Here is a 57,671-nt window from a genome sequence, read left to right on the forward strand (position 1 = left end):
GATGATCATGTATTCCGCCAGACCACCAGGCAATGGCGAGCCAAAGCAGTAGTTAGGCTCATCTGGCCCAGGCATGCCGTCCAACCAACGTGAGTAGAGGTGTGAGTTGACCCGATCTCCGATAGCGAAGCGGCTGACACCATCACCAACTGCCACAACAGTACCCGCCGCATCGCTGACGGGGATCAGTGGCTTGGGCACCATGTGAGGTTCATAGATGCCATCAACGATGGCCTTGTCCCGGAAATTTAGTGATACAGCGCCTACTTTAACCAGCAGTTCACCAGCTTGGGGCACGGGGGTTTCCGTTTCGCCCTGTACCAGATTATCCAAGCCGAAATCCTTCAGAAGCCACGCTTTCATTTTCTGTCTCCAACAATTTTGAATGTGCAGGTGAGGAAAGCTCCTCCCTTAAGCTGAGGACATTGTTGAGGTTTCCCGGCCACAGATAAATGTGCAGAAACGAACAGGATTGTTATCCTGATCAGCAACAATCATCCAGTTAACAGCTTTCCGAGAAGAGACTTATGGAGCTCCTACAGTCGATGCAAGTATTCGCCAAGCTAGCGGAGTTGGGGAGCTTCACCAAAGTCGCTGAGGCAATACAGGCCGGACGCCCGCACGTCACACGCACCATTCAGGATTTGGAAGCCTCGCTGGGTGTCCGTCTGTTCCAGCGCACTACCCGTAAAGTAAAGCTGACGGCTGAGGGCGAGCGGTTTTACGAACGCGTCAAAGAGATTTTAGCAACCATCGCAGAAACCACTTCCATGTTCGACCGTAGTGGATCGACGCTGCGAGGTCGGCTTCGAATAGACATCCCCACTGCATTTTCCCAGCGCAGCTTCATGGAAAGCCTTAGGAGATTTACAGAGGCATTTCCCGAAATCGAGCTTGCGCTAGGCGTGACCGACCGTACGGTAGATCTCGTCGCCGAGGGCATCGACTGTGTAGTGCGAATTGGTGACCTCCCGGATTCAAGCATGGTGGCCAGAGAAATTGGCACCGCCACCATGGTGACCTGTGCGTCTCCAAGTTATCTACAAGCCTGCGAGGCACCCATAACCCTACAAGATCTAGCAGACCACCAATGTGTAAGCTTCCTTTCCGGTCAAAATAACAGACCGCTGCCTTGGCACTTCTCGGTAGACGGCGAAGATCGTCCACACACGCCTCATGGTGGAATCACTGTGAATGAGTCGAATGCCTACGTTCAATGCGGTGTTGCAGGTTTCGGCATTGTTCAAGCTCCTGGAATTGCCGTTGAGACATTCCTCGCAAGCGGAGAATTGGTTGAAGTGCTCAGGGCATTTCGTCCAAAGCCTCGCCTGGTATCCGTGCTTTATCCAAGCAGAACGCATCTTGCGCCTCAGGTCGACGCGTTTGTGGATTGGCTGAAGGAACATTTTCCTGTGCTACACCCCAGCTGGTTCACAGCGCACTAACCTTCGCTCATATGCTGACCCCGCACCAAAACGGGCTGGTGCAAGATGTGTTCGGCAGACGCTTACCGTTGAGCAACCCAACACAGGCGCCCACGGGGGGGGTCTTACTCTAGAGCTCCTTCACGGGCGCAGGCGAGATAGCTCAAGGAGCAGCCATGATCCAACCGCTCGTTCAGTGGCAAGCTAGGTAACCTACGTCCTTGTAATCCCATTTTCACTTGGAAAATATCTTCTGTGGAGTCTTGATAGTGGATCAAGACTCCACAAGCACCCTTAGGGCCGCTCGGTCAAAAACTGAAGGTGAACCTATTGAGACCGTTCACTTAGGACATGACGATAACGATGGCGGATCTCTAGCCAGACATGGAGCTTAGTACCCTTAATCTGGCCCTTTCAATTTTCCATGCCCCTGCACCTTCCATATCTACTTCCACCAGTATTCGATCTGGACACCGACGTTCGAGCCGTGCAAATCACTGCCGAAGGCCCCCGTGTTAGACAGAGCTGATCCTGGCGATGTCAGGTCTGCAGCATTTTGGGCTGCTTTGTTCCAGGTCGCGTAGGTGTAGTACAGACGAATTTCCGGACGATCCCAAAAGCCCGCCCCTTTTGGCGACCAGGTGGGAGCAACCGTGTACTTGGTGAGTTTCCGCGTCCCGCCTGGAGCTTCCACCTGATCGCGACCGATCTCGGTGACAAACTTGAACTGGTCGGTAAAAGCATAAATTGGGCGCACACCCACAGATAGCCAATTTTGATCCTGACCATCTGGTCGGGTGTCCTTCTGGTAGACCACCTGGAACTGGCCGCTGAAGGCACGGGTAACCTGCCAATCGAAGAACTCAACCAGACGCCAGCTCTGGTTGCTGTTGTCCAGGGTCGAGTCACCGGTGTAACCCAGTGCAGTACCAGGGCCCTTGCCGTACTGCACGGCAAACTTGTTCACCCCACCCAGGAAAGCTTCTTGCCGGTGCTGCACCACCGCAGACCAGCCCGCATGAGCTCCGTCGCGGCTCGGCTTATCCAGATAGCTCAAACCGAACTGTACTTCGCCGCCAGGGTTGGTGTTGATCCCACCCACGGTGAAGTCATGGCGGGTGACCATGTCCTGCTGAAAGACATTGTCCTTGCGAGAAAAGACGTAGCTGTACTTGAGCCCATTCCACTCGACCTGATCGAAGCCAAAGCCCGTGGCACTCTGGTTCCAGTAGTAGTAGTCGCTGATATGGATATCGTTACGGTTGTAGTAGCGACGCCCGGCCCAGAACGAGCCCCCGTTGAGCGCCGGCATCTTGCTCCACTCTGCATACAGCTGCGACATCCGGGTGAAACCGTAGTCCCCGTCAAATTTCAGTTCGTGTCCGTACTCGTTGTAGAACTGCGCCATCCCCTCGACGCTCACAACAGACCCATCATCGAGCTTTAGCAGATCTTGGCGAAGATCAAGCTCCAGGTACTGCTCACATTCGTTTCCGAGACGGTATTTCGAGCCCGCCCCTGGAAGTTGGAAGCATGACTGCTTGCCACCTTGGGAGGAGTTTCCTACCCCCGTCCTGAAATAGCCACTAAAGTTTGTCGCATAGGCTTCCACCGGCAGCAAACCAGCAGCAGTAAACGCACCCAGAACAACGCCGAGAATTTTGAACTTCATGCAGGACACCTTAAGTCTTGTTTTATTTATTGGAAAAGGCAGAGTTTTATGAAGAAGGTTAAGAGCTGCAGGCAAGTAGCATTCCTAAAGCGGTAGAAATAAATCAGGGTTTTAGAGTGGCAAAAAAGGCACCGCACTACTCAAGCCAAAAGCGTGTGAAAGACTTAAGCAATGACGGTGCAAATGACCACCTTTAGCCGGTGACTGATCAAGCGGAGAACCCCAAAGTCAATCAATCACCTGCGCTCATGCCTTGCGATGTTGTTTGATGCCGTATCCAGCTACGACCAAGAAACACGCTAGGGGAATAAGAAATGCAGTAGCAGTGCCGTAAGCATCAGCAATAGTGCCCATGCAGTACGGTGCGATAGCGCCGCCCACGAGCGTCATCACCAAGTAGGAGCCGGCCTTTTTGGTGTGCGCCCCCAGGTTCTTCACGCCCATCGCGAAAATGCTGGGGTACAGGATGGACATGAAAAAGAACACCGCGATCAGGGCGTAGACCGAAAGCTCTTCGATACCCGCGACAGCCACCGCACAAAGACCGGCGTTGATGAGCGCATATGCCACGAGCATGACCGTGGCAGGAACCAAGCTCATCAACAGCGTGCTGATGAATCGACCCACCATGAAACTCAGCATGGCAACCGACAACAAGTAGGAAGCCTTTTGAGTGGTCAGGCCACTCCAGTGCTCGATGGCGTAGTTAATGAAGAAAGCACCTACACCCACTTGGGCAGCCATGTAGAAGAACTGGGCTACCAGCGCCCCAGTGAAATTCGAGTGAGACCACAGGGAGCGCGCAACACTCGAGCGGGAATTCGACGTACCGACCGTCTGAATCTCCGGCAGAGGAACCGCCGCGAACACGGCCATCATGACAATCACAACCAGCCCCAGCGTGGCGTAGGTCAGCATCACCGGGTCAAGGGTCAGGCCGATCAGCGCTACAGGTGGCGCAAAGAAGAGCGAGCCACCGATCAATGGGCCGATAAACACACCGAGTCCATTGAACGATTGCGCAAAGTTGAGGCGCCGCTCAGCGGTTTCTGGCTTGCCGAGTACGGAAGCATAGAGGTTGGCGGCGGTCTCCAGGCAACCCAGCCCGCATGCCAGGATGAAGAGTGCTCCCAAGAAGGCCACAAAGGTGCCGGCGCTAGTGGCTGGAATGAAGAGCAGCGCCCCCAACGCGAAGAGCGCGAGACCTACCAAGATTCCGGCTTTGTAGCCACAGCGATCCATAAAGGCACCAATAGGCAGAGCAACGACGAAGTACGCCCCGAAATATGCTGCCTGCAGAAAGCCCGACTGCGCCTTGCTTACATTCAAAGTGTCTTGGAAGTGCTTATTCAGCACATCTAGTAATCCATGAGAAAAACCCCACATGAAAAACAGGCTGGTTACCAAGATGAAAGCTAATTTCGCCGCAGACGTAGCAGTCGCCCGCACGGGCATGTCGAGTTGAACGTTCATATACGCCTCGTTTTTATTAGAACTATCAAAGGTCAAATACTTATTTCGGATCCACGCGTCTCAGACGCAAAGAATGTCGCCACGAATGAGATCCCCGCCAAAAGAACAACGTAAGCCGCAACTGGCCAATAATGATTCCCTGACCAACTCAGTAGTGCTGCAGCAATAAATGGGGCGATACCGCCAGACACGAGCGCTGCAAATTCTTTGCTCACCGCGATCCCGGTGTACCGATAGCGGGCATCAAACAGTTCAGGGAAGTAGGCAGCCTGCACCGAGTACATGCCAAAAGCGCCCAGGCTGATAGCCACAACCATGCCCAGCACGATCAAGGTTGAGTCCATGGTGTTGAAAAGCCAGAAGGCAGGGAATGCCCAGAGAGCTGCGATCAGCGACGTCACCCGATACATGACGCGGCGACCCAGTCGGTCGGACAGGTAGCCTATGAGTGGGATGGTAAAAACCGAGATACCTGCAGCCACGATCAGGCCCAACGTGCCGATCGACTTGTCGACCAAAAGCACCTTGGCCAAGTAGCTCAAGGCAAAAACCTGATAGAGGTACGAGGTTCCGTTTTCGCCAATTCGCAGGCAGCAGGCCACCACCAAGTTTTTGCGTGAGTAGCGCAGGAGATCCTTCACCGGCTGCTTGCTGGCGAGTTTCTTCCGTTTCATTTCTTCGAAGACCGGGCTTTCCTTCACCCGCAGCCGAATGATGATGCCGACTGCAATCACCACGATGCTGAAGAGGAACGGAATGCGCCAGCCCCAGGCCATGAAGTCGTCATGAGGCATTTGCTGCACGAGCGAGAACATGCCCGCAGCCAGCAGGATGCCAATGATGATGCCGGCAAAAGGCAAGGACGCGTAGAAGCCGCGGGTCTCTTTCGGCGCGAACTCGGCCACGATCAGAGAGGCGCCAGCTTGCTCAGCCCCTGAGCCAAAACCTTGCATTAAACGCAATACCACCAATAAGCCTGTTGCCCACGCACCGATCTGCCCATAGGTAGGCAGGAGCCCGATCAGCAGCGTCGAAACCCCCATCAGCAATACGGTAGAAACCAGTACGAACTTGCGGCCTTTACGGTCACCCACGCGACCGAAGAACAGACCGCCGAATGGCCTCGCAACAAACCCCACCGCATAGGTGGCGAAGATAGCCAGCAGCGCCGTGACCTTGTCCAGTCCGGGGAAAAACAGCTCTGAAAAAATCAGCGCCGAAGCGGTGCCGTAAATCGAGAAGTCGTACCACTCCATGGCGCTCCCGGCGATGCTCGCGACAATCACCCGGTGCAGATCCTTCTTATCCACTGCTTGGGAAGCATTTTCAGACACAGTTTCAGTGGCAGTATTCATGGGGTATCCCTTCTTGTTCTTCACGCAGAACAGGGTTCGCGTTCACGAACCCTGTACCGTTGCGCAGCAGCGATTAGCCGGTGATGCCGCCGTATACCGAAGCGAGACCTTTCATACGCTCTACCGCCAACTCAGGCTGAATCAACACGCCGGCTTGGTCGGCCAGACGGAAGACTTCGCTGTAGTGGGAAAGCGAACGAGCCGACTGCATCCCGCCAAGCATGGTGAAGTGATCTTGGTGGCCGTTCAGCCACGCCAACAGCACAACGCCTGCTTTGTAGTAGCGAGTCGGAGCCTTGAAGATTTCACGAGACAGCGCCACGGTGGGATTCATCAGCGCGTGATAGCGCGCCAGATCACCATCGGTCAGTGCAGCCAGTGCATGAGCTGCAACCGGTGCGATTGGATCGAAGATCCCCAGGAGGGCGTGCGAGTGGTGAGTGGCATCACCTGCGATCAGTTCACCGAAGTTAAAATCATCACCGGTGTAGAGCTTGACGCCCTCCGGCAGACGACGGCGAAGCTCGATTTCCCACTCAGCTTCCAGCAGCGAGATCTTGATACCGTCGACCTTGTCCACGTTCGACTCGATGATCGAAAGCACGGTGTTCATCGCGGTCGGCACATCAGTGCTGCCCCAGTACCCGTGCAGGTTGGAGTCGAAAGCTTCGCCCAGCCAGTGCAGAACGACTTTCTGACGTGCCTCGCCGAGCAGAGTCGAGTAGACCTTCTCGTAGTCCTCGCCGCCCTTGGCCACAGCGCACAGGGCACGGCTAGCCATCAGGATCGCGCTGCCGCCAACGCTGTCGACCACTTCGAACTGCTCGCGGTACGCGGCCAGTACGTCGTCCAGGGTGGTAGACGGGGTAACGACCAATTGGTCAGTCCCCACGCCACAGCTCAGGTCTGCACCTTCGATCTGGCGAGCATGAGTAACGCTTCGACGGATCAGTTCTGCGGACTCTTTCCAACCCAGGCCCATACCACGCTGGGCAGTGTCCATGGCTTCAGCGATTTTGAAGCCCAGGCTCCACAGATACTCACGGAAGCCCAAGGTCTTGTCCCAGTCGATGGCAACGGTCTCGTCCCATGGATTGGCAGGACGAGCAGGATCGATCACGACGTGAGCGGCAGCGTAAGCGATGCGGCTCAGGGGACGCTTTTCGAACTTGGCGAACGGCGCGTCTGCATTTTGAAGGTCGTAGCGCTCAATGCGGCCATCAAGCGTGGGCAACAGAATATTCACGGGACTTCTCCTCAGTCTGGGGGGCTTTGCCAAGAATGAGATCAGCCGCTTTCTCGGCGATCATGATGGTCGGCGCATTGGTGTTGCTGCTGTTCACTCGTGGCATGATCGAGGCATCCACGACACGCAGTCCCTCAAGTCCGTGGACTTTCAGGTCGGTGGATACCACGGCATCGTCACCCTGACCCATACGGCAGGTGCCCGCTGGGTGATGGTCGGTCTTCGCGTTAGCGCAGGCGTATTCGAAGAGCTCCTCGTCGGAGATCTTTTCAGGGCCAGGCAGCTTCTCGGAGAGCACATACCGCTGCAGTGCTGGCTGCGCCAGGATCTGACGTGCCAAACGCAGGCCACGCAGGGACATCTCCCGGTCATACGGATCTGCGAAGTAGTTCGGGTCGATGAGCGGAGCATCAGCCGGGTTCGCACTGGCCAAGCGCACGGTTCCTCGGGAGCGAGGCCGTAGGAACGCCGAGTTCAAGGTCACCCCTGGGTTGGTCATGTGCGCCACACCCGCCTCGATGCCCGAACCCAGACCCAGGTGGAACTGGATATCCGGGGAGCGTGCGGAAGGATCGGCGTACCAGAACCCACCGGTTTCAAACAGGCTGGAGGCCACTGGGCCCTTCTTCAGCAGCAGGTATTGCAGCCCCGCCCAGGCGGCCATGTGCAATTTGCCGTATGGGTCGTAGGTGTGGTTCCCGGTGCATTCGGCGATGGCGAACAGATCCAGGTGATCCTGCAGGTTGCTACCAACGCCTTCCAGCGTATGCTCGATCTTCACACCAACTTCACGAAGGTGATCTTCCGGGCCGATACCAGACTGCATCAGTACCTTGGGCGAGCCGATAGCGCCGCTGCTCAGAATGACCTCGCGGGTAGCCTCGTACAGCGCTGGATCATCGGAGCCTTGCTGTACAACCTCAACGCCAACTGCACGCTTTCCGTTGAGCACGATACGGCGAGTGAACGCTCCCAGCATGACCGTAAGGTTCGAGCGATTCATCGCAGGGCGCAGATACGCCACGGAAGTTGACGAGCGCTTGGCGTTCAGTTGGGTCAGTTGGTAATACCCCAAACCATCTTGTTCAGCCCCGTTGAAATCAGGGTTGAACGGGATGCCCATCTCTTGTCCTGCCTGGAAGAACGCTTCGCAGATTGGCAGCGGGCTGATCGGATTCGAAACGCCAAGCGGGCCTTGGTAGCCGTGGTATTGGTTGGCAAACCGTTGGTTGTTCTCAGCCTTCTTGAAGTAAGGGAGAACGTCCTCGTATGCCCAGCCCTCAGCACCGCACTCATTGGCCCACTCGTCATAGTCCGCAGCAGCACCACGGGTGTAGATCTGAGCGTTGACGGAGGAGCCTCCGCCAATGACCTTGGCCTGGGTGAAGTTCAGCACGCGGTTTTTCAGATGCTTCTGGGGAACGGTCGACCAGCCCCACGAACCACGGCCTTTCGTCATCTTGGCAAAGCCGGCTGGCATGGCGAAGAACGGGTGGCTGTCTGCGCCGCCCGCCTCCAACAAAAGAACCTTGTTGCCCGGGTTTTCACTGAGCCGGTTAGCCAACACGCATCCTGCGGAGCCGCCACCGACAATGATGTAGTCGAATTTCATGACCGTGCTCACAGACGAGGGATGGCGAGACCGCCATCCGCGTGAATGACAGAACCCGTGGCGAACCCAAACTGCCCCGATGCCAGGGAACTGACGATGGAGGCGATGTCATTGGTTTCACCCCAGCGGCCCATCGGTACCAGACCATCCTTGAAGCGTTGCTCGTACTTCTGTGCGACACCTGCAGTCATGTCAGTACGAATCACGCCCGGGCGCACTTCGAACACGCCGATGCTTTCGCTTGCCAGACGCAGAGCGAAAAGCTTGGTGGACATGCCCAGTGCCGCTTTCGACATGCAGTATTCACCGCGCTCAGGGGATGCCAGCTCCACGCTTATGCTCGAAACATTCACGATGCTGCGAGGATGGGGAGATGAGTTGTCGATCATCTGCTTGGCGACCGCCTGGGTGAGGAAGAAAGTCCCACGCAGGTTGGTCTCGAGCACCAGGTCGAAAGCCTCCGGCTTCATGACCAGCAGATCGCCGCGGGACGGCGAGCCGATACCCGCGTTGTTGACCAGGCAGTCGATGCTGCCGCCCCATTCCTGGATCTGCTCCAGAAGATCGGTGTGCGCTTCGAGGCTCTGCAATTCGCTTGCTACTGCCAAGCCACGTCCACCGAGCGCTTCAACTTCAGCGCACAGCTCACGGGCCACTTCGTCTTCGTTACGGCAGGTGAACGCTACATCAAACCCGTCTTGAGCCAGGCGTAGGACAATCGCGGCACCAATGCCGCGACGTCCTCCAGTTACCAGCGCAATGGGCCGTTCTTTGCTTTTGTAGTTATTCGTCATGGCTGCATTACCCAGCTATTGGAACGTTCCAATTTTTAATCAAATGCTGCTAGCCGTTACTTCGGCAGCCACCAGTTTTGACGCTCACCGATATGAAGCTGGATGGTCTTCTGCTCGGTGTAATCTTCGACTGCGTGCAGGCCGAGCTCACGACCCAGGCCGGAATCACGGAAGCCACCGAACGGCAGTTCTGGGAAACCATCCAGGAAGGTGTTCACCCAGACGGTGCCGGCGTCGATACGACGAGCAGCCTTCAGGCAAGTGTCGATGTCCTTGCTCCACACAGCAGCCGACAGGCCGTAGCAGGTGTCGTTGGCCAGATCGATGGCTTCATCAACGGTCTCGAAGGTCAGCACTGCCAGCACTGGGCCGAAGACTTCATCGCGAGCGATGGCCATCTCTGGAGTAACGTCGGTGACGATGGTCGGCTGCAGATACAGGCCACGGTCGGTCTCATGACGACCGCCGCCCAGTGCGATGGTCGCCCCAGCATTGAAGGCGCTGTCGATTGCTGCCTGGATATCGCCCAGCTGGGTCTCGCTGATGATCGAGCCAACTTTGACTTCCGGGTGGAGAGGATCACCCACCGGTACCTGACGTGCGCGCTCGATAACTGCTTCGGTGAAGCGAGCAGCGATGTCCTTGTGAACCAGGATACGGCTGCCGCTGTTGCAGCATTCGCCGGCGTTGAAGTACACGCCGAAGACAACGGCATCGACCGCAGCTTCCCAATCGCAGTCAGGGAAGATGATCTGCGGGTTTTTGCCGCCCAGTTCCAGAGAGACTTTCTTCAGTGCTGCGCCCGCTTCGGAAGCGATCATGCGACCAACTTTGGTGGAGCCAGTGAAGGACACCATGTCGACTTTCGGGTGGGCGACCAGCGGACGGCCAACAACAGAACCTGGGCCGGTCACGATGTTGACGACGCCTTTTGGCAGACCTGCATCAACCAGGATCTCACCGAGAATTACGGTGGTACCGGTGGTCAGCTCGCTTGGCTTGATGACCGCGGTGCAGCCGGCAGCCAGAGCGAACGGAAGCTTCTGGCTCAGGATCCAGATCGGGAAGTTCCATGGGGTGATCATGGATACGACACCTACAGGCTGACGCAGAACCACGCCCAGGTGAGCATCGCCCAGGGTGTTGTAGCTTTCACCATGCAGGGTGCGAGCGAGCGAAGCAGCGTAGCGCCACAGGTCGATACAGCCGCTCACTTCACCACGTGCTTGAGTCAGTGGTTTACCGGTTTCCAGGCACTCGATCAGCGACATCTCTTCAACGCGGGCAGCAATACCATCTGCGACTTTCAGCAGGAAGTCAGCACGCTCACGGCCAGACAGATTCGACCAGGTGCCGGCGTCGAAAGCAGCGCGAGCGGCTTCTACTGCGCGCTCTGCATCACCTTGTGCAGCTTCTGGATAAACACCGACCAGAACATCGTGAGCCGGGCTGCGGCGCTCACGTTTGGTACCACTCGCTGCTTCGCACAGAACACCGTCAATGAGCATCTTGCCGTGGTACGGCTTACCGATGATTTCTGCTGCGTTGTCTACGGTCAAAAACTTCATATCAGACTCCGTTGTAATTCGCTGGACGACGCTCAGAGAAGCTTGCCAAGCCTTCTTTGGCATCGAGAGTGGTGGCGGCCAGAGCACCGGCCATGCCTTCGAGTACGGCGGCTACATTGATACCGGTGCCGGCGTCGATGAGTTGTTTCGTGAGCTGCACCGAGATCGGCGCCTGCTTACTGATCTGCTTTGCGATGTCCAAGGCATGCGCCAGTGCACCGCCTACCTCGCTGATGTCCTGAACCAGGCCTACACGTTGCGCCTCGAGTGCGTCGATCCGGCGACCAGTCAGAGCCATGAGCTTGACCTGGCTTGGGCCGATCAACTTGACCAGACGCTGAGTACCCGACCAGCCTGGGCAGGTGGCGATGCCGGCCTCTGGAAGAGCGAAAGTAGCTGCCGGCTCCGAGACACGAATGTCCGCTGCTGCCAGGAGCTCAAGGCCACCACCAAAGGCATGGCCATTGATCGCAGCGATCACGGGAAGGCGGAGATTGGCCCATGCGTCGAACACGCGGTGCCCGTCACGCACCCACTGACGCCACATGTCGAGAGGCTGCAGTCCCGACCAAACCCGTATGTCGGCGCCGACACAGAACGCCCGGTCACCGCTGGCAGTCAGAACGACTGCACGCAGGTCGGTACGCTTATCCAGATCGCTGACAACGTTGCCCAGCTCAGTGATCATTTCAGGAGTCAGTGCATTCAGCTTGGCTGGACGCTCAAGCGTGACGATGGCTACGTGATCCTGGATCTCAAGGGAGACGATGCCTTCAGCACTCATGCTTGGCGCTCCTTCAGTTGCAGACCCATCAGGGCGTCTGTGAACAGGGCTGGGTTCATGACGCCGACGTGGTCGGCGACCAGCAGCGGGAACTCGGCTTGTGCGAGTACATCTTTTTCCAGGTCGATGCCCGGAGCGACCTCAGTAACCATCAGGCCCTGAGCGGTCAGCTTCATCACGCAGCGTTCAGTCACGTAGGTCACGTCCTGCCCACGTTCGAAGGCCATACGACCACTGAAGGTGACGTGATCCACCGCCTCGACCAGCTTGCGCGATTTGCCTGGCTGAACAATTTGCAGTTCGCCATTGCCCACTTCGAGCTTGGCGCCCGCAGTGAAGAAGCCGGAGAACACGATCCGTTTAGCGTGTGTGGTGATGTCGACGAAGCCACCGCAACCTGCGGTGAGGTACGGTTTGCCTGGCAGCTTCGAGACGTTCACGTTGCCGTGACGGTCGATCTGCAGGAACGACAGCAGCGTCATGTCGAAGCCGCCGCCCTGGAAGTAGGTGAACTGAGCCGAGGACGGCATGATGGCGTCTGCGTTGGCAGCGCAACCGAAAGCGAAGCCCAACAGAGGCATCCCGCCAACAGCGCCCTGCTCGATGACCCAGGTAGCAGCACCGTTGTGGCCTTCTTCCAGCAGAATCCGCGGTACGTTCGCGGAGATGCCAAAGCCGAGGTTCACGGCCATGCCCTTCTCCACCTGCATGGCTGCACGGCGAGCGATCACTTTTTCGGCGCCCCAGGCAGCGAAGTCGAACGAGGAGTCCGGCTGCTGGATCTCACCGCTGATTGCCGGGTCGTAAATGACCTGCGTGGTCTGCATCTGATCCGGCGCCACAACGATGTGGTCGACCAGGTTGCAAGGAACGTGTACGTCGTGAGGCTTCAACGAGCCAGCGCGGACAACTCGCTTAACTTGGGCGATCACGATACCGCCGTTGTTTCGTACGGCCAGTGCCTGATCCAGAGCACCCAGAAGGCCTCCTTCATGCTCGTAGGAGAGGTTGCCTCGCTCATCCGCAGTGGTTGCGCGAATGATGGCGACCTTCGGAACGATGGTTGGGAAGAACAGCCACTCTTCGCCAGCGAAGTTCACCTTCTGGACGATGGGGTTCTCAGCTCCCAGGGCGTTCATCGCGCAGCCTTCACGAGCTGGGTCGGCGAAGGTATCCAGGCCTACCTTGGTCAGCACGCCAGGACGCTTGGCAGCGGCATCTTTGTGAAGGTCGAACAGGATGCCACTCGGCACGTTGTAAGCGGCGATCTCGTTGTCGGTGATCATCCGCCAGATCTCTGGCATTGGCAGCGACGACGGCCCACTCGGGTAGGAGCCAGCCATCACTTTGCTGATCAGCCCGGGCTGTGCCAGGTGCTCGATACCCTTAATGCCGTACATGTCACCCGCGGCGATGGGGTGAATCATCGTCAGGCCTGCAGGATGAGCATTGTCACGATAACGCTGCCCCAGAGCTGCCAGTACGGAATCTGGGCAACCGAGGCCGCTGGAAGAACTGACGGTAACGGTATCGCCGTCGTTGATCAGGGTTGCGGCTTGATCCGCAGTGATGAGCTTTTTCATAAATCCTTACGCCGTGTTGGGTTCGAATTGCAGCTCCCGAGACTGTGATTCAGTAGCGGGGGCTGACGCTTGCGGGATTAGCCAGGAATGCCAAGCCCAAGGCGCCCGCGAAGGGGTCGGCCAACTCGAGACTCTGGGCGGCGAGATCAGGCTGAGAAGATCCCTCAGGGATCGAGGATGGGAACGCGACGGTCGCGTCGAAACGCGAACGGAGCATGGCAAGCAGGGAGTGGAAAAACTTCATGACACGCACCAGTTTTTTGTTATTGGATCGTTCCATTTCGTTTTTGGAACGTTCCAAAAATGTAAAACGTGTGATTTCTCGTGTCAACACACTTCGTCGACAGCGCTCAGATCAAGTGGGAATCACTGGCGTGCGCATCCAAACGGATCTGCAGAGTGAATAGGGTCAGACCTTCAGCGCTTCCGACTGGCGGAACGGTCAGAAAACTTGGTACTTTTGGAACGTTCCTAGCCAATTACCGGGATTTCACGTTGAGCAGCTCATCCAGCGACGACAAGGTCACCATCACCGATATCGCCAAAGCCAGTGGAGTATCGAAATCCACGGTTTCGCTGGTACTGAACAACAGCCCCCTGGTACGCCCCGCCACCGCCGAGAAGGTGCGAGCGACGGCTCAACAGCTTGGTTACGTCTACAACCGCAGTGCCGCAAACCTCAGGCAAGGCGTGACCAACGTCATCGGGATGGTGGTCAATGACCTGAGCAACTCCTTCTTCGTGGAGCTTCTCGTAGGCGCCGAGCGCAAGATGCTTGAGTCGAACTACATCACCCTCCTCGCCCACACTGCCGAAGACCAGGAGGTTCAGCGCCAGGTACTCGCCTCGATGCGGGAGCAGAAAGCCGCAGGCATCATCATCTGCCCCACCTTCGGCACCTCTCCCGAGCTGGTCGCTTCGCTGCGCCAGTGGGGCCTTCCGTTCGTAACAGTCATGCGTGCGTTCGAAGGCCAAGAGACCGACTTCGTCGGGGCAGACAACTACGTCGGTATCCAACTCGCCACCCAACACCTGATCGACCTTGGGCACCGGGACATCGCCTTCATCGGACGCAACAGCACCTACGCGGTGAGCATGGAGCGCTTGCGCGGCTACATCGAATGCCTAGAGAAAAACGGGATCACGCCAAATTCCGACTGGATGATCGAAACGGCCATCAGCCTGGCAGGTGGCAAGGACGGCATGAGCAGGCTGCTCGACATGGAGCGCCGCCCGACCGGGGTCGTCTGCTACAACGACCTGATCGCCACTGGCGCACTCAGTGAGCTAGGGAACCGCGGACTCAAGGCCGGTGAGGACATCGCCTTGATCGGCAGCGATGGGGTGGCCAGCTCAGCGTACTGCAACCCTCCACTCACCACTGTGGCACTCGAGCCCGAACGGCTTGGGGAGGTCGCAAGCGAAATGCTCATGAAGCGCCTAAAGAATCCTGACGCTCCGGCGATGAAGTATTTGCTCAGGCCAAGATTGATCGTGCGGGACAGCTGCGGGGCCCGCAGAAATAATATCTAATTAATATCGCGCAGGGGCAGAGCGCGCCCGGTTGGCAGAGCCACCTGCAGAGTAACCTCGCTACGTCGTCATAAAAATCATCATTGACGCAGTGCCGTTGTGGCCGGGGCTATATGGATATCGAAGCGAGAGTACACCGTGGATTATATTAAGGCTGCATGGGCATGGGTGGTGAATGCTGTTGTTCCTTTCACCCCGAAGGATGAAGCTACATGGGGACAACTTGGCGACTGGATTGGCGGCGTGGGTGGGACAATTATCACGTTTGCGTCGCTGATCGCTTTGATATTTACATTGAGGGTTAGCAGGGCCGCGATGACTCGGCAGAGCGTGTATGCACTGTTCGCCGCGATGTCTAAAACTCATGACGATCTTATAGCATCCTTCCAGCTAAACAACTCCAAGGGATCAGATGTTTTCAGAATCTTGCTTAGCGATTTTATCGTCTGCCTAAAATTTACCTCGAAGCACTATCCTGAGCTCACTATACACCAAACAATCGATGTGGCTTACACAATATTTTTCTTCGGCTCTACCATTACAGGAAGAGAACTCCTCAAGGACAAATACGACAGCAACAAAATTGACACCATCTTAGATGACATAAGTAATATTCGGAATCGCTTGATTCAACGGTATCCTGAGGCCAAAGGGCGCAGACTCAGCGGCAACCAGTCTCGCCTTTCAAATTACTACAGAAACCTCTATGCAATTTACACATTCATTGATGAAAGCAATCTCCCGACTCAGGAGAAGCGAAGCATATTAAAAACGATACGCACCAAGATGAACAATCATGAACAGACCCTCTTGGCGCTAAACATCTGCTCCCGGCTAGGCTCAAAGTGGGAGGATGAGAAACTTCTGACAAGGTATGAGCCAATCAGAAATATTCCGAAAGGGTTTTTAACCTTGCCCAATGGCGAGGCGATTGAAGATCTATTCCCGGAGGTAAAATTCGAATTCGAAGAACGCCAGGAGAAAAGAACAGTCCTGATGAACTTCGAATATCACGGCTTTTGCGCATCAGTGAAAATCAAACGAATTAATGCAACCGGGAATCTAAAGCTAGGCCTTCAAACCATCGGTGGCTCTACGAATAAACGACTGACAGCAACCGAATAGCGTAAACCTTAATTAAATGAGCCGTACATCCGCACGGCTCGTTGTTTGCTATGTCGCAGTCACCTGTACCGAATTGCGCTTCCGCCACGCCAAGCAGGCCAAAGGCAACTGAGCCAGCAGCGCCGCTGCCACACCAGCCCATGGCGTGAGCCCCATCTCCCCATGGGCGACAAGCGCACTTCCCGAAACCTCACCCAGTGAAATCCCAAGGTTGAAAGCCGAAATGTTCAGCGCTGAGGCGAAGTCGACGGCCTTCGGGGTGTATCGCTCTGCAGTTTCCAGCATTCCGCTTTGCACAGCCGGCGAGATGCCAAATGCCAGTCCGCCCCAGACGAACAACACCAGGATGGTCGGAATCTGGAGGTGCATTACCAGGCCCAGAATCCCAAGCACCACCGCCAATGAGACCAAAAGCCATCGCAAAGCCTTCCTCCATCCGAACCTAGAGGCGATTCGCCCGCCCAGGAGATTACCAAACAGGGTAGCGCCACCGAACACGATCAGTAACAAACTCGCGGTTGGCCCTGAGAACCCAGTGATATCGGTAAGTATCGGCGTGATGAAGGTGAATGCGGCAAACGAAGCACCAAAGCCCAGGACGGTGACCAGCATCATGGTGATGATCGCTGGGTGGACTGCCGCAGAGAGCTGCGTCATCGGCTTCACAGGTTCAGGCGCCGACATGCTAGGCAGCCAGATTGTGGCCGCGATCAAACCTAGCAACGCCAGGCCAACGACAGCGAAGAAAGGCAGGCGCCAGCCAAAGCCATTCCCGAGGAAACTCCCCAACGGCACACCGACGACCATGGCCAGGGTTAGGCCGGCGAACATCGCTGCAATCGCGTTACTGGCCTGTCCATTGGGGGCAAGCCGCGCTGCAACGGTCGCCCCAATGGCGAAGAAGCTACCGTGCGCCACTGCGGTGATGACCCTACCCAACAGCAGAGAGGAGTAATCCGCGGAAACCGCAGACAGCACGTTGCCGGCGAGGAAGACACCGATCAAGCCGAGCAGAACGGGCTTGCGAGGAAATCTCGCAAGCGCCAGAACCAACAACGGTGTACCCACAGCCAAAGCCAATGCATAGAGCCCGACCAGGCTACCAGCCCGCGCCAACGGTACTCCGAGTTCATTGGAGATCGATGGCAATACGCCTACGACAATAAATTCCGCCACACCAATGGCAAAAGCCGTCACCGCCAGCGCCCAGACGCCAGGATGAAGCCGCTGCTTAACATCACTCATAGGGCAGCAGCTCCCGAAGCGATCACCTGATCACCTTCTACGGTTGCGCCGGAAACGCCAACGGCGCCGATCACCTTGCCTGCCGAGTTCCGAATCACTACGCCACCGCCAAAGCTGATCAGGCCACCATTGGTTGCCTCAAGGGAGTAGATCGCCCCCCCTGGCTGAGCGCCGGCCCCGATGACTTCGCTGTTGGTGCGGAACAGCGCAGCAGTGCGCGCCTTCTTGATAGCCACGTCGATAGAGCCAGGAATGGCGTCGTCCATGCGGTAGAAGCCCGCCTGTAGGCCAGAGGCGTCGACGACGCTGATGCACACGGAGAAGCCATGCTCTTTCGCCAGGATGCGAGCACGAGAGATCACTTGATCGATGATGCTTTCCTGCATTTGGAGCTCCACAAACAGTGTTGAAGGAGCCCCGATAATCAGTAGTCTCCGCCACGAATGACAGAGAGCAACCGACTCAACTCTTAAAGTTTGATAATGTCGTACAAGTCTCGCATCATCCCGCTCGCAATGGACTCCAGCTGATTGACAGTGAGCCGAGCAGAAGGTGCGGCAACCGATATCGCAGCAACCATTCGCCCTTTCTTCCGCAAGGGCAACGCCATGCAATTCAACCCCACTTCGGCCTGCTGCAGATCCAACGCGAACCCACGCTCGATGATCGCTTTGATCTCCTCCTCAAGCTGAGCATTCACTAGGCCGGCCTTGCGCAGACTTCTGGTGAGCTCGCCGTCCAACGCCAGGAACACCTTCCCCATTGCTGAAGTGGTGAGTGACTCTCTCCTCCCTCTGGGCACTCTCGATGTACCTGGCACCACCTCGATCATGTCTAGGTAGATGTAATGGCGTGTCCCACAAGGTACTGCCAAGTAGCAATTTTCCCCCGTCAGCTTCGCCATCGCCTCGAGAACGGGCGAGAACTCCTCCCTGAGCATCAAATCACTATCGCTCAGCGGTTGCGCGACCTCCCTCAACCGCAAACCAAGCGCGTAAAGCGTGCCGCGGCGTGAGATGTACCCCAACGCGCATAGAGTGTTCAGTAAGCCATGCAAGGTGCTTTTGTGAAGGCCAAGCGAGTCAACCAGATCAGTCAGCCTGGCCTCACCTCCGGAAGCCGCAATGACTTCCAAAATAGACATCGCCCGCTCGACCGACTGAATTCCTCTAGACTCGTTAACCATCTGCGCTACCTGACTGACACCTGAGAAAAGACACGACGAGGCAGATCTGCTGGAGATCGACTCGAAGAACAGGAAGTGGGGCGCTGCGAAATTGCGTCCCTTAGATCACTTGAAATGGTGGCCGTGCAGCTTGCGAAACTCTGTAGGGGTCATCCCTTTCAATGCCTTGAACTGTCGATTGAAGAAGGCCACTGAGGTGTAGCCTACCTCTTCGGAAATCAGGGAGATAACCGACCCACCCTCCATCAGCAGAGCACAAGCCCGCCCCACTCTAAGCTTGGCGATGTAGTCGAGCGCGCTACTGCGCGTATGCCGTCTGAACATCCGGTGGAACGCCGAAACGCTTACACAGGCCATGTCGGCAAGATCGGGGATCGAGAGCTGCTGAGCAAAATTCGCATGAATGTAATCCAGCACCCTGTGGATCCTAGAATCATCCGCGGTAGGTGCGGCAATCGAATCCTCATTAGCAACAATCCGCTGGGCATCATCATCCTGAGTCAGCCGGATCAGCACGTGCAACAAGGCCACAAGCCTTTCTGGATCTTTCTGATCCACCATTCCTTCGATGGTGGGTCGCAACTCTTGAGCAACCTCGGGACTGAAAGACACAGCGCACTGAGATGCCGCCAGGAGATTGCCAAGCTGGGACATTTCTGGGAACAGCGAAACCAGGGAGGTTGCCCAGGCTTCGGAGAACCAAATCACCAAAGCGTGGTGCGGTTTGCTCTCCTCGATCAGCTCTGCTGAGCACCAGCTGTGTGGAACGTTAGGCCCCACCAGGGTGAGGTCGCAGTCGTCGTAAAGCTGCACGTCGCTCCCGATGTAGCGGTGCCCCCGGCTGTTCAGCGTAAGAGTGAGCTCATACTCCGGATGATGGTGCCATTCGAAGGGAATCTCGTCTCGAAGGCGGCGGTTAAGCAGCGTCCAAGAGGCGGTGGGAACGGTCGGAACCTTCTCGTAACTGGGCTTCATAGCGACTTGATCCAACCCTTGAGGAACATCTATACGCCACAATCGTATCACTCAACGCTTCTGGGCACACTCCCCTACCTGACGAAACGGGCGCATCCTGCATTCACTCGCTCCTAACAATAAAAATCCTTAGAGGACATTGCCATGCGTACAAACTGCTCTCCCTTCCTCCCCAGGCGCTCAAGCGCCTTCTGTCGTACCCTAGACTTTCACGAAGCCTGATCACACCTAACTAACTGTACTCGCTTTAGTTAACCCTACAGATCTTCTAAGAAGTTCTGAAGAGCCGTGTGACTTAAATTTCCTTTCCTACTACAAGAAGATATAGGGAGTGGATGCCATGCAAGCTGTTTATCCCGCAGACGCCGGAAGCAACTCCATCGCCAAAGGCAAAGTGCAACGTCTAAGTTTCTTCGTTTTTATACTGTTTTTCATCTTTGGTAGCATCACCAGCCTTAACGATGTTCTTATTCCAAAACTGAAAAGCTTGTTCAGTTTGAGCTACACCGAAGCGATGCTCGTCCAGTCTGCCTTCTTCATGGCTTATTTCATCGCCTCGATTCCGGCTGGCGTACTGATCTCTCGGATCGGCTATATGCGGGCTGCCGTAGTTGGCTTGCTAACGATGGCCGCGGGCTGCCTGCTATTCATCCCCGCCACCAAGGTTGGATTGTTCACCGCGTTCCTGGGTGCACTGTTCATCCTGGCAACCGGCGTTACAGTCGTCCAAGTGGTCACCAACCCATTGATCAGCCTGCTCGGCCCTGCTCGCACCGCACATAGCCGTGTCACCTTCGGGCATGCATTCAACTCGCTGGGCACCACCATCGCTCCGTTCCTCGGCGCAATCCTGATCCTGGGAAGCCTGAACGCTGTTGATCCTTCGACCTTGGCCCCAGAAGCACTGAAAGCATTCCTGGCGGAAGAGGCAGAGGTAATCAGCAACACCTACGCTGGCATCGCTGCAGCTTTACTCCTCGTTGCCTGTGTCGTCTGGGCTCAACGCAAACAGATCCCTGTCAGCTCTAATCCGAAGCCATCCAATCCACTGGCTGCCCTGAACCTGCTCAAGCGTCCACGCTTCGCTTTCGGTGCTGCCTGCCTGTTCTTCTACGTCGGTGCAGAAGTGGCTATTGGCAGCCTGCTTACCAACTTCCTGATGCTCGACAGCACCTTTGGCTTTGACGCCGAGCTGGCCGGTAAGCACGTCGCCTATTACTGGGGTGGCGCAATGGTTGGTCGCTTCATCGGTGCCGTGCTGCTTCGCCGATTCGCTCCAGGCCTCATCCTCGCTGCAGCCGCAAGCATGGTCATTCTTCTGATCGTCATCGCCGCAACCTCCACTGGAGCTACTGCCGGCTGGGCAATCCTGGCTGTTGGACTGTTCAATTCGATCATGTTCCCAACCATCTTCGCTCTGGCCTCGGAAGGCCTGGGTGCCCGCGCCGCGGAAGGCTCTGGACTGATCTGCTGCGCCATCGTCGGAGGCGCGATTGTTCCGCCACTGACTGGTTTTGCCGCTGACCTTAGCACCCTCGCCTACTCGCTGATGGTACCGGCTGTTTGCTACGCCGCAATCGCTCTATACGGCCTCTATACCCGCAGTTCGGATGCATCGACTTCTCAGATTCACCACTGATAAATACAACAGGAAGACAAGTATGAAATGGGGATTGATTGGTGCCAGCACCATCGCCAAAGAATGGGTGATCGAAGCAATTCGCTCTGTTGGTGACGAAGTCGTCTCGGTACTCAGCTCCAACGAAGGCCGGGCAAAGCAGTACGCACAGGACAACGACATCACCCACTACACCAGTGACATCAATCAATTGCTGTCGAACCCCGCAGTGGAAGCTGTCTACATCTCGACCAAGAACAACCTGCACAAAGAGCAGGCACTCCTGGCAATTGCAGCTGGCAAGCACGTCATGTGCGAAAAGCCGCTGGCCCTGACTGTCGCAGATGCCAAGCAAATGGTTGAAGCTGCCGAGAAGGCTGGCGTCGTCTTCGCGACCAACCACCACCTGCGCAATGCGGCGTCTCACACCGCACTGCGCCGCGCCATCCAGGCGGGGGAAATTGGCAAGCCGCTAGCTGCCCGAGTTTTCCACGCCGTCTCCTTGCCGCCACACCTGCAGGGCTGGCGTATTGAACAAGCAGCCGATGGCGGCGGTGTGATTCTCGACATCACCGTCCACGACGCCGACACCTTGCGTTACGTCCTCGGCGACGATCCTGTCGAAGTCATTGCCCTGACCCAGACCGGTGAAATGAGCACAACCGGTGCACCAGATTCCGTAATGGGCGTCATACGCTTTAAGTCCGGTCTGCTGGCTCAGTTCCACGACTCCTTCACCGCCAAACACTGCCAAACCGGTCTCGAGATCATCGGCACCGAAGGCACCCTGGTTGCACGTGATGTCATGACTCAACAACCGGTTGGCCAGGTTCAGCTGATCAACGCTGAAGGCACACGCCATCTGATCCTGGAACACCACAATCTCTATGAAGCAGGGTTCCGCCAGTTCAGCGAAGCAGTTGCCGACCGCACTCAGCCTGCCGCGACTGGCCTGGATGGTATCTGGTCTCTGGCCACCGGCGTCGCCGTGGTTGAGGCCGCTGCTACAGGCAAAACCGTGCCTGTAAGCGTTTGAGGTTTGGAGGTAGATATGAACGAGTGCCCAGATATTTTGATCATTGGCTCTGGCATTGGTGGAGCTACCGTGGCCGCAGGCCTGGCTCCCACCGGTGCGCGCATCGTGATTCTCGAAGTGGGTGTGCGACTGACTCATCGTCCGGAGCACTGTGATCAGCGTGCCATTTTCCAGAAGCAGCTCTTCCGTCCGAAAGAGCTGTGGTACGAGGAAAATGGCAACAGCTTCAATCCAGGAAACTACTACAACGTAGGCGGAAATTCGAAGTTCTACGGCGCCGTGCTCGCTCGGTACCGCAAGGAAGACTTTGCCGAGATGGTTCACCAAGAGGGTGTTTCCCCAGCCTGGCCGTTCTCTTATGAAGAGCTCGAACCTTGGTACAGCCAGGCCGAGTCTCTCTATAAAGTGCGTGGTGATGCACTCCAAAACCCCACTGAGCCGGTTCATTCTCAGCCCTACGACTACCCTCCAGTTCCAGACGAGCCGGCCATTGCCGAAGTCCGAAAACGTCTGGCTGCGAACGGTTTGAAGCCATACTCTCTTCCCCTAGGGATAGACATTGATCGCTGGCTGGGCCATCGCGCCACGCCTTGGGATGCCCACCCTCACTGCGATGAGGGCAAGTTTGACGCTGAGACTGCAGCGCTGAATGGTGCACTGAAGCACGAGAACGTCACCCTGATCACTGGCGCTCGCGTTACCGCCCTGAAGGTGGACAAAAAGCATGGCCCGATCAGCGCCGTTGAGTTCATGAAGGACGGCACTCTCCAGCAGATCCGTGCCCGCACTGTGATCCTGAGCACCGGGGCCGTGCAGTCCGCCGCATTGCTGCTGCGCTCTGCCGATGCGAATCATCCGACAGGCCTGGCCAACAGTTCGGATCAGGTGGGCCGGAACTTCATGAACCACAACGCATCCGCGGTGATTGGCTTCAGCCCGACTTACGTGAACGACTCTGTCTACCAGAAGACGTTTGCCCTGGACGATTTCTACCTGTCTGACGGAAACGGCAGCTTCCCGCTGGGCAACATTCAATTGCTGGGCCGCGTATCAGGCACCATTCTCAAAGGCAGCATGCCGCACGTGCCCGAGTGGATACTGAGCAAGTTCAGCCGTCACTGCATCGACTTCTACGCGATGAGCGAAGACCTTCCCTCCCCTGACAACCGGGTCACGGTGCAAGGTGATCGAGTCGTGCTGAAGTGGGAGCGGACAAACTGGGATGCTCACCTGGCATTGGTTGCAAAGTTCAAGAAGGTGCTGAAGGCAGCCGGCTTCCCGGTGGTTCTGACACGTCCATTCGACAAGCGCACGCCTTCCCACCAATGCGGTACCGTGCGGATGGGCAACAACCCGACTACGTCGCCACTGGACACCTACTGCCGCGCCTATGACCACGAGAACCTTTTCGTAGTCGACGCCAGCTTCATGCCCACATCGGCAGCGGTGAATCCATCTCTCACTATCGCCGCCCAGGCTCTTCGGGTAGCCGACCACATTGCCAAGGTCGATCTGAAAGCCGCCGTAAAGCTTGAGCCGGAACCGGCGCTCAGCTAAGCCTGTCAGTAGGTAGCCTTAGGCAGTTTCCTGAAGCTAACTACGCGACACGCATTCCGTTGTAAGAAGTAGAAGGAAGTACCTGTGACAGCTCACCTAGAAGAAGCTCTGCTGCAAGCCAAGGCCCTCATTTTCGATTGCGATGGAACGCTCGTGAACAGTTTTCCTGTGTACTCACGGGCCTGGGCAGCCGGCTTCGCTTTGTCAGGCGTTTCCATGAGCGCGCACTGGTATGAATCACGTAACGGCTTGTCAGAGCACGTGCTGATGGACGACTTCGAACGTGACCATGGCGTTATCTTGGATAGGGATAAGGTCGTGGCCACGATGAGAAACCACTACCACGAAAACCTCGATGCCTTTCTGGCAGAAATCACGGTCATCAGCGACATCGCCAGGCGCTTCTCTGGCAGGCTTCCGATGGCAGTTGCATCTGGTGGGCCACGCGAGATCGTAACCAGATCACTGTACGCCCTGGGCCTCACTCCGCTCTTCCAAACCATCGTCACTTTCGACGATGTGCTCAAGGCCAAACCTGCACCCGATCTCTTTCTGCGCGCGGCCGTGGAACTCGGTGTCGAACCGCGCCAATGCCTGGTGTTCGAGGATAGCCCACAAGGTATTCAGGCCGCGCATGCGGCAGGAATGCCTGTAATCGATGTCGTATCAGTGTTCAGATAGTCAAATATCACATCCGCCTCTTCGTTGTGGAGCTTCATGCCTTCAGGATTGTGAGAGATTGCGTAGGACTTACCGAGTATTCCGCCAAGCTTGATTTCCGCTTACACGGCTTGCATTAACGGCAATGGTAGGCGCTAGATTTGGCGCGGATGCTCTTCACCTCCTTTTCACATGCGCTATGGGCTCGTCAGTAGCACACCATCGAACTTATTTGCACGAAGACCAGGAATAAGTCCATCAAATTCACTTTCGACCCATTTGCACTCAGCCTTGAGCTCGGCGCAAATCGCATTTCCCAGTTCAATATCAAACCCAACGAGGCTGCCATCTGTTGCCTTGGACTCGAAGGGCGCGTAGTTGGCATCTACGCCAAATCGGATCTCTTTATATTCTTACGCCTGCGCCAGGCTGATGCAGAAGGGAAGCGCAGCCAGAACAAAAAGCTTACGGAGTGACATCATTTGGAAATCCCTAGATATTATAATTAAATTAAGGGCTAGCCATTTTAACGAGCTGTGCTCGTCAAAACCACAGTTATCCATGAGCGCTGCACGCCTAAGCGCTTCCGTGCATGGCTGCCGTCATCTTGCTCATGTTGTCATGCTACGCCATCAGTTGACCGGTACAAGCTGGCAATAAGCTCGTACTGGCGAGCATTTTGCTCGCCATGGGTAGCAGTATGCGCGTAGCTTTCCCTTCTTTCTAAAAGTCGGGAGAGAGTTGGAGCTGAGTGGGGCTACAAGGGTCGCGCAAGAGACGCGCAGGGTTGTTTATAAGCGGCCAAATAAAGCGCCAGTCCATTAACGACTGACACTCTGAACACTGGTTGAAAAGTATCTGTGAGGTTCAACGCCCTCTCCTACTACCGGCTTCAGAGCGCTGATGGCATTATGCTCACACTGCGTTGCCCATAGGTTTCATCACGCGCAGTCGATTGGCCCATATGACGCCATCGGGATACGCCACACCTTTAAGGATCGTGTTGATGTCCAACGAAAACGCCCCGCCAGCCGGCACCCCTTCTCAAGATGCCGTAGTACCCTCGCCCGCTGCTGACAAACCTGTGGAGCTTGATGCCAACCGTAAGGGCCTTCAGGCCTACCTGGCACCAGGGGCTTCTGATTGGGCGCCATTGAATGAACACGCCCACATCATCCTCAAGGGCGCTCCACCATCTGATCCAGCGAGGATCGTCTACAACCGCACAGCTCTGCCATGTATGCGCGGCACAAGCAGCAGAGTAAATGATGGGCTCAGCCCACCCTACACCAGACCGTCCAGAATGGCGCTCACAGTCCCAAGTCTCCTGCGAATAGAACATCGCGAAGAACGGGTGCGCCCTGATGCTCAAGGACGATTCTGCGAAGCAGATACTCACTGAGGTATGAGCGAAGGCGGGAGCGCAGTTCAACGCATGAATCCGATTGTCCAAAATTGGTCGTGGGCCAGCGCAGACTCTGCTCTCTCTTCAACGCCAGTAGTGCTCCCTTACCCGTTGTACTCTCGTAGTCCCTGGTGAGGTCATCGAAGCCGGCTGCGCGCTTATAGGTAGCCAGCGCCCCTTTCAAGATTGCGCTCAGCGAATCACCGTATATCTCCCACGCATACGTCCAGACCTGCTTTTCTGTATCACTATCCAACGGTAACCTCTCTGCCAACCGCATCGTGATCATCAGCGGCAAACGGCATGATCACCTCCACACAACTCACGAACGAACACACATGCTCATCCAACTAGATTTGAACCAGAACGATCTGGAGGCCCTGTTGCGCCACTGCCAGACTCACAAGCCGGGCACCGGTGACGCGCGTGAAGACCAACGCTTGGCGGACGCGCTAGAAGCCTTGGAAGAGGCGTTGGAAGTGGCTAACACTGCTCGATAGTCTTCGACCGCCGATACGGGCATCAATATATCGCTTAGCTGAGGAAAGGCTATCCCCCCAGCCGATGGCCTTGCCAACTGACTCCACAGGTGTTGTCTGACACGGGTACGCTCTCGAACGTCCGCATGATCGTGTTCCCGCCAATGTCCTGACCAGCAGCGACCTGATGATGAGCTCCGCGCGTTACCATTGTCGCTCAACTGAAAGTAAATAAGAGTAAGGGTTGTCTATGATCGTTTGACGCCGCTGATTCGCCCATAAAACCGCTGAGGCTGTCATCGAGATTCCCGCCCCAGCAATTAAAGCAATTGAAGTCGGCATTCCTGCAAGTATCGCGGCAGAAGTAGGCGCGACCGTGATGCATGAAATTTTTAGGAGCCCATTGATTCCGGACTCCCATTTCTGGGCCTTCAGTGAAGTTCTAAGGCTGTGCATCGCAGGGAGCACATGAGACTTGTAGCGATCTGAAACTGCTTGCCTTAGCGCTTCCACAGGCACACCTTCAGGCAAGTCTGAAGCAAGCCGTGAGACCTCAACCCGAAATACCGCCAGCTCTTCAGCATGGTAGTCCTTGAAGTCTAGCAGCTCATGCGCAGATATGTCTTGAGGAAGAGAAACCCCCTCCACCATGAGATCAATCAGCAAACTCGGGGTAAGATCCGCCGGTAATGATCGTCTAGGCCCATGCGCATCGAACTGGCGACCCGGCCTTCGACCAGTAGAATCCCCGAGAGGCTTTCCCTTGCGAACTGCGATAGCTAATTGATCTGCAGCTGATGACTCCGTCACCAAGCCTAGACCTAGTCGCTCAGCGAGCTGAGTAGCGAGTAGCGTCATAAAGAAATTCGCGAAACCAGGCGTAACGTGGAGCCAATCTCCCTCATAAACACCTTGCTCCAGTTCCGAGCGAACCCGGTGCGAAAGTTCGCCAGGGTGTATATTCGCAAGCTCCCGCAACTGATACGAAATTTTCTCCTAGTGAATTCTATGCCGAGCATACTGATCAGTACCGAGCATCACTCCAGCTGCAGCTGGGTCAGTCAAATACTCCAGAACTTTATCTGTGAGCTCTTCAACCTCATCCATACTTGAAGAAACCCGAACAGGATTGAGCACACCCTCATCATAAAGCACGCGAGCAAAAGCATTTGAGTAGGGCACAGGATATGAGACAGGAGCTATGGTTCTAATTGAATCCTAAAACAACACTGCGCTACGTAACCAACGCTCATTTTTCACATCGATAGTTGGATAGTAAAGTGCTTTTGAAAAAGCTCGGCGCACAGGTATTCCTCCGTGAATTTCTGATGAGCATCTGCGTTTGCCCATTCAGTGTGGCATAGAATCCCTATGCCATGCCCCCAATCCGCGTACTGGGTGTAACTTTGATCGGCCCCTGCTCTGGCGACAGGCTGAATGAGCTCTGCACCCAGCGAGTTTCGACGTAGTGGAAAGAGCTTTCCCGGACGCTTAAACACCTATGCCTCCTCAGTCGCTGGCCGTCAATGCATGTGCGAACGCGAGCAAGTCTCCGAAGCGGCCTTTCCCACTGCGATCTAGGTGATACCCCATGATTCCGACTTGACGAGGGCCGTCTCGATCGCACTTGGGTGAATCACCGATCATCAGAACCCGGTTCCCTGCGTCAGGAGCACTCCCTGGCTCCAGGCCTAGGAGATGGCAAGCGCTCTGGTACATCAGTGGGTCAGGCTTCATCACCCCAACCTCAGGGCTAAGCGCATAGCCATCTAATCCCGGCAGCAGACGTCTGACGGTCGCACAGTACGGCTGTGACAGATTGGAGCAGACCCCGATCTTCATCCCTCGGTTTCTGATCATGTCGAGAGCCGGCAGGGCATCGTCAAAGGGCTGAATAGACTTCAGCTCAATTTCCAAAGCGCTCTGAAGCTCCATCAGCTTCTGGGGTGACAGTGTAATCTCGAAAGCAGCGGCGGCCTCTGCGATTCCACCATTGAAGGTCATGAGCGCACGCAGGTCGGTCGGGGATACAGGGCGGCCCTGACGTGCGCCTTCTCTCAGCAGGAGCCTGTATGGATTTTGGCGGTTCCGGATCTGAAGCAGCGTCCCGAAAACATCAAAAATGACCGCATTGCTCATCTGTCGCTCCTTCTATCGGCTGAATCCCCACAGTAGCATTCTGCTGATAGAACCTACCGAACAACAATGCCATGGGCCGCCAGATCACCGATTAGAGTCTTGCGACGCAGCATTGCTGGAACCTTGAAGATCGCGCAATAGCCGTACCAAAACCCGACTGGAATAAGCAGCAGGCCGAGGCCGAACGTGGCTGTTGCAGCAATAATACCCCCAGGAATCATGGCTAAGGATATCATAAGACCTTTGATGATACTGGAGTAGGATAGCAGTCGCAGATCGTCAAGGTCATACTCAATTTTCCCTCCTGGCTTTTCCATTGCCACCACAACTACAGCTTTTTTTGACAGGTTTTTATAAAACCATGTCCTTGGAGTATCCTTCAACATTGCTCCATGTCGATCCAAATAGTTGAGCATCGCAACGTTCTTTATGTAGAAGGTTTTACCTTGCTCATCTTCAAGCCTAACGCGATTGAAAAGCACATCTAAGTCACCACGAGCCTGGACATCAAAGTTCTTAACGACAACTGTCATTTTTTTCAGATCAGACATGCACTTTCCTTAAACATGCAGGACTAAATTTCTCGATAGCGCCACTCAGGCACCTAACTTGGGGTACGGCACATCCATCAGCTAGCACGGAGGATGACCGTTTGCGGCACTCCATTGAAGCTTTCCTCTAAAAACATCAGGTGACTGACAGCAACGTAGCAGCACCCATCCGCTGTCAAAAAAAGGCTGTAACCATGTTCATGGCACGTCTCTTTTATCTCAGTTATCGTGACGCTATCGCCATCTTCAAAACGCTTCAAGGCATCACTAAAAATTGCCCCGCGCACGCCCTCTTCCTTCGGGCGAACGTCAAGTAGAAAGCCGGTTACTGGCCGACTAAACTGGCATCGGTCAGCATCCGCCAGTTTCTTTTGATAATTAAGCATTAATATCCCTGTGATTATCTAAATTTCAATCAGGAAGTCAGGATTGAAGCCACAATCTTCGCCAGGGTACCCCTGTGGATTAGTCAAAATACGGCAGCCTTCGAACACTTCATCAACATGACTATGTGTATGACCGAAAACCCAGAAATCCGCCTGCTTAACTAGCTCGGGCCACTGGTTAGAGTACGCCGGCATGAGTACCGACCCCTTCTCTGGCCCCGAGAAGTCAATTAGAGGGCAATGATGCGTGACTACAACTGTCTGGCCATCGAAGCCTTTGGCCAACTCCTGAGCCAACCAGTCGTAGGTTTGATGATTCCGGCTGATCACATCACTGACACTCAGCGCGCGGTAACCCTCTCCCGCCCGAATTTTGCGGAAGTCATTCATGCCCCGTCGGGCCTCCTCCGAGGACTGGTGGACGTTTCCATTCGCTGAAAAATCTGTCCAAGCGGTAGCCGCGAGAATGCGCACCTGACCGATGACCAAGCATTCATTTTCCAGCACATGTACGTGACTGCCCTCGGCCAATTGCTTCATTGATCGGAGCGTCTTGTCGAAATGACCTTTGTAGTACTCGTGGTTACCCAGGACATAGACAACCGGCACATCGAAGGCTTCCTGAGCCCAGGCCACGCCTCTACCCCTCGTGTGGATGTCCCCCGCCAAGATCACGACATCCGCATCATGGCTCACGCAGCCCAGATCGAGATTTGGGGCCGCGCTGAACTCATGGTGAAGGTCAGAATAGATGCGGACTTTCAACTACAGGTCTCCGACTAAGGCAAAGGGGGGATTTCTGCCTCCCCCCAAATTGGTCAAAAGGACAGTTCGCAACGCCTGCGCCCCCGCGCCACTGGCGCTGAGGGCATAACAGGATTTAGTGAAATATTGATGCACGCTCCTCGTCCTCAATACGTCAGGACGGCGGACACCATCGGCAGCCAGGCCATTACAAGCAGATTGCATCACTCGCATGAATATACGCATTTGAGTCGTACCGCGCAAACCGGGCATACAGTGCGATTTACAGGCCGGTCATCCATGCTCAAGAAAGCGTTCGCTTCCGCCCTTCGCTTCGTGCGCCGCCAAACCGCTGTCTTGCAGACTGACTTCCAAGGGGGTGTAAGCCAGTCGTACGTCAGTCGGCTCGAACGGGGCGAGGCCAGCGTCACCCTGGACAAGCTGGAAGAGATCGCCGCGCAGCTCAATGTGCACCCGCTGACGCTCGTTGCCGCGACATGGGGAGCCAGCCAGCAGATCTCCCCTTCCGACCTTCTGGAACGAGCCCGGAATGAGCTAGCTGATCTTGATGGCCTGGCTCATCCGATCCCAATCGACGACAAGCCAGCGCCCCACCCACGAGTACTGGAAGCCGGGAAACTGCGTGACGAAGTTCAGCGCTTGAAATCGCTCGGTCATAACAAAGCCGAGGTTTCGAGGATGATCGGGATCGCCAGGTCGACGACGGCGCGCCACTGGTAGGTGAAGGGGCAATCCTGGCTCAGGGGGTAAGATTAGGTTTGGGCGTACAGACGTTCAGTGCTCCACCATCGGATGCGAGAACATCTTGGAAGATTTCACGTAGCCCTCCCAGGGCTGGATGTAATCGAACGGGAAGCATAAATCCCCTGATCGAACCTGACGGGAGTCTCCCTTTTTTGTGACGGTTTCGACGGGATGTTTTCTTTCGGCTCCGGGTTTGGCTGTGGCCTTATCTCAGGCTGAGGCGCCGGCTCTCGCTGCGGGGTAATCTCGGGCTGAGAGGTAGGGGCTGGCTGAGACTTAATCTGAGGCTGAGTCGCCGGGTCGCTGGCAGACGGCTGTGGGGTTGTTGGAGCTGCTGGAGCTGCTGGAGCTTGGGGCGGGGGAACTACAGACGTCGACGATGAGGGTGCAGGGGCGCTGTAGGTAAAGGCGTATATGGAAATACCCAGGGCCGCGACCCCAAGCATCGCAATACCCCGGCAACTCACCTTGTAGAAGAGCCCTTCGGCTTGCTCAATCGGATCCCCTACCATCTTCTTGAATTCGGCTTCAGACAGAAAGCGATACAGCTTTGGCTGCCAGTCCTTACGAAGCTTTCGCTGGATATTGATGAACTTACGGCCCGACATCACGTTCAGTACCGTGTAGCCAACTGCGACCGCCATGACGATCGAGATCAGGTACGGGTTGATCTGCAACGTGAGCCTCGCGGCGATGAGGCCCAAGCCAACGGTCAGCGCCGTGGAGATCGCTGCGATTGCTTGCCGGGTCGCGTCTGTGGCCTTCGACGTTTCCTCCGTCACAGCCTTACGAAGATCTGTCAGGGATTTCAGGGTGTCCTTGGTGATTTCCGAGACCGCCATCTGATAAGCGATTCTCGCGCAATCCAAGGCAGCGGCCAGGTTCTCCCCGAAGTACTCCTGTACCTCCCCGTCCGCCCGACCGGAACGCGCGATTTCGGCGGACAACAGGATGTGCTTCACCTCTGCTTCCCGCGCGTTATCGAACACCCATGCCGCTGCTTCCTGGACAACCTCGAAGTCTTTAAGCGAGATGGGAGCATGACCCTCTACCGCCTCTCGGATCGCAAGGTTGAGCTTGGGCGGCCCCTTGAAGGTGAGCTTGCTACCACTGGTGTCGATTTCATTCGCAAAACAACGGCTCAGGGCACCGAATGCCTGACCTGCCCAGAGCATGTGTAAAGGATCAGCCTCATCGAGATGATGTCCTTCTGCGAGCAACCAAAGGCGCACATCCTCCGGTACTTTGCGGAGGGTCGCTGATTCTTTCACCAGGAGGCGGGGTGATTTGGTCGCCTGTGATTCGGTGTAGTCGCCCTCTTCACCCCAACCACAATATGCCCTCGCTCTGGTAACGAAAGGCTGAGTGAGGCCAAGCAGGTGCCAACGTGCAGCAGCGTGTCCATTGACCAGGAACGCCTTGAAGCCTACTTCCGTCGCCACATAGAGGGCCTGTTCCTGGACATGGTCTTCCGGAAGTGGCTTCTCCAGCTCAACGCGAAACGGCCCAAAATCTTCATCCTCATCATCGACGTCAGTTTCGCTGCTCGCGCAGTCGTAGATCGTGAATGACCAGGCAGCAGTGACAGCGGCTTTCTTGATCGACCGAGCAGTTTCCGCAGATAGGTCGGAAACGATGAGCGTCAGGTTGCCCTCTGTGATTAGCGCCTGACGCTTGCGCGATAGCTCGTTAAGCAGGCTGGCCAGGCTTTGGTGTGACAACGCTGTCCTCCTTGACTCGGTCTGTGTCGACGATGATTTGTTTCTTATCTCCGTCGAGCTGTATCACCTGGACGTTGGGGTTTTCCTTCCGATCGGGGAAGAGAATCGTGACGCCCTCAGCCGTGACGATCTTGCGCATGTAGGGCTGTCGGAGGATCCGGCGATCAGGCTTGAAGCTCAGCTCGTGCAGCTTGCTTTTCCTGACACGACTACGCGTCTCACGCTCCAGGCGGTTGGCGATTTTCTCATCCTCAGGATGCCCCGCTGCCAGCATCACTGCCTCAACGATCGCCTCTTCATCAATGCGCCGGCGAGTGCCCAGATTGGCTTGGGCCCGCTGCAGCGCCTTGGCTATATCCTGACCGGGCAGGTGCTCAATGCAGGTCTGCAGTGCCGCCTTGAGGACTTTGCGGGTGATCTCGCTCAGCTCGGTGTCCGAAACTGCCCTGCTCACAGCCAAGAAATCGGCGAAGTAGTCGGCAAGATCAACCCCTTGCTTGGTGCGGTCGGTGGCCGAAATGTTCTGGTCGGCAACCCCGCTGATCACCCGAATCAGCGCCGTTTTTTGAATGGCCTTCTTCTCGTCCACCAAGGCATTCACGATACGCCGCAGCTTCTTTCCTGGAGCACCATCATTCTGCTCCAACGCAAGCTTGTAGTCGTACTTGATCAGGCTATAGATCTTCACATCCGGGTCTGCGACCGACAGCTCGAACATCAACAGAACGCCATCAGCACTGCCACCCACGTGCGCACGGTTGAAACTGGCGGCTAGGGCCTGAGCGCCGGCCACGAAGGACGTGTCCTCACTTGCGATCGCCTCGACCTCGTTACGGGTCACCGATACCGCTTTGAACATGAACACCGGCGCGGTGGCCATGTCCACGATCTTGCCGATGAAGAACGCTTCCTCCTCCAGAGCCCGCTCTGGCATGGCCGCGAAGTCTTTGGTACCCACGACATGCAAGATCATCCGTGTGATCTTGAGTGAATCAATCTCTTCGTCCGAAAAAAAGCTCATGCCATCTCCATGGAATCTGCCCCCTCCTGACCAGGAAGAGGAACCATCCGCCTCGACATGCGCCCAGGCGACAATTACGCATCAATTGCAGCCTGCAGGGCCGATGGCCACCTCCGCGTAGGGCTGGATGTGATGCTGTGGCCGGAGCATATCCGGAAAGGATGGCCAGCAGCCAGCACGCCACGCTGCATGACGCATTTGCCGGATTAGGAGTACATGAGCATCCCGTAGAAGCGACGCCGGCCTGCATTTCAGTTTGACACCCTCTTTAGGCGTCAGACCTTACACAGAAGAGTACATTTGTACTCCAGCTGGTTTTCAGCGGCTGAATCTGAGTCCGTGCCCTTCATCCGGCATTTCACAAAATGCTTAGCCCGTTAGGTGGAACCAGTTCCACCGGTGATACTGGCACGGTAGAATCACTCGCGGAGGGGTGGGCTCTTCCTCTCGCGCAAGCGAGGGCGGTTCTGATAATAAACAGTTTCGGCTGTTGGGCTTCGGCCCGCTGATCCCATTAAGGATGTTCAACGGTACTCAAATCCTCCCACCCCTTCTCCCCTTTTCTATGGAGAGATGTGCGTGAAAAAGGACAACGTCTGGTTCACTTACAAGGCGCGAATTCAGGCTCATAAACGCCTAGAGTGGCTGGACTTTCACTCACAGCTCTTGCTGGTTTGGTATGCGATTCTAAGCACGGCCCTGGGGGTGCTAACCATACGACACAGCACAGTGCTGGGCCCCGACACTGATGTCATGGCGACCATTCTATCCGTCGCGCTGCTGGGCATCTCACTCGCGGTAGCGAATCGGGATTTCCGAGGTCGTGCGATGCTGATGCGTACGAATTATCTGGAGCTGCAGAAGCTTCATCGTGATTTGCCCAACGGCTCATCTGAACCTGACGCCCCGAAGCCCACACCTGCGCAGGTAAACCGCTACGACGAATTGCTCGCTGAGTCCGAAAATCATCGAGAGATCGACGATCGCATAGCGCGGGTGTTCGCAACTGGGCTTACCAGTCGAGTTCCAACGGGTTTCGAGTACTTCAATGCAGTGTTCTGGCTGACGATGCGCTTTTTGATCACGACGATGCTTTATGCACTGCCTGTGGTAGTCGGGCTTTACTCGTTTTGGAACAAGCCATGAGCGCGGCCCTGAGTTTCAAAAAGCGCTTCAGCCGTGAGCACCTTTTGGAAATCTACACCGAGAAAATCAAGCAATCTGGTGCAATCGGGCTCGACCGTATGCGCCCGGCTAACCTCAACAAGATTCTGAGTGCGGAAATCGACCACATTCACGAAAAGGTTCACCAGGGTGAGTACCGCTTCACCGCCTACAAGGAAAAACTGATACTCAAAGGGGCATCATCTCTTCCCAGGCAGATATCCATCCCCACAGCCCGAGACCGTATCGTCCTGCGCGCGCTCTGCAATTGCCTCTCTGACGTGTTCCCCCTTGCGAAACTCACACTCCCTCAGACCGTCATCGACTCGCTGAAAAAAGCGCTCGACTCAGGCGCTTACGCTGAATACGCCAAAATCGATCTGAAAACGTTCTATCCATCCATTCCCCATGACCTTGTAGCCTCGGCAACAAAGAAAAAGATCAGAAAACCAGAGCTTCGCAAGCTGATCAGCAGCGCCCTCACCACGCCCACTGTGCCTGAATCCAGGGGAGGTAAAGGTGCTGATCGCCCTACTATTGGCGTACCGCAGGGCCTGGCAATCTCCAACGTACTTGCAGAGATTGCCTTGCAAAGCATTGATGCCACCTTTGGATCAAGGCCGGGCATTTGGTACCAGCGCTACGTGGATGACATCCTGATCCTCGCGCCCGCAGGCTTGGCACGCTCAACAGCGAATGAGCTGATTACCCAGCTAAAGGGGTTGAAGCTCAACCCTCATGACTTTGGGCCTGAGTCGAAATCCAAAGTCGCGCCACTGACTGAGCCCTTCAGTTTCTTGGGTTATCAGATTGAGAGCGGCAACGTACTGATACGTCACGAGAGCATCCTGAGATTCGAAGCATCGGTGGCCAAGATCTTCACTGCTTACCGTCACAAGTTGCTGACCGCCCGTAGCATGGCAGATAAAGAGCGTGCGCTTGCCTATTGCCAATGGAAGCTCAACCTCAGGATCACCGGTTGCATTTTCAAGGGCAAGCGGCTCGGCTGGGCAGCCTACTTCTCGCAGATCACCACGACTGCACAACTACGCTCCGTGAATCACACCATCAGGAAGCTTACCGATCGATTCTGTCCTGGCGGCGAGATTCACCCAAAGTCGCTGATCAAGACCTATTACGAGCTTCAACGAGGCATGAAGGCAGGCGATGGGTACATTCCAAACCTTGACGCTCTCACGGTGCCCCAGAAGCGCGAGAAGCTCGCTATGTGGCTTGGCGCAGAAGCGGCAAAATTGAGCGATTCAGAGGTCGAACGCCGCTTTGAGATCAAAGCCAGTAAAGCGGTGCGGGAGCTGGAGGAAGATATCGCACAAACCTCCTGAAGCTGGCGTTTGGGCCCAGATCAATTCCTACTCTGAATTTGCCGTGGCTAGCAGTCACCCGCGCAGTGGCTTGATGCTCCACGGCAAATAATTCAGGTTACGGGCTTAGTGAACAAACTGGTGCAAGGCGGTCAAACTATCGACTGCATAATTTGATATATGGATATCATCGATGACAGTATTTGAAGCAGCGAACGTAGAAGACGCAGTTGCGCTTGCTGAGAGTTTCAAAGCCGAAGGACGCTACGATTGGTTTCGAGGACAGCTCCGCGAGTGGATGCCAAGTTCGTCGCTGGAGCGCAAAGTACTTCACGACCCGGTCGCTAAATCTCAGCTTGATGAGAAGCTGCTGAGGTTCACGAACTGGGTGATCGAGCAGCCAGCCCTCGCTTATTTTGCAGAGGAAGAGCACGTCGATTCTCTATTCGCTGTGCTTCAGCATTATGGATTCCCTACGAACTATATTGACTTTAGCACCGAACCTACAATTGCAGGCTTCTTTGCATCTGACACTCAATCTCCACCCGAGGAGCCTGGCAATTGCGTTATCTACTGCCTAGACACTTCAGACCTTAAAGAATTTTATAGTCATCTGCCCCCTTCGGTTGAAGGAATAGCATTTATTGCAGAGCCAGTGACGGTTAACGTCCCTAATCTTTGGAGGCTGGAATCACAGCACGGTCACTTCTTGTTCGCGAATCATCCATGGTATCAGATTTACGACATGGATAGAATCGTATTCCCTTGGAGTGGTGCTCCAGCCTTCCCATCGCGCGAACAGATATACCCTTCACACAAGAGCGCCTTGGAGCAAACACTCGACACGTATTTCTTCAATGAGCGACGCATAGAGAACCATGCCATGCTCCGTGCCATAGCAGAAGAGCAAGGAAAGCAAAGCCTGTTCCGCAATATCTATGTCGAGACGCCCGAAACCTACGACTCAGATTCATTCATCGCTTCGCTGAGCCCCACCGCGCAATGGAGCGACGAGGCACTCGAACCATGGCGAGTAAATCCAAACGAACAATTTTATTCGACCGTTGGCCGCCATATGCCTTTGCCCCTTCGTAGCGGGGCCACAGCCCCCAGTCTTGCCGATCAGGTGAAACATTCGATAAGAGGGGCACTGAACACTCAACGAGGGCTTCGAGCCCAAGCAGTAGAGTGGATCTTTACCGGGCTTCCCGAGGAAGTCGACGAGGCGTTGCTGAGATCTACGGCTCGTCAAGCATGGAACGGTATGCGAAATCTCCCCTATACGAATGAAGACATCGCCTGTGCCATTTCTGCTTTGATTAACTTTTGCTCAATTCCAGATTGTTATTCGCCTGAAGGCTATAAGGTTGACAGGGTATTCCAGGAGTGGATCCCCGACGCCATATACATCGAATTTGGTTACCAGGGCGATTCGTACTCCAAAGCATACTGCTCAGCTAGCCAAATGTTTAACGCATTAGATCCGGCATGGATTTCAAGTCTTAAAGACCCGGGATCGGTGCACTCGATAGTAGGAGCGTTTCGCAAAACCCACGACCCTCGCCTAATGTTCGACTTCAGGCAGTTATCGATCATTTTCGCTCGCGAGATCATTCCATCGCAGCTAGCCATGAAGCGGTCTTTGGTGCTGTATAACCCAGCTGACCTAGTAGTCCTTAATATTTCATAGCGCATTCACTATCGACTCTCGACAGTCATCGGCTTCGGCAGTTGGTGAGATGCTGGCTCTCGAATTCAGCAACAGTCAGAGAGACGGCCTTTTGAGCGCTCAAAATGGAAGGCGAGGATGGCGCTTGCAAGGATTCAGCAAGCGCCTTCCGAGCGGCAAGTTGGCACAAAATATTTTCTCCGCCGCAACTCCTGCCAACATAATCTCTCCTTTGAAATTCGACCCGCCTGCTGGAAAACTGGAGTTACGCCCCAAAGCTGTCAACGGCAATTTGATAGCCTAATAAGCTCGCCAAGCAGGGCACCCCCTACTGGCACCTTGCCATTCGCCACATAGGCATCTACCCCCACAAATAAATTTGCTAATACAGCTATATCTTTTCTCAATACCACACAGAAACACCCAACGAGCCAAAGTTACGATCGACGATTTACTAATATATTGAAACCCGCACCTCCAACCTTAACTTTCGCGCAGGAAGCACAATCAAAAACCCATGCTACCCTGAGTTCATCCACGGACATCTAGCCCACCTCAACGTGAACACGAGGTATCACACAGAATGATCACTCTCACGCAAATCAAGCTTCATGACAGGGGCACTCTTCGTCGCTTAGGCGTGCTGAATGAAGAGACCATCAAGCATAAGGTCGATGCCGCCTGTGACCAGGTGGGTATATGGGGAAGCCTGTACGCCTTCAATGCCTTCCTCTCGATCACCAAAGAGCCCATCACAGCCTTCACGAGCTGGAAAGATCTGAAGGCTTTCCGGGGGTTCTTGAGCGTCGAGATGAATGTGGATGACAACGAGGCCTGGCATTTCGTGCGACCGATCATTGCGGCTCTTTTCCCATCCGTTGACGAGGCGAGTAAGGCCGCCGATCAACTCTGTGATGAGCCGGTAGCACATTGCAAAGAAGCATACGTTGCGCTTTCACCCTGCAAACGGACGATTGAAGAATACCAGTCAATGTTTGAGTGCCAAGATCCCAACATTGGCATCAATGTCGATTTTGGGAACCTCCGGGCCATGCTCGGCGAGCCCGATATTAACTACTTCAGCGAACTGCTAGCGAAGCATCTGAAAACCATAACCCACGTTTACGCCGAAGGATTTGGCGGTTGCATTTGCGGCATTATGCAAGGGCTCGCGTACGAGAATCCTGGAAAGCCACTACCGGAACTGCGTCTTGACAAGGAAAGAACTAAGGCCTTCGTAAGGCAGGTGGAATATCAGGCAGTTGATCAGGTACTGAAGGCGGGGTACTCAATCGAGCAGGCGTTTGAGAATCGTGAGGTCATCAGGGATTTGATTTCAAAATTCTTTGTTCGCAATGGATTCCTGGAAATCTAGGACACCATAAATTCAGCGAATCGATGCTGGCTCGGGATCTTTCAGGCTGCAGCCCCTCGATGCTTCGGGACAGCCGAAATTGCTGAGCATTAGCACTTATAGGCAGTGGATCGTCTTTAACCGTCTCGTACCATTTTGGTATTCGCAATTTTTCGAACACCGAGAAGAGCTGATCATGTCAACCAGAAAAACTCTTACCCAAGCACAACAAATCATAGGCGCATGCTTGAATCCGGGAGTACCGCCCGTGCACACATGGACGGTGCATCGTATCTTTTCGCATTGCATCAACGCTCAAATGGCCTCCTATTACGCAAAGCCCTCTCCAATCGTAAAACATCTAATAGATCCGTCGCTCCGGTTCGATCTGCATGCCACTAGGTCAATTCTTCATGCGGCTGTATCCCTGAAGACCCCAGTCGTCATCTGTGATGCAATCAAAAATTGCACATCTGCGCCGGATTATATTTATGGTTCAACCCCATCAATCCAACTATCCGATCATCAAGGGCGCACAGTAATAGAACGTCTTATCATGCGTTCGCTGCGACGTTCACTCAAGCGCGGTACTACAGTATTCGGGAATTGGAATTTGCGCAGAATGGTTCGGATCTCTGAACCGGTATGGGATGCTTTTCTTTTGGCTGCGCTTCAATGGTGGATTGATGACGGAACCGCCCCTCCACAGTTGGCAGAGATTATCTTCGGGAGGGATCTGGGCTTGTAGTGATACAGGGGCTTGAAGGGGCTCATCCGGTGTTCCGTCAGACCATCTATGCCTATCCCCTCGACTGCTAGCTCCTCACCCGCACTCCCCCCGGAAATCGTCAACTAACTCGCCATGCTATCCCTGAAGGATTAGCGATCACCGAAACCAAGCCGGGATTTAGGTAACGACCTTAAGCTTGCTGATGGCGAGGGTGGTGGGAACAACGATGCATCGGATGCGGTGAATTGGCTTCCTAACGACTGCTCTCCGGCGACGACCGTTCGTCGAACAGGAGCGAATCTGAAAAAAGTGTTAGGAGCTGTAAGCACCTGAAATTGTGGAATTATTTAATTGATAACAGTTACCAGGTACCCCTAAATGATGTACAGCGGGTCGCCGGCATCCAGCTCGACCGGGGCCACCGGCTCGGCGCCGTGCAATGCCGCCTGCCAGTCCAGGTCACGGCCTGGCTGCAGTTCAGCCTGGGCCTGCGGCCGTTGCAGCACCAGCACATTGCGCGGTTGGTGCCGGGCCAGTTGCAGGGCGCGATCAACCAGCGGCTTGTATTCGATCACCCGGTCGAATTCCAGCCCGCATGATGCCGTCAGCAGCAGCGTCGGCCGGGCATCGTCGATGCGCAGGGCCAGTTCGTTGGCGGCAAAACCACCAAACACCACCGAGTGCACCGCGCCAATCCGCGCACAGGCCAGCATGGCCATGGCGGCCTGCGGGACCATGGGCATGTAGATGATGACCCCGTCGCCCTTGTTTACCCCCAACTGGCGCAGCAAGCCGGCCAGGCGCGCCACCTCGTCGCGCAGCTGGTGGTAGGTGTAGGTTTGCTGCACACCGGTCACCGGCGAATCGTAGATCAGCGCCAGCTGCTCGCCGCGGCCCTGCTCGATCTGGTGATCGAGGGCCAGGTAGCAGCTGTTCAGGCGGCCGTCGGCGAACCAGCGGTGGGTGCCGTCGGCGTTGGTTTGCAGGGTTATGGCAGGCTTGCGGTGCCAGGCCAGGCGTGAGGCCTGCTCCGCCCAGAAAGCAGCTGGGTCGGAAATGGAGTGGGCGTAGCTGTGCTGGTAGCTCATATCGATGGGAACCCGGTACTTGTTGTTATTGAAGGGCGAACCTTGAGTATGGACCGCTGCACCCGCACCGCCAGGGGACTAAAGTCACAACCGACCTGCAAATTTGCAGACAACGCAAAAGCGCCCCATAACGGTGCAAAGCCTCTAGAATAGGCCACCCCTTCAGCCACCGAGCAACCCATGGACATCGATCAGGCCCGTACCTTCCTGGAAATCGTGCGTTGCGGCAGCCTGGTCGCCGCCGCCGAACGCCTGTTCGTGTCACAGACCGCGATCACCGCCCGGGTACAGCGCCTGGAGCAGCAACTGGGCTGCCAGTTGTTCGTGCGCAGCCGCAACGGTGCCAGCCTGACCAGTGACGGTGAGGCGTTCGTCAGTTATGCCAACCAGCTGGTGCAAACCTGGGAAGCGGCACGCCGCGACCTGCCCTTGCCGCAAGGCTGCCAGCAGGTGCTGCATGTGGGCGGAGAGGTGAGCCTGGGCAACCCGATGATGCTCGACTGGGTCAGCGCCTTGCACCGTGAGCTGCCCAGCCACGCGATCCGCAGTGAGGTCAGTGACGGCGAATCGCTGCTGCGCAAGGTCGAGATGGGCCTGCTGGACGCCGCGCTGGTGTACCAACCGACCTACGGCCCTGGCTTGCAAGTCGAGCAGTTGATGGAAGAAAAGCTGATCCGCGTGCGTCGGGTCGACCAGCCCGAGCCGTATATCTACATCGACTGGGGCGATGCCTTCCGCCGCCAGCACGATGCCGCCCTGCCCGACTGCGCGCGCCCGGCACTGAGCTTCAACCTCGGGCCGCTGGCCCTGCAGTTCATTCTCGATCAGGGCGGCAGTGGCTACTTCCGCACGCGGGTGGTGCAGGCCTACCTCGACAGCGGGGTCTTCGAGCGGGTACCGCAGGCGCCGGAGTTCACCTACCCGACGTTCCTGGTGTACCCGCGCAAGCGCGACAGCGAAGCGTTGCAGCAGGCTTTCAGCATCCTGCGCCGGCTGGTGGCCGCTGGCGCCAGTGACTGGTCACAACGCTGGGACCCGGTTATCTGAAGCCTCGGCCTTGCTGAGCAGTTGACGCTTGAGGCCGGCGATCAGGTCGGTCTGGGTGATCACCCCCACCAGCTTGTCGGCGTCGAGCACTGGCAGGCAATGCAGGCCTTGTTCGCACAGCAATGGCAGCAGGCGCTCGAGTGGGTGCTGGCTGCTGACGCTGACCACCCGCCGGCTCATCACCTGCTCCATGCGCACCACCTTGCGGCCGAACAACCCGCGCCAGCTGAAACGGCCACGCTGCATGGCCGGGCCGACCAGGTCGCTGAGGCTGACGATGCCTACCAGTTTGCCCTGCTGCAGCACCGGCAAGGTTTTCAGGTGGTGACTGGCGAGCATTTTCCAGGCCTGCTCCAAGGTAGTGTCGGGGCTGGCGAATTGCACATCGCGTGACATTACCGACGCGGCGGTAATACCGCCCAGGCTGCGCTGCAAGGCGTGCTGCTCGGTGGCGAGGATGATGCGCTCCAGCTCGTCCCGGGTGACGTCGACGAACTCGCCCAGCTCTTCCAGGGCCTGGTCAAGGTCTTCACTGCGGATGCCCACGCGCTCGCTGGGTAGCGGGTCATGGGTGTGGTGCAGGTCTATGCGCGGTACCGCGCCTTTCGGGTAGCGCACGCCGGTCAGGCGGTTATAGAGGATTGCCACCGTTACCAGGATCAGCGCATTGAGCAGCACCGGTTCCAGCAGGTGGTCACCCATGGCAGTCAGCCCCGAGTCGGCCAGCACCGCACTCACCGCCACCCCGCCACCGGGCGGGTGCAGGCAGCGCAGCAGGCACATCACCAGAATCGAGATGCACAATGCGGCAGCGGCTACCCACAGTTCGGGGCCGAAGCCCTGACGCATGGCCAGGCCGACTGCACCGGCCAGCGCATAGCTGCCCAGCACCGGCCAGGGTTGCGCCAGCGGGCCGGAGTGCACGGCGAATACCAGCACGGCCGAGGCAGCCAGCGGGCCAAGCAGGTGCAGGGCAATGCCGGGGCCATAGGCCATGCTGGTCAACCAGCCGGCGAGGAACAGGCCAAGCAACGCGCCGATACCGGCACGCAACCATTCTTTTGGGGGAATATTCAGGGGCGCCGGCAACAGCCGCTGCAGACGACTTTCGGAACGCGAGGCAGACATTTAAGTAATCGGGATCTTTGTTTTTTCTGTTTAAAAAGAAAGCCCAGCCGAGCTGACCTGGGCCTCGTATTGCGCATGCAATATCACAAGGGGGCTCCGTCCATGGAGAGATGGAAACCGCAGGGTTTCGTGGGCGGATTTTGCCGGGCGGGGCGGGATTGGGCTAATTCAAAAAAATGCGCCTGTACTGCAATTTTTTTGCAGTGGTGATACGGGCATGGGCTCACGCCTGTAAGTTGGCATTGGGGCTGCTGCGCAGCCCATCGCAGGCAAGCCAGCTCCCACAGGTTCTGTACAGGGCTCAACAGCGGCGCAATCCCTGTGGGAGCTGGGCTCATGTTTGGGAGTTGGCATAGGGGCTGCTCTGCAGCCCATCGCAGGCAAGCCAGCTCCCCCAGGTTCTGTAAAGGGCTCAAGAGCGGCGCAATCCCTGTGGGAGCTGGCTTGCCTGCGATGGGCCGCAAAGCGGCCCCGGCTCTATCGAGCCTTGCGCGGTAGCTCGATTAAAACCCGCAGCCCGCCTTGAGGGCTTTCCGACAGCGCCAACCGCCCTCCCCAGGCCTCAACGATATCGCGCACAATCCCTAGCCCCAGGCCATGCCCGTCAACCTGCTCATCCAGCCGCGAACCGCGCTCCAGCACCTGCTGCCGCTGCCCTTCGGGAACACCCGGCCCATCGTCATCGACCCACAGCCGATAACCCTCGGTATCCGATGCAATACCCAGGCGCACCTCGCTGTCCGCCCATTTGCAGGCGTTGTCCAGCAGGTTGCCCAGCAGCTCCAGCACGTCCTCCCGGTCCCACGGCAACAGCAACCCCGGTGTCACATCACTGGCCAGCAGCAGCCCCTCGCCGTGGATCATGCCCAAGGTCCCGAGCAACCCCGGCAACTCGGCATCACAATCGAACTGCGCCCCCGGCAGCGCATCACCTGCCAGGCGCGCACGGTTCAACTCACGCGCCAGGCGCTGCTGAATCTGCTCCAGCTGCTCACGCATCTGCGCACGCACCTCGGGTAAATCCTTCAGGCGCTCGCTGGACGCCAGGCTCAGCAGCACCGCCAGCGGTGTCTTCAGCGCATGGCCGAGGTTGCCCAAGGCATTGCGCGAACGGCGCAGGCTGTCTTCGGTGTGGCTGAGCAAATGGTTGATCTGCCCCACCAGCGGCGCCAGTTCGCTGGGCACTTCGGCATCCAGTTGCGAACGCTGGCCCTGCTGCAGCTGGGCAATCTGCTGGCGGGCCCGTTCCAGGGGCCGTAGCGAGCGGGTTACGGTAATGCGCTGTAACACCAGCACCAGGATCAACGCGATCAGGCCCATGCCCAGGCCGATCTGTTGCAGGCGGCGGAAACCTTCACGTACCGGTGAGTAGTCCTGCGCCACGCTGATCGAAATGTCCTGGCCCAAGCGCCGGTAGTCGGCGCGCAAGGCCAGCAGCTGCTGGCCTTCAGGGCCAAGTTCATGGCTGTCGGAAAGGCCCGGTGCGGCGGGCTTGGGCATATCCAGGTCCCACAACGAGCGTGAGCGCCATGTATTCTGCTGAAGGGCGCCATTGTCGAAATCGATGCGGAAGTAGTAACCCGAGAACGGCCGCTGATAGGCCGCCGAAATCCGCCGCTCGTCCAGCTGCAAACCGGACGGCCCGCGCACCAGGGCCACCAGCAGGTTTTCGCTTTCCTTGCGCAGGCCGTTCTCCAGGTAGCGCTGCAGGCCGGCTTCGAACAGCCATAAGGTCAGCTGCGCCAGCACCACGCCGACCACCACCAGCACGGCAACCAGGCCCAGGCTCAGACGCGCCTGGATCGATTTCACTCGCCGCTCCCGGCGTAGATGTAGCCTTGGCCGCGGCGGGTTTCGATGACACTGCGGCCAAGCTTGCGGCGCAGGTGGTTGACGTGCACTTCCAGTACGTTGGAATCACGCTCGGTCTCGCCGTCGTAGAGGTGTTCGGCCAAGTGGCTCTTGGACAGGATCTGCTGCGGGTGCAGCATGAAGTAGCGCAGCAGGCGGAATTCGGCGGCGGTCAGCTGGATATCCACGCCATCACGGCTGACGCACTGGCGGCTTTCGTCCAGGTGCAGGCCGGCCGCTTCCAGCTTCGGCTGGTTGGCCAGGCCACGGGCACGGCGCAACAGGGCCTGGATGCGCAGTTGCAGCTCTTCGGGGTGAAAGGGCTTGCTCAGGTAGTCATCGGCCCCGGCCTTCAGCCCCTCGATACGCTCGGCCCACGAGCCGCGGGCGGTCAGGATCAGCACAGGCGTGGCCAGGCCACCGGCACGCCACTGCGCCAACACCTCCAGGCCCGGCAAGCCCGGCAGGCCGAGGTCGAGAATGATCAGGTCGTAAGGTTCGCTCTGGCCCTGGTACACCGCGTCACGGCCGTCGGCCAGCCAGTCCACGGCATAGCCCTGGCGTTGCAGGCCGGCGATCAGTTCATCGGCCAGCGGTACGTTGTCCTCGACAAGCAACAGGCGCATTCAGTCGTCTTCCTCGTCTTTGAGCAGTGCGCCGGTGCTGGCGTCGAGCTTGATTTCGCGCACCACACCTTCAGCCGTCAGCAACTCGACTTCATATTCGTAGCGATCGTCGTCCTCTTCCAGTTCGGCTTCCAGCAAACGCGCCCCGGGGTAACGCCCCAGGGCGGTTTCCAGCAATTGTTCGAGTGGCAGGATAACGCCCTTCTGCCGTAGCTTCAGGGCTTCGTCCTGGTCGAGGTCGCGGGCAGAGGCCAGGGAACACACGGCCAGCAGCGCCAGCGCGAGGTAACGCGCTGGCCGCGGTAAGTGGATCATCAGTTGTCCCGCTCGTCCTTCAGTACTTCACCGGTCTTGGCGTCCAGCGCCACGTCCCATTCGACGTTCTGCGTGTCGCGCAGCTCGACCTTGTAGATGTAGCGGCCGTACTCGTCTTCCAGCTCGGAATCGGTGACGGTGGCACCCGGGTGCTTGGCCACGGCGGTGGCCTTGAGTTCGTCCAGCGACTTGATGGTCTTGGCATTGACCAGTTTGACCACTTCATCGGGCTGCACGTCCTTGGCGAAGGCGGCATTGGCACCGAGGGCAAGGGCGGCGGCGGTGAACAGGGCAGTCAAGGTTTTCATCGTTCTTCTCTCCTGAGAACTGTGCAAGTTGTCTACGGGGTTAAGATTAACCCGCGGTCCTTAATTCAACCTGAAAACAGCTGGCGGCATGATAGCGCAGCCGGTTTGCAATGGGGCGATGAGCGGCTAGGCGCATGGCGCTGACGGGTGCTTGCCTTGGGATTTTGGTTGCCTGTCAGATCGAGCGCCGCCCGCGCGGCGCTTCGCGGCACAAGGCCGCTCCCACATTTGTTTCGGGCCAGTTACTCCTGCCACCTGCGCACTCGCACCCTGGGTGCATGGCTGGAGATTGATGACGACAGCAGCGCAGCCGATATCGGCGGGAACAAACAAGGCAGGCAGAGGTGACCTCACAGGAGAGACTGGCCCGAAACAGATGTGGGAGCGGCCTTGTGCCGCGAAGCGCCGCGCGGGCGGCGCTCGATCTGATAGGCGCTGAAGATATCCAGGCAAACTGGTAAACTGCGCGCATTATTGATTCACACAGAGTTATGACAGCGTGGAAATCTTCAAGGAATTCACTTTCGAATCGGCCCACCGCCTGCCCCACGTGCCTGCCGGGCACAAATGCGGCCGCCTGCACGGCCACTCGTTCAAGGTCGGGCTGCACTTGACCGGCCCGCTTGACCCCCACACAGGCTGGATTCGTGACTTTGCCGAGGTAAAGGCAATCTTCAAGCCGATCTACGAGCAACTGGACCACAATTACCTGAACGACATCCCGGGCTTGGAAAACCCCACCAGCGAAGTGATCGCCAAGTGGATCTGGGAGCAGGTCAAGCCGCTGATGCCGGAGCTGTCGAAAGTACGTATCCACGAAACCTGCACCAGTGGGTGTGAATACACGGGCGACTGAGGCACGCACGCGGCGGGGCGAGCATCACTGGAAAGGGTACTCCTGAATCTCCAGCGTCACCCGCCCACGCTGCCCGGTGGCCTTGCTGTTCAGGTACGGCTTGCCGAACTGCTTGTAGCGTTTGACGGCAAAATCGTCGTAGGTCGCAAGCGTCAGATTGTGGTGCAGCGCCCCCACCGTCAGCCGCGTTGGCGCCAAGCCCTCCAGGCGCCAGAGGTCGTTGGCCGCAATAATTGTACTTTCGGGCGAATCGAACAGGCTGATGTACATGGCCATGTAGCCTGACAGGTCGGCCTCCATCACATACTTCATGATTCTGGGGGGCATACTCGGGCGCAGCACGGCGGGCCTGACTTGGTAGTAATAGCCACCGCCCAGGAAATGCCCCTCATAAACCCCGAACCAGAACCTGTCGGCAAGCACACCCTTGCCATTCTGAGACTGATCGAGCGGCTCGCTACGCATGTAAGTGTCCATGCCGTCGTTACCGTCGAAGCGCATCCACACGGGAACAATCCCTGGCGCGTTCTGATCCCACTTACCGGGCTCGACACGGGTGTCATCCAACTGCCACCAGACTTTGGCAATGAAGGAAGTCTTAGGCACAAAACGATAATAGATCGGCATGAACGAGCCCTCGCAAGAATGAAGGGCGAGCTTGTCATGCCGCTGCGGGGTATTTCAGATGGAACGAGGCGCTAAGGCAGTGCAGCCTTGAGAAATGCCGGGGCGATATAACGCTGGTAGTGCGCCTCGGACAACAGGAAGAATTCACGGTCGATGGCATCGCGCAGCTGCGGCAGCTCCCAATCGCGAAACTCCGGCAGCAGCACCATGCCGTAGGCCTCCAGGTCACGGATCATCCGCGCCCCGCGGGCAATCAGCTGGTAGGCCCAGCAATACTCCGACTGCTGCTCGACAAAGCGGATGGAGCGCTGCTCCAGTTGCTGGCGCAGCAGGCTTTTGTCGAACACCTCAAGCTTGGCCATCATCACCTGCACCAGCAATTGCTCTAGGCGCAGCCACACGGCGCGCTTCTGGTCGTCGTCGTAGCCGTTCCAGTTGATGACTTCGTGGTGAAAACGCTTGCAGCCACGGCACACCGTGTCTCCGTACACCGTGGAGCACAGGCCGACGCAAGGGGTCTTGATGGACTTGTTGGACATGAAAAACAACGGCTTGGCGGTGGAACACCGGCCCATGTTAGCCCTTTGTCTAACCAGGGTCACCCGTTAAAGTCATGTTCTGCGCCTTACCTTCGGCCGTTTTTTGCCGTAGAATCATCCCGCCTTTTCAAAGGCAACAATGTCCGTTGGAAGCTGTTTTCAAAGCGTCACGAGCACAGTTAATCCGGTAGAACGGCGTTGGCCCGGGCCATGCACCCCTCGCATGCCCGCGCCAGCCCTCATCAGCTCCCCGTTCTGCAGGCGTAAAACTTTGAAAGCAGCTTCTGTAAGGATTCTTTGCGACTCTGGCTGGGCGGCCCACAAAGCCGTGGCAGCGCATGGGTGCATCGAATGCTGGATAAGCGTCCCGGACCCCCTTTAGGGACCACTGATGAGGGAAATAACTGTGCTTGAAGCCTACCGCAAACACATCGAAGAGCGTGCCGCCCTGGGTATCGTGCCCCAGCCGCTGAACGCCGAACAAACTGCAGGCCTGGTCGAGCTGCTGAAAAACCCGCCGGCCGGCGAAGAAGCCTTCCTCGTAGACCTGATCACCAACCGCGTACCACCAGGGGTCGACGAAGCTGCCTACGTCAAGGCTGCTTTCCTCTCTGCCGTCGCCAAGGGCGAAGCCAAATCGCCACTGATCGACCGCAAGCACGCTGCCGAGCTGCTGGGCACCATGCAGGGCGGCTACAACATCGAAACGCTGGTTACGCTGCTGGATGACGCCGAACTGGGCGCCGTCGCGGCCGAACAGCTCAAGCACACCCTGCTGATGTTCGATGCCTTCCACGACGTGGCCGAAAAAGCCAAGGCCGGCAATGCACACGCCAAGGCTGTTCTGGAATCCTGGGCTGCCGGCGAGTGGTTCACCTCGCGCCCGGCCATCGCCGACAAGTACACCCTGACCGTGTTCAAGGTACCTGGCGAAACCAACACCGACGACCTGTCGCCTGCCCCGGACGCCTGGTCGCGCCCTGACATCCCGCTGCACGCCCTGGCCATGCTGAAAATGGCCCGTGACGGCATCGAGCCGTCGCAGCCAGGTTCGGTCGGCCCGCTGGCCCAGATCGAAGCGGTCAAGGCCAAGGGCTTCCCGGTTGCCTACGTCGGTGACGTGGTCGGTACCGGTTCGTCGCGTAAATCCGCTACCAACTCGGTGCTGTGGTTCTTCGGCGACGACATCCCGTACGTGCCGAACAAGCGCGCCGGTGGTTTCTGCTTCGGTACCAAGATCGCCCCGATCTTCTACAACACCATGGAAGACGCCGGCGCCCTGCCGATCGAATTCGACTGCACCAACCTGGCCATGGGCGACGTCATCGACGTGTACCCGTTCAAAGGTGAAGTACGCCGTCACGACAGCGACGAGCTGGTTACCGAGTTCACGCTGAAAACCGAAGTACTGCTGGACGAAGTCCGCGCTGGCGGCCGTATCCCGCTGATCGTCGGCCGCGGCCTGACCGAAAAGGCCCGTGCCGAACTGGGCCTGGGCGCTTCCGACCTGTTCAAGAAGCCAGAGCAGCCTGCCGACACCGGCAAGGGCTTCACCCTGGCGCAGAAAATGGTCGGTCGTGCCTGCGGCCTGCCAGAAGGCCAGGGCGTACGCCCAGGCGCCTACTGCGAGCCGAAGATGACCACCGTCGGTTCCCAGGACACCACTGGCCCGATGACCCGCGACGAGCTGAAAGACCTGGCGTGCCTGGGCTTCTCCGCTGACCTGGTGATGCAGTCGTTCTGCCACACCGCGGCCTATCCGAAGCCGATCGACGTCACCACCCACCACACCCTGCCAGATTTCATCCGCACCCGTGGCGGCGTGTCGCTGCGCCCGGGCGACGGCATCATCCACAGCTGGCTGAACCGCATGCTGATGCCTGACACCGTCGGTACCGGTGGCGACTCGCACACCCGCTTCCCGATCGGCATCTCGTTCCCGGCCGGTTCCGGCCTGGTAGCCTTCGCCGCAGCCACCGGCGTCATGCCGCTGGACATGCCAGAGTCGATCCTGGTGCGCTTCAAGGGCAAACTGCAACCAGGCATCACCCTGCGTGACCTGGTACATGCCATCCCTTACTACGCCATCCAGAAGGGCCTGCTGACCGTCGAGAAGAAAGGCAAGAAAAACGCCTTCTCCGGCCGCATCCTGGAAATCGAAGGCCTGGACGAACTGACCGTCGAGCAAGCCTTCGAGCTGTCCGACGCCTCGGCCGAGCGTTCCGCTGCCGGTTGCACCATCAAGCTGCCAGAGAAGGCCATCGCCGAGTACCTGCAGTCCAACATCACCCTGCTGCGCTGGATGATCGGCGAAGGCTACGGCGACCCACGCACCCTGGAGCGCCGCGCCCAGGCCATGGAAGCCTGGCTGGCCAAGCCTGAGCTGCTGTCGGCCGACGCCGATGCCGAATACGCCGAAATCATCGAAATCGACCTGGCCGACGTCAAAGAGCCTGTGCTCTGCGCGCCGAACGACCCGGACGATGCCCGCCTGCTGTCCTCGGTACAGGGCGAGAAGATCGACGAAGTGTTCATCGGTTCGTGCATGACCAACATCGGTCACTTCCGCGCTGCCGGCAAGCTGCTGGACAAGGTCAAGGGTGGTATCCCGACCCGTCTGTGGCTGGCCCCGCCAACCAAGATGGACGCTCACCAGCTGACCGAAGAAGGCTACTACGGCATCTACGGCAAGGCCGGTGCGCGCATGGAAATGCCAGGCTGCTCGCTGTGCATGGGTAACCAGGCACGTGTGCAGACCGGTTCGACCGTGGTTTCCACTTCGACCCGTAACTTCCCGAACCGTCTGGGCGACGCCACCAACGTGTACCTGGCATCGGCCGAGCTGGCTGCTGTCGCGTCGATCATCGGCAAGCTGCCGACTGTCGAAGAGTACATGCAGTACGCGAAAGACATCGACAGCATGGCCGCCGACGTTTACCGCTACCTGAGCTTCGACCAGATCGCCGAGTTCCGCGAAGCTGCGGCCAACGCCAAGATCCCGGTGGTTCAGGCGTAAGCTGAGCAGCAAGTTGTAAGCTGCAAGCTACAAGAAAAAGCCCCGGCAGCGATGTCGGGGTTTTTTTGTGTCTCCTGTGCGGGCCTCTTCGCGGCTAAAGCCGCTCCTACACAGACCCCGCCGCTCTCAAGACCTGTGCAGGACCGTGTAGGAGCGGCTTTAGCCGCGAAGAGGCCGCCACAGGCAACCTCAAATCACGAACAAATCCACAAACCTGTGCACTGCCATGCCCTCCAGCTTCTGCTGGTTCTTGCACACATCCAGAATTTCCCCACAGCGCTGCCGCGCAAAACGCGTCGCCAGGTTGGCCCTGAACTTGGCCTCCAGCAACGGAATGCCCTCCTCCCGCCGCCGCCGATGCCCGATCGGGTATTCCACCACCACTTGCTCGGTACTGCTGCCGTCCTTGAAAAACACCTGTATGGCATTGGCGATCGAGCGCTTGTCCGGCTCCAGATACTCTCGGCTGAAACGCGGATCTTCCACCACTTCCATCTTCTCGCGCAGGCGATCGATGCTCGGGTGGTTGGCATGGAAGGCATCTTCATAATGCTCGGCCTGCAAATGGCCGAAAATCAGCGGCACGGCCACCATGTACTGCAGGCAATGATCGCGATCGGCGGCGTTGGCCAACGCACCACTCTTGGAGATGATGCGAATCGCCGACTCCTGGGTGGTGATGACGATACGGTCGACTTCATGCAAGCGGTTACGCACTTTCGGGTGCAGGGTTACTGCCGCCTCGCAAGCGGTCTGGGCGTGGAACTCGGCGGGAAAACTGACCTTGAACAACACATTTTCCATCACATAGCTGCCCAAGGCTTGCGGCACACGCAGCTCCTGCTGCCCGACAGGCTTCAGCGCCAGGTCCTTGTTGGTGTGGCTGAACAACACGTCATAGAAGCCCCACTGCGGCGCCGTGAGCACACCCGGCACGCCCATCTCGCCGCGCAGGGCGATATCGGCCAGGCGCACACCACGGCTGGAGGCGTCGCCGGCGGCCCAGGACTTGCGCGAACCGGCATTGGGCGCATGGCGATAAGTGCGCAGCGCCTGGCCATCGACGAAGGCATGCGACAACGCAGACAGCATCTGCTCACGGTTGGCGCCCATCAGCCTGGCGCATACCGCCGTCGAAGCCACCTTGACCAGAATCACGTGGTCGAGGCCGACGCGGTTGAAGGCGTTTTCCAGCGCCAGCACACCCTGGACCTCATGAGCCATGACCATGGCAGCGAGTACATCGCGCATCAGCAGCGGTTGTTCGCCAGCCGCTACGCGCTTTTGCGACAGGTGATCGGCAACGGCCAGGATGCCGCCGAGGTTGTCCGAAGGGTGCGCCCATTCGGCGGCCAACCAGGTGTCGTTGTAGTCCAGCCAGCGCACGGTGCAACCAATGTCCCAGGCGGCCTTGACCGGGTCCAGGCGGTAGGCGGTACCGGGGACGCGGGCGCCATTGGGTACGACGGTGCCTTCGACCAGGGGGCCGAGCAGTTTGGTGCATTCCGGGAAGCGCAAGGCCAGCAGGCCGCAGCCGAGGGTGTCCATCAGGCAGTTGCGCGCGGTGTCCAGGGCTTCGGCGGATTCGACCTGGTAGTCGAGGGCGTAGTCAGCGAGGGTTTGCAGCACCCGGTCGTAGTCCGGGCGGTTGTTGAGGTCCACGTTGGCGCTCATATCCAGCTCCCTTCAAAAGTGCTGGGGCTGCTGTGCAGCCCATCGCCGGCAAGCCAGCTCCCACAGGCATCGCGCAACCCTTGGAGCTTGTGCAGTACCTGTGGGAGCTGGCTTGCCGGCGATGGGCCGCACAGCGGCCCCGCTTGAAGCCGAGCGCCAGTGGTGCGTTAGAAGCTATCGCCAGGCACGCGAACCCAGCCTTCCATCAGCACGCGAGCACTGCGGCTCATGATTGCCTTGGTCACCGTCCACTGGCCATTCACCTGGCGTGCCTCGGCCCCTACCCTCAGGGTGCCCGAGGGGTGGCCGAAACGCACGGCGCTGCGCTCGCCCCCGCCCGCGGCGAGGTTGACCAGCGTGCCTGGAATGGCCGCGGCGGTGCCGATCGCCACCGCCGCCGTGCCCATCATGGCATGGTGCAGCTTGCCCATCGACAAGGCGCGCACCAGCAGGTCGATATCACCCGCCTGCACCGCCTTGCCACTGGACGCAGTGTAGGTGCTCGGCGGCGCAACGAAGGCCACTTTCGGCGTGTGCTGACGCCCGGCAGCCTGGTCGACGTTGTCGATCAGTCCCATGCGCACAGCGCCGTAGGCACGAATGGTCTCAAAGCGCAGCAGCGCCTGCCGGTCGCCATTGATGGCATCCTGCAGTTCCGTGCCGGTGTAACCGATATCGGCAGCGTTGACGAAAATGGTCGGGATGCCGGCATTGATCAAGGTCGCCTTGAAGGTGCCGACACCCGGCACCTCCAGGTCATCGACCAGCTTGCCGGTGGGGAACATTGCACCGCCGTCGCCCTCTTCGTCAGCGGCCGGGTCAAGGAACTCCAATTGCACTTCGGCCGCCGGGAAGGTTACCCCGTCCAGTTCGAAATCGCCGGTCTCCTGCACTTCGCCCTCAGTGATTGGCACATGGGCGATGATGGTCTTGCCAATGTTGGCCTGCCAGATGCGCACGGTGGCAACACCGTTGCGCGGAATGCGCGCCGGGTCGACCAAGCCGCTGCTGATGGCGAAGGAACCTACGGCAGCCGACAGGTTGCCGCAGTTGCCGCTCCAGTCGACGAAGGCCTTGTCGATGCTGACCTGGCCGAACAGGTAGTCGACATCGTGTTCGGGCTTGATGCTTTGCGACAGGATCACGGTCTTGCTGGTGCTGGAGGTGGCGCCGCCCATGCCGTCGATCTGCTTGCCGTAGGGGTCGGGGCTGCCGATGACCCGCAGCAGCAACGCGTCGCGGGCGGGGCCTGGGATTTGTGCCTGCTCGGGCAGGTCTTGCAGGCGGAAGAACACGCCTTTGCTGGTACCGCCACGGATGTAGGTGGCGGGGATCTTGATTTGAGGTGCGTGTGCCATTGGTGTGCTGTCCTGTCTGAAATGCATATGGCCTCTGGGGCTGCTGCGCAGCCCATCGCCGGCAAGCCAGCTCCCACAGGGACCGCGCAATCCTGAACCAACCAGTGCCTACAGGAATCGCACAGTCCTGAGGTCAGCGCGGTACCTGTGGGAGCTGGCTTGCCGGCGATGGGCCGCAAAGCGGCCCCCGTTGTTTTGGTCAGGCGGTTGCTTCGAGGAAGTCCTGAGCAAAGCGCTGCAGCACCCCACCTGCCTCGTAGATCGACACTTCCTCGCCAGTATCCAGGCGGCAGGTCACCGGCACTTCCAGGCGCTCGCCGTTGGCACGGGTTACCACCAGAGTCAGGGTCGCCCGCGGGGTGCGCGCACCCAGCACGTCATAGGTCTCGCTGCCATCCAGGCCCAGGGTCTTGCGGTCGGTGCCCGGCGTGAACTCCAGCGGCAACACGCCCATGCCCACCAGGTTGGTGCGGTGAATGCGCTCGAAGCCTTCGGCGACGATGGCCTCGACACCGGCCAGGCGCACGCCCTTGGCCGCCCAGTCACGCGACGAGCCCTGGCCGTAGTCGGCACCGGCCACGATGATCAGCGGCTGCTTGCGCTGCATGTAGGTCTCGATGGCCTCCCACATGCGGGTGACCTTGCCTTCCGGCTCTAGCCGCGTCAGCGAGCCCTGCCTCACGCTGCCGTCGTCCTTGCGCACCATTTCGTTGAACAGCTTGGGGTTGGCAAAGGTGGCGCGCTGGGCGGTCAGGTGGTCGCCGCGGTGGGTGGCGTACGAGTTGAAGTCCTCTTCCGGCAGGCCCATTTTCGCCAGGTATTCGCCGGCGGCGCTGTCGAGCATGATGGCGTTGGACGGCGACAGGTGGTCAGTGGTGATATTGTCCGGCAGCACCGCCAGCGGGCGCATGCCACGCAGGGTGCGCTCGCCGGCCAGGGCACCTTCCCAATAGGGCGGGCGGCGGATATAGGTGCTCATCGGGCGCCATTCATACAGCGGCGCAACCTTCGGCCCGCGGTCTTCCTCGATGGCGAACATCGGGATGTACACCTTGCGGAACTGCTCCGGCTTGACCGCGGCACGTACCACGGCGTCGATCTCTTCGTCGCTGGGCCAGATGTCCTTGAGGCGGATTTCCTTGCCATCGACCACGCCCAGCACATCCTTCTCGATGTCAAAGCGGATGGTACCGGCGATCGCGTAGGCCACCACCAGCGGCGGCGAAGCGAGGAATGCCTGCTTGGCGTAAGGGTGGATACGCCCGTCGAAGTTGCGGTTACCCGACAGCACGGCGGTGGCGTACAGGTCACGGTCGATGATCTCTTGCTGGATCACCGGGTCGAGCGCGCCCGACATACCGTTGCAGGTGGTGCAGGCGAAAGCGACGATGCCAAAGCCGAGCTGCTCCAGTTCCTTCTCCAGGCCGGCCTCCTCCAGGTACAGCTGCACCGCCTTGGAACCCGGTGCCAGCGACGACTTGACCCACGGCTTGCGGGTCAGGCCCAGTTTGTTGGCATTGCGCGCAATCAGGCCTGCGGCAATCACGTTGCGCGGGTTGCTGGTGTTGGTGCAGCTGGTGATGGCGGCAATGATCACCGCACCATCAGGCATTTGCCCCGGCACTTCTTCCCAGCTGCCGGCAATGCCCTTGGCTGCCAGGTCGCTGGTGGCCACGCGGGCATGCGGGTTGGACGGGCCGGCCATGTTGCGCACCACGCTCGACAGGTCGAAGCTCAGGGTGCGCTCGTAGACCGCGCCAGCCAGGCTGTCCGCCCACAGGCCAGTGGCCTTGGCATAGGTTTCCACCAGCTTGACCTGCTGTTCTTCGCGGCCGGTCAGGCGCAGGTAGTCGATGGTTTGCTGGTCGATAGCGAACATCGCCGCCGTCGCGCCGTATTCCGGCGCCATGTTGGAGATGGTGGCGCGGTCGCCCAGGGTCAGGGCGCGGGCGCCTTCACCGTGGAACTCCAGGTAAGCACCCACCACTTTCTGCTTGCGCAGGAATTCGGTCAGGGCCAGCACCAGGTCGGTGGCGGTGATGTTCGGCGCCAGCTTGCCGGTCAGCTCGACGCCGATGATTTCCGGCAGGCGCATCCACGAGGCGCGGCCGAGCATCACGTTTTCGGCTTCCAGGCCGCCAACACCAATGGCAATCACGCCCAGCGCGTCTACGTGCGGGGTGTGGCTGTCGGTGCCGACGCAGGTGTCGGGGTAGGCCACGCCACGGTCGTTGTGGATCACCGGCGACATTTTCTCCAGGTTGATCTGGTGCATGATGCCGTTGCCCGGCTGGATCACATCGACGTTCTTGAACGCCTTCTTGGTCCAGTTGATGAAGTGGAAGCGGTCCTCGTTGCGGCGGTCTTCGATGGCGCGGTTCTTGTCGAAGGCTTGCGGGTCAAAGCCGCCGCATTCGACGGCCAGCGAGTGGTCGACGATCAGCTGTACCGGCACCACCGGGTTGACCTGGGCCGGGTCGCCGCCTTTGTCGGCAATGGCGTCACGCAGGCCGGCGAGGTCGACCAAGGCCGTCTGGCCGAGGATGTCGTGGCACACCACGCGCGCCGGGAACCACGGGAAGTCGAGGTCGCGCTTGCGCTCGATCAGCTGGCTGAGCGAGGCGTCGAGGGTAGCCGGGTCGCAGCGGCGCACCAGGTTTTCGGCGAGCACGCGGGAGGTGTAAGGCAGGCCATCGTAGGCGCCGGGCTTGATCGCCTCGACCGCCGCGCGGGCATCGAAGTAGTCCAGGTCGGTGCCTGGCAGGTGCTTGCGGTATGCAGTGTTCATAGGGTTATCAGGCTCGGTCACGGTACGGTCGTGGATAGCTTTCTAATTGCTGCCCTGTGCTGGCTGGCCCGGCCTCATCGCCGGCAAGCCAGCTCCAACAAGGGCAGTACAAGCCTCAAGGGCAGTGCAACACCTGTGGGAGCTGGCTTGCCGGCGATGAGGCCAGAACAGGCTACCCCCCACAGGTTCAGTGAGTCAGCGCTGCTCGATTGGCACGAACTGGCGCTGTTCGACGCCGACATACTCGGCGCTCGGGCGGATGATGCGGTTGTTGGCGCGCTGTTCGAAGACGTGCGCTGCCCAGCCGGTCAGGCGCGAGCAGACGAAGATCGGGGTGAACAGCTTGGTCGGAATGCCCATGAAGTGGTACGCCGAGGCATGGTAGAAATCGGCGTTGGGGAACAGGCGCTTCTGCTCCCACATGGTCTTGTCGATGGCTTCGGAAACGGGGTACAGCACCTTGTCACCGACTTCGTCGGCCAGCTGCTTCGACCAGCCCTTGATCACCTCGTTGCGCGGGTCGGATTCTTTGTAGATGGCATGGCCAAAGCCCA

Annotated in this window: 49 protein-coding genes and 2 pseudogenes (1 of these 51 running past the window's edge); 16 read left to right on the forward strand and 35 right to left on the reverse strand. The window is 57.8% G+C overall.

The annotated features are described in order from the left end of the window. On the reverse strand, positions 1-363 hold a 363-nt coding region (locus ACI2KG_RS14105; RefSeq protein ID WP_404662314.1), incomplete at its 3' end, for an alcohol dehydrogenase catalytic domain-containing protein. 182 nt (positions 364-545) lie between these two features. Between ACI2KG_RS14105 and ACI2KG_RS14110 the strand changes: the two genes are divergently transcribed. After that, entirely contained in the window at positions 546-1,445 is a 900-nt protein-coding gene (locus ACI2KG_RS14110) for a LysR substrate-binding domain-containing protein (RefSeq protein WP_404662315.1), read from the forward strand. 424 nt (positions 1,446-1,869) lie between these two features. Here the strand turns inward: ACI2KG_RS14110 and ACI2KG_RS14115 are convergent, their stop codons facing one another. The 10 genes from ACI2KG_RS14115 to ACI2KG_RS14160 form a co-directional block, all read right to left on the reverse strand. Next, positions 1,870-3,096 (reverse strand): maltoporin, encoded by a 1,227-nt coding sequence (locus ACI2KG_RS14115; RefSeq protein ID WP_404662316.1) that lies wholly within the window; start codon positions 3,094-3,096, stop codon positions 1,870-1,872. A gap of 246 nt (positions 3,097-3,342) precedes the next feature. Then, positions 3,343-4,569, reverse strand: a complete 1,227-nt coding sequence (locus ACI2KG_RS14120; protein WP_404662317.1) for a sugar MFS transporter — start codon at positions 4,567-4,569, stop codon at positions 3,343-3,345. 32 nt (positions 4,570-4,601) lie between these two features. After that, positions 4,602-5,924 (reverse strand): MFS transporter, encoded by a 1,323-nt coding sequence (locus tag ACI2KG_RS14125; RefSeq protein WP_404662318.1) that lies wholly within the window; start codon positions 5,922-5,924, stop codon positions 4,602-4,604. A gap of 73 nt (positions 5,925-5,997) precedes the next feature. Further along, entirely contained in the window at positions 5,998-7,170 is a 1,173-nt protein-coding gene (locus tag ACI2KG_RS14130; protein WP_404662319.1) for a dihydrodipicolinate synthase family protein, read from the reverse strand. Continuing rightward, complete coding sequence (locus ACI2KG_RS14135) at positions 7,145-8,782, reverse strand: GMC family oxidoreductase (protein ID WP_404662320.1); 1,638 nt, start codon at positions 8,780-8,782, stop codon at positions 7,145-7,147. Before ACI2KG_RS14135 ends, ACI2KG_RS14130 begins: the two co-directional genes overlap by 26 nt. A gap of 8 nt (positions 8,783-8,790) precedes the next feature. Beyond that, a complete protein-coding gene (locus tag ACI2KG_RS14140) occupies positions 8,791-9,576 on the reverse strand; it encodes a 3-ketoacyl-ACP reductase (RefSeq protein ID WP_404662321.1) in 786 nt (261 codons plus the stop codon). 56 nt (positions 9,577-9,632) lie between these two features. Beyond that, positions 9,633-11,144 (reverse strand): aldehyde dehydrogenase family protein, encoded by a 1,512-nt coding sequence (locus ACI2KG_RS14145; protein ID WP_404662322.1) that lies wholly within the window; start codon positions 11,142-11,144, stop codon positions 9,633-9,635. 1 nt (position 11,145) lies between these two features. Beyond that, a complete protein-coding gene (locus ACI2KG_RS14150; protein WP_404662323.1) occupies positions 11,146-11,928 on the reverse strand; it encodes an enoyl-CoA hydratase/isomerase family protein in 783 nt (260 codons plus the stop codon). Continuing rightward, on the reverse strand, positions 11,925-13,511 hold the full coding sequence (locus tag ACI2KG_RS14155; protein ID WP_404662324.1) for an acyl CoA:acetate/3-ketoacid CoA transferase: 1,587 nt from the start codon (positions 13,509-13,511) through the stop codon (positions 11,925-11,927). Before ACI2KG_RS14155 ends, ACI2KG_RS14150 begins: the two co-directional genes overlap by 4 nt. Positions 13,512-13,560: 49 nt before the next feature. Continuing rightward, positions 13,561-13,842, reverse strand: coding sequence for a hypothetical protein (locus ACI2KG_RS14160; protein ID WP_404662325.1), 282 nt, complete (start codon positions 13,840-13,842; stop codon positions 13,561-13,563). 164 nt (positions 13,843-14,006) lie between these two features. Here ACI2KG_RS14160 and ACI2KG_RS14165 point away from each other — a divergent pair, with 164 nt between their 5' ends. Together ACI2KG_RS14165 and ACI2KG_RS14170 are read left to right on the forward strand one after the other, a co-directional pair. Beyond that, positions 14,007-15,044, forward strand: coding sequence for a LacI family DNA-binding transcriptional regulator (locus tag ACI2KG_RS14165; RefSeq protein ID WP_404662326.1), 1,038 nt, complete (start codon positions 14,007-14,009; stop codon positions 15,042-15,044). A 138-nt stretch (positions 15,045-15,182) separates the two neighbouring features. Then, positions 15,183-16,169 carry a putative phage abortive infection protein gene (locus ACI2KG_RS14170; RefSeq protein ID WP_404662327.1) on the forward strand — a complete coding sequence of 329 codons (987 nt, stop codon included), beginning with the start codon at positions 15,183-15,185 and terminating at the stop codon, positions 16,167-16,169. Positions 16,170-16,217: 48 nt separating this feature from the next. Here ACI2KG_RS14170 and ACI2KG_RS14175 read toward each other — a convergent pair whose 3' ends face one another. From ACI2KG_RS14175 to ACI2KG_RS14190, 4 genes are all read right to left on the reverse strand, one after another. Continuing rightward, positions 16,218-17,414 carry an MFS transporter gene (locus tag ACI2KG_RS14175; protein WP_404662328.1) on the reverse strand — a complete coding sequence of 399 codons (1,197 nt, stop codon included), beginning with the start codon at positions 17,412-17,414 and terminating at the stop codon, positions 16,218-16,220. After that, positions 17,411-17,800 carry a heme-binding protein gene (locus ACI2KG_RS14180; RefSeq protein WP_404662329.1) on the reverse strand — a complete coding sequence of 130 codons (390 nt, stop codon included), beginning with the start codon at positions 17,798-17,800 and terminating at the stop codon, positions 17,411-17,413. The genes ACI2KG_RS14175 and ACI2KG_RS14180 overlap by 4 nt, the downstream gene beginning before the upstream one ends. 83 nt (positions 17,801-17,883) lie before the next feature. Then, on the reverse strand, positions 17,884-18,600 hold the full coding sequence (locus tag ACI2KG_RS14185; RefSeq protein WP_404662330.1) for an IclR family transcriptional regulator: 717 nt from the start codon (positions 18,598-18,600) through the stop codon (positions 17,884-17,886). 105 nt (positions 18,601-18,705) lie between these two features. Beyond that, on the reverse strand, positions 18,706-19,575 hold the full coding sequence (locus tag ACI2KG_RS14190; protein ID WP_404662331.1) for a helix-turn-helix domain-containing protein: 870 nt from the start codon (positions 19,573-19,575) through the stop codon (positions 18,706-18,708). Positions 19,576-19,915: 340 nt separating this feature from the next. Here ACI2KG_RS14190 and ACI2KG_RS14195 point away from each other — a divergent pair, with 340 nt between their 5' ends. From ACI2KG_RS14195 to ACI2KG_RS14210, 4 genes are all read left to right on the forward strand, one after another. Next, positions 19,916-21,214, forward strand: coding sequence for a sugar MFS transporter (locus ACI2KG_RS14195; protein WP_404662332.1), 1,299 nt, complete (start codon positions 19,916-19,918; stop codon positions 21,212-21,214). A gap of 22 nt (positions 21,215-21,236) precedes the next feature. Beyond that, positions 21,237-22,229 carry a Gfo/Idh/MocA family protein gene (locus ACI2KG_RS14200; protein ID WP_404662333.1) on the forward strand — a complete coding sequence of 331 codons (993 nt, stop codon included), beginning with the start codon at positions 21,237-21,239 and terminating at the stop codon, positions 22,227-22,229. A gap of 15 nt (positions 22,230-22,244) precedes the next feature. Beyond that, positions 22,245-23,786 carry a GMC oxidoreductase gene (locus ACI2KG_RS14205; protein ID WP_404662334.1) on the forward strand — a complete coding sequence of 514 codons (1,542 nt, stop codon included), beginning with the start codon at positions 22,245-22,247 and terminating at the stop codon, positions 23,784-23,786. A gap of 84 nt (positions 23,787-23,870) precedes the next feature. Next, positions 23,871-24,467: an HAD family hydrolase gene (locus ACI2KG_RS14210; protein WP_404662335.1), complete on the forward strand. Its 597-nt coding sequence runs from the start codon at positions 23,871-23,873 to the stop codon at positions 24,465-24,467. A 191-nt stretch (positions 24,468-24,658) separates the two neighbouring features. Here the strand turns inward: ACI2KG_RS14210 and ACI2KG_RS14215 are convergent. Continuing rightward, positions 24,659-24,847, reverse strand: a pseudogene (locus tag ACI2KG_RS14215) (transporter substrate-binding domain-containing protein); the annotation flags it as partial. A gap of 1,342 nt (positions 24,848-26,189) precedes the next feature. Between ACI2KG_RS14215 and ACI2KG_RS14220 the strand changes: the two are divergent. Next, positions 26,190-26,351, forward strand: coding sequence for a hypothetical protein (locus ACI2KG_RS14220; RefSeq protein ID WP_404662336.1), 162 nt, complete (start codon positions 26,190-26,192; stop codon positions 26,349-26,351). 183 nt (positions 26,352-26,534) lie between these two features. Here ACI2KG_RS14220 and ACI2KG_RS14225 read toward each other — a convergent pair whose 3' ends face one another. The 5 genes from ACI2KG_RS14225 to ACI2KG_RS14245 all read right to left on the reverse strand — a co-directional run bounded on the left by ACI2KG_RS14225 (position 26,535) and on the right by ACI2KG_RS14245 (position 30,171). Beyond that, the gene (locus tag ACI2KG_RS14225) at positions 26,535-26,996 is read right to left on the reverse strand and encodes a hypothetical protein (RefSeq protein WP_404662337.1); all 462 of its coding nucleotides are present in this window, start codon (positions 26,994-26,996) and stop codon (positions 26,535-26,537) included. A gap of 843 nt (positions 26,997-27,839) precedes the next feature. After that, on the reverse strand, positions 27,840-28,469 hold the full coding sequence (locus tag ACI2KG_RS14230) for an HAD family hydrolase (RefSeq protein ID WP_404662338.1): 630 nt from the start codon (positions 28,467-28,469) through the stop codon (positions 27,840-27,842). 53 nt (positions 28,470-28,522) lie between these two features. Continuing rightward, positions 28,523-29,020, reverse strand: coding sequence for a hypothetical protein (locus tag ACI2KG_RS14235; protein ID WP_404662339.1), 498 nt, complete (start codon positions 29,018-29,020; stop codon positions 28,523-28,525). Between the two features lie 77 nt (positions 29,021-29,097). Continuing rightward, positions 29,098-29,406, reverse strand: coding sequence for a hypothetical protein (locus tag ACI2KG_RS14240; protein WP_404662340.1), 309 nt, complete (start codon positions 29,404-29,406; stop codon positions 29,098-29,100). An 18-nt stretch (positions 29,407-29,424) separates the two neighbouring features. Then, a complete protein-coding gene (locus ACI2KG_RS14245; protein WP_404662341.1) occupies positions 29,425-30,171 on the reverse strand; it encodes a metallophosphoesterase in 747 nt (248 codons plus the stop codon). Positions 30,172-30,450: 279 nt separating this feature from the next. Here ACI2KG_RS14245 and ACI2KG_RS14250 point away from each other — a divergent pair, with 279 nt between their 5' ends. Next, a complete protein-coding gene (locus ACI2KG_RS14250; RefSeq protein ID WP_227696127.1) occupies positions 30,451-30,891 on the forward strand; it encodes a helix-turn-helix domain-containing protein in 441 nt (146 codons plus the stop codon). A gap of 95 nt (positions 30,892-30,986) precedes the next feature. Here ACI2KG_RS14250 and ACI2KG_RS14255 read toward each other — a convergent pair whose 3' ends face one another. Together ACI2KG_RS14255 and ACI2KG_RS14260 are read right to left on the reverse strand one after the other, a co-directional pair. Then, the gene (locus tag ACI2KG_RS14255) at positions 30,987-32,636 is read right to left on the reverse strand and encodes a hypothetical protein (protein WP_404662342.1); all 1,650 of its coding nucleotides are present in this window, start codon (positions 32,634-32,636) and stop codon (positions 30,987-30,989) included. Next, positions 32,605-33,657: a nucleoid-associated protein gene (locus tag ACI2KG_RS14260; protein WP_088512242.1), complete on the reverse strand. Its 1,053-nt coding sequence runs from the start codon at positions 33,655-33,657 to the stop codon at positions 32,605-32,607. Before ACI2KG_RS14260 ends, ACI2KG_RS14255 begins: the two co-directional genes overlap by 32 nt. Positions 33,658-34,236: 579 nt before the next feature. Here ACI2KG_RS14260 and ACI2KG_RS14265 point away from each other — a divergent pair. The 4 genes from ACI2KG_RS14265 (at position 34,237) to ACI2KG_RS14280 (ending at position 39,187) form a co-directional block, all read left to right on the forward strand. After that, entirely contained in the window at positions 34,237-34,803 is a 567-nt protein-coding gene (locus ACI2KG_RS14265) for an SLATT domain-containing protein (RefSeq protein WP_404662343.1), read from the forward strand. Beyond that, the gene (locus ACI2KG_RS14270) at positions 34,800-36,164 is read left to right on the forward strand and encodes a reverse transcriptase domain-containing protein (RefSeq protein ID WP_404662344.1); all 1,365 of its coding nucleotides are present in this window, start codon (positions 34,800-34,802) and stop codon (positions 36,162-36,164) included. The genes ACI2KG_RS14265 and ACI2KG_RS14270 overlap by 4 nt, the downstream gene beginning before the upstream one ends. 172 nt (positions 36,165-36,336) lie before the next feature. After that, complete coding sequence (locus tag ACI2KG_RS14275; RefSeq protein ID WP_404662345.1) at positions 36,337-37,833, forward strand: FRG domain-containing protein; 1,497 nt, start codon at positions 36,337-36,339, stop codon at positions 37,831-37,833. 562 nt (positions 37,834-38,395) lie between these two features. Further along, a complete protein-coding gene (locus ACI2KG_RS14280; protein WP_404662346.1) occupies positions 38,396-39,187 on the forward strand; it encodes a hypothetical protein in 792 nt (263 codons plus the stop codon). 1,086 nt (positions 39,188-40,273) lie between these two features. Here the strand turns inward: ACI2KG_RS14280 and ACI2KG_RS14285 are convergent. Continuing rightward, positions 40,274-40,984 (reverse strand): annotated as a pseudogene (locus tag ACI2KG_RS14285) (AMP-binding protein); the annotation flags it as partial. 180 nt (positions 40,985-41,164) lie between these two features. Between ACI2KG_RS14285 and ACI2KG_RS14290 the strand changes: the two are divergent. Then, entirely contained in the window at positions 41,165-42,031 is an 867-nt protein-coding gene (locus tag ACI2KG_RS14290; RefSeq protein ID WP_400617414.1) for a LysR family transcriptional regulator, read from the forward strand. Here ACI2KG_RS14290 and ACI2KG_RS14295 read toward each other — a convergent pair. The 5 genes from ACI2KG_RS14295 to ACI2KG_RS14315 all read right to left on the reverse strand — a co-directional run bounded on the left by ACI2KG_RS14295 (position 42,005) and on the right by ACI2KG_RS14315 (position 46,259). Beyond that, positions 42,005-43,159 carry an HPP family protein gene (locus tag ACI2KG_RS14295; RefSeq protein ID WP_404662347.1) on the reverse strand — a complete coding sequence of 385 codons (1,155 nt, stop codon included), beginning with the start codon at positions 43,157-43,159 and terminating at the stop codon, positions 42,005-42,007. The genes ACI2KG_RS14290 and ACI2KG_RS14295 overlap by 27 nt on opposite strands. Before the next feature lie 477 nt (positions 43,160-43,636). Continuing rightward, positions 43,637-44,971, reverse strand: a complete 1,335-nt coding sequence (locus ACI2KG_RS14300; RefSeq protein WP_404662348.1) for a sensor histidine kinase — start codon at positions 44,969-44,971, stop codon at positions 43,637-43,639. Next, positions 44,968-45,636 (reverse strand): response regulator transcription factor, encoded by a 669-nt coding sequence (locus tag ACI2KG_RS14305; RefSeq protein WP_400617417.1) that lies wholly within the window; start codon positions 45,634-45,636, stop codon positions 44,968-44,970. The genes ACI2KG_RS14300 and ACI2KG_RS14305 overlap by 4 nt, the downstream gene beginning before the upstream one ends. Continuing rightward, positions 45,637-45,951 carry a PepSY domain-containing protein gene (locus tag ACI2KG_RS14310; protein ID WP_404662349.1) on the reverse strand — a complete coding sequence of 105 codons (315 nt, stop codon included), beginning with the start codon at positions 45,949-45,951 and terminating at the stop codon, positions 45,637-45,639. After that, positions 45,951-46,259: a PepSY domain-containing protein gene (locus tag ACI2KG_RS14315; RefSeq protein WP_016714736.1), complete on the reverse strand. Its 309-nt coding sequence runs from the start codon at positions 46,257-46,259 to the stop codon at positions 45,951-45,953. The genes ACI2KG_RS14310 and ACI2KG_RS14315 overlap by 1 nt, the downstream gene beginning before the upstream one ends. Before the next feature lie 499 nt (positions 46,260-46,758). Here ACI2KG_RS14315 and queD point away from each other — a divergent pair, with 499 nt between their 5' ends. Continuing rightward, positions 46,759-47,115, forward strand: a complete 357-nt coding sequence (queD, locus tag ACI2KG_RS14320) for a 6-carboxytetrahydropterin synthase QueD (RefSeq protein WP_016392794.1) — start codon at positions 46,759-46,761, stop codon at positions 47,113-47,115. Between the two features lie 24 nt (positions 47,116-47,139). On the opposite strand, the gene ACI2KG_RS14325 is transcribed toward queD, so the two are convergent. Then, positions 47,140-47,742 (reverse strand): hypothetical protein, encoded by a 603-nt coding sequence (locus tag ACI2KG_RS14325; protein WP_404662350.1) that lies wholly within the window; start codon positions 47,740-47,742, stop codon positions 47,140-47,142. Between the two features lie 71 nt (positions 47,743-47,813). After that, positions 47,814-48,281 (reverse strand): DUF1289 domain-containing protein, encoded by a 468-nt coding sequence (locus ACI2KG_RS14330; RefSeq protein ID WP_404662404.1) that lies wholly within the window; start codon positions 48,279-48,281, stop codon positions 47,814-47,816. A gap of 406 nt (positions 48,282-48,687) precedes the next feature. On the opposite strand from ACI2KG_RS14330, the gene acnB reads away from it, so the two are divergent. Next, positions 48,688-51,297 (forward strand): bifunctional aconitate hydratase 2/2-methylisocitrate dehydratase, encoded by a 2,610-nt coding sequence (gene acnB / locus ACI2KG_RS14335; RefSeq protein ID WP_400617542.1) that lies wholly within the window; start codon positions 48,688-48,690, stop codon positions 51,295-51,297. A 189-nt stretch (positions 51,298-51,486) separates the two neighbouring features. On the opposite strand, the gene prpD is transcribed toward acnB, so the two are convergent. The 4 genes from prpD to prpC all read right to left on the reverse strand — a co-directional run. Further along, positions 51,487-52,971 (reverse strand): 2-methylcitrate dehydratase, encoded by a 1,485-nt coding sequence (gene prpD, locus ACI2KG_RS14340; RefSeq protein ID WP_404662351.1) that lies wholly within the window; start codon positions 52,969-52,971, stop codon positions 51,487-51,489. A gap of 167 nt (positions 52,972-53,138) precedes the next feature. Next, entirely contained in the window at positions 53,139-54,329 is a 1,191-nt protein-coding gene (gene prpF / locus ACI2KG_RS14345; RefSeq protein WP_404662352.1) for a 2-methylaconitate cis-trans isomerase PrpF, read from the reverse strand. 199 nt (positions 54,330-54,528) lie between these two features. Continuing rightward, complete coding sequence (gene acnD, locus ACI2KG_RS14350) at positions 54,529-57,117, reverse strand: Fe/S-dependent 2-methylisocitrate dehydratase AcnD (RefSeq protein ID WP_404662353.1); 2,589 nt, start codon at positions 57,115-57,117, stop codon at positions 54,529-54,531. A gap of 195 nt (positions 57,118-57,312) precedes the next feature. Next, positions 57,313-57,671: the final stretch of a 2-methylcitrate synthase gene (gene prpC / locus ACI2KG_RS14355; RefSeq protein WP_404662354.1), read on the reverse strand. Its footprint extends 769 nt past the window's final position; 359 of the gene's 1,128 nt are visible here — the last part of the coding sequence; its start codon lies off the right edge, out of view; the stop codon is at positions 57,313-57,315.

The sequence above is a fragment of the Pseudomonas sp. NPDC089407 genome (assembly GCF_044900445.1).
GTDB lineage: Bacteria > Pseudomonadota > Gammaproteobacteria > Pseudomonadales > Pseudomonadaceae > Aquipseudomonas.

What these genes read in the sequence shown, in the direction of transcription:
- ACI2KG_RS14155 (WP_404662324.1), bottom strand. Translation starts at nt 13,511, where the DNA reads ATGAAAAAGCTCATCACTGCGGATCAAGCCGCAACCCTGATCAACGAC.
- ACI2KG_RS14125 (WP_404662318.1), bottom strand. Translation starts at nt 5,924, where the DNA reads ATGAATACTGCCACTGAAACTGTGTCTGAAAATGCTTCCCAAGCAGTG.
- ACI2KG_RS14150 (WP_404662323.1), bottom strand. Translation starts at nt 11,928, where the DNA reads ATGAGTGCTGAAGGCATCGTCTCCCTTGAGATCCAGGATCACGTAGCC.
- ACI2KG_RS14330 (WP_404662404.1), bottom strand. Translation starts at nt 48,281, where the DNA reads ATGTCCAACAAGTCCATCAAGACCCCTTGCGTCGGCCTGTGCTCCACG.
- ACI2KG_RS14115 (WP_404662316.1), bottom strand. Translation starts at nt 3,096, where the DNA reads ATGAAGTTCAAAATTCTCGGCGTTGTTCTGGGTGCGTTTACTGCTGCT.
- ACI2KG_RS14230 (WP_404662338.1), bottom strand. Translation starts at nt 28,469, where the DNA reads ATGAGCAATGCGGTCATTTTTGATGTTTTCGGGACGCTGCTTCAGATC.
- ACI2KG_RS14275 (WP_404662345.1), top strand. Translation starts at nt 36,337, where the DNA reads ATGACAGTATTTGAAGCAGCGAACGTAGAAGACGCAGTTGCGCTTGCT.
- ACI2KG_RS14280 (WP_404662346.1), top strand. Translation starts at nt 38,396, where the DNA reads ATGATCACTCTCACGCAAATCAAGCTTCATGACAGGGGCACTCTTCGT.
- acnD (WP_404662353.1), bottom strand. Translation starts at nt 57,117, where the DNA reads ATGAACACTGCATACCGCAAGCACCTGCCAGGCACCGACCTGGACTAC.
- prpF (WP_404662352.1), bottom strand. Translation starts at nt 54,329, where the DNA reads ATGGCACACGCACCTCAAATCAAGATCCCCGCCACCTACATCCGTGGC.
- ACI2KG_RS14325 (WP_404662350.1), bottom strand. Translation starts at nt 47,742, where the DNA reads ATGCCGATCTATTATCGTTTTGTGCCTAAGACTTCCTTCATTGCCAAA.
- ACI2KG_RS14135 (WP_404662320.1), bottom strand. Translation starts at nt 8,782, where the DNA reads ATGAAATTCGACTACATCATTGTCGGTGGCGGCTCCGCAGGATGCGTG.
- ACI2KG_RS14185 (WP_404662330.1), bottom strand. Translation starts at nt 18,600, where the DNA reads ATGGTTAACGAGTCTAGAGGAATTCAGTCGGTCGAGCGGGCGATGTCT.
- ACI2KG_RS14240 (WP_404662340.1), bottom strand. Translation starts at nt 29,406, where the DNA reads ATGCTTAATTATCAAAAGAAACTGGCGGATGCTGACCGATGCCAGTTT.
- ACI2KG_RS14110 (WP_404662315.1), top strand. Translation starts at nt 546, where the DNA reads ATGCAAGTATTCGCCAAGCTAGCGGAGTTGGGGAGCTTCACCAAAGTC.
- ACI2KG_RS14310 (WP_404662349.1), bottom strand. Translation starts at nt 45,951, where the DNA reads ATGATCCACTTACCGCGGCCAGCGCGTTACCTCGCGCTGGCGCTGCTG.
- ACI2KG_RS14180 (WP_404662329.1), bottom strand. Translation starts at nt 17,800, where the DNA reads ATGCAGGAAAGCATCATCGATCAAGTGATCTCTCGTGCTCGCATCCTG.
- ACI2KG_RS14120 (WP_404662317.1), bottom strand. Translation starts at nt 4,569, where the DNA reads ATGAACGTTCAACTCGACATGCCCGTGCGGGCGACTGCTACGTCTGCG.
- prpD (WP_404662351.1), bottom strand. Translation starts at nt 52,971, where the DNA reads ATGAGCGCCAACGTGGACCTCAACAACCGCCCGGACTACGACCGGGTG.
- ACI2KG_RS14270 (WP_404662344.1), top strand. Translation starts at nt 34,800, where the DNA reads ATGAGCGCGGCCCTGAGTTTCAAAAAGCGCTTCAGCCGTGAGCACCTT.
- ACI2KG_RS14175 (WP_404662328.1), bottom strand. Translation starts at nt 17,414, where the DNA reads ATGAGTGATGTTAAGCAGCGGCTTCATCCTGGCGTCTGGGCGCTGGCG.
- ACI2KG_RS14315 (WP_016714736.1), bottom strand. Translation starts at nt 46,259, where the DNA reads ATGAAAACCTTGACTGCCCTGTTCACCGCCGCCGCCCTTGCCCTCGGT.
- ACI2KG_RS14205 (WP_404662334.1), top strand. Translation starts at nt 22,245, where the DNA reads ATGAACGAGTGCCCAGATATTTTGATCATTGGCTCTGGCATTGGTGGA.
- ACI2KG_RS14190 (WP_404662331.1), bottom strand. Translation starts at nt 19,575, where the DNA reads ATGAAGCCCAGTTACGAGAAGGTTCCGACCGTTCCCACCGCCTCTTGG.
- ACI2KG_RS14290 (WP_400617414.1), top strand. Translation starts at nt 41,165, where the DNA reads ATGGACATCGATCAGGCCCGTACCTTCCTGGAAATCGTGCGTTGCGGC.
- ACI2KG_RS14220 (WP_404662336.1), top strand. Translation starts at nt 26,190, where the DNA reads ATGCTCATCCAACTAGATTTGAACCAGAACGATCTGGAGGCCCTGTTG.
- ACI2KG_RS14145 (WP_404662322.1), bottom strand. Translation starts at nt 11,144, where the DNA reads ATGAAGTTTTTGACCGTAGACAACGCAGCAGAAATCATCGGTAAGCCG.
- ACI2KG_RS14305 (WP_400617417.1), bottom strand. Translation starts at nt 45,636, where the DNA reads ATGCGCCTGTTGCTTGTCGAGGACAACGTACCGCTGGCCGATGAACTG.
- ACI2KG_RS14250 (WP_227696127.1), top strand. Translation starts at nt 30,451, where the DNA reads ATGCTCAAGAAAGCGTTCGCTTCCGCCCTTCGCTTCGTGCGCCGCCAA.
- ACI2KG_RS14195 (WP_404662332.1), top strand. Translation starts at nt 19,916, where the DNA reads ATGCAAGCTGTTTATCCCGCAGACGCCGGAAGCAACTCCATCGCCAAA.
- ACI2KG_RS14200 (WP_404662333.1), top strand. Translation starts at nt 21,237, where the DNA reads ATGAAATGGGGATTGATTGGTGCCAGCACCATCGCCAAAGAATGGGTG.
- ACI2KG_RS14295 (WP_404662347.1), bottom strand. Translation starts at nt 43,159, where the DNA reads ATGTCTGCCTCGCGTTCCGAAAGTCGTCTGCAGCGGCTGTTGCCGGCG.
- ACI2KG_RS14235 (WP_404662339.1), bottom strand. Translation starts at nt 29,020, where the DNA reads ATGTCTGATCTGAAAAAAATGACAGTTGTCGTTAAGAACTTTGATGTC.
- ACI2KG_RS14260 (WP_088512242.1), bottom strand. Translation starts at nt 33,657, where the DNA reads ATGAGCTTTTTTTCGGACGAAGAGATTGATTCACTCAAGATCACACGG.
- ACI2KG_RS14140 (WP_404662321.1), bottom strand. Translation starts at nt 9,576, where the DNA reads ATGACGAATAACTACAAAAGCAAAGAACGGCCCATTGCGCTGGTAACT.